General features: G+C 65.7%; 59 protein-coding genes (2 of these 59 running past the window's edge). 22 read left to right on the top strand and 37 right to left on the bottom strand.

Features of this window, described 5'->3' with window-relative positions; translation table 11 throughout:
- The 3 genes from DSAT_RS04030 to DSAT_RS04020 all read right to left on the bottom strand — a co-directional run.
- Positions 1-336, bottom strand: partial view of an early set domain-containing protein gene (locus DSAT_RS04030; RefSeq protein WP_020886314.1) — the 5' portion only. Its footprint begins 255 nt before the window's first position; only the first 336 of its 591 coding nucleotides appear in the window; the start codon lies at positions 334-336; its stop codon lies off the left edge, out of view.
- Positions 333-881, bottom strand: a complete 549-nt coding sequence (locus DSAT_RS04025) for an RNA polymerase sigma factor (protein WP_020886313.1) — start codon at positions 879-881, stop codon at positions 333-335. Before DSAT_RS04025 ends, DSAT_RS04030 begins: the two co-directional genes overlap by 4 nt.
- A 219-nt stretch (positions 882-1100) precedes the next feature.
- On the bottom strand, positions 1101-1775 hold the full coding sequence (locus DSAT_RS04020) for a CBS and ACT domain-containing protein (RefSeq protein ID WP_020886311.1): 675 nt from the start codon (positions 1773-1775) through the stop codon (positions 1101-1103).
- 111 nt (positions 1776-1886) lie between these two features.
- Between DSAT_RS04020 and larC the strand changes: the two genes are divergently transcribed.
- Positions 1887-2618, top strand: coding sequence for a nickel pincer cofactor biosynthesis protein LarC (gene larC / locus DSAT_RS04015; RefSeq protein WP_020886310.1), 732 nt, complete (start codon positions 1887-1889; stop codon positions 2616-2618).
- A 61-nt stretch (positions 2619-2679) separates the two neighbouring features.
- On the opposite strand, the gene DSAT_RS04010 is transcribed toward larC, so the two are convergent.
- Positions 2680-3561, bottom strand: a complete 882-nt coding sequence (locus tag DSAT_RS04010; protein ID WP_020886309.1) for a PHP domain-containing protein — start codon at positions 3559-3561, stop codon at positions 2680-2682.
- 107 nt (positions 3562-3668) lie between these two features.
- Between DSAT_RS04010 and DSAT_RS04005 the strand changes: the two genes are divergently transcribed.
- The 6 genes from DSAT_RS04005 (at position 3669) to DSAT_RS03980 (ending at position 8256) form a co-directional block, all read left to right on the top strand.
- Positions 3669-3872, top strand: a complete 204-nt coding sequence (locus tag DSAT_RS04005) for a Trm112 family protein (RefSeq protein ID WP_020886308.1) — start codon at positions 3669-3671, stop codon at positions 3870-3872.
- An 86-nt stretch (positions 3873-3958) separates the two neighbouring features.
- The gene (locus tag DSAT_RS04000; RefSeq protein ID WP_020886307.1) at positions 3959-4372 is read left to right on the top strand and encodes an Hsp20/alpha crystallin family protein; all 414 of its coding nucleotides are present in this window, start codon (positions 3959-3961) and stop codon (positions 4370-4372) included.
- 11 nt (positions 4373-4383) lie between these two features.
- Positions 4384-4737 (top strand): Hsp20/alpha crystallin family protein, encoded by a 354-nt coding sequence (locus DSAT_RS03995; protein WP_020886306.1) that lies wholly within the window; start codon positions 4384-4386, stop codon positions 4735-4737.
- A 144-nt stretch (positions 4738-4881) separates the two neighbouring features.
- Complete coding sequence (locus tag DSAT_RS03990; protein WP_020886305.1) at positions 4882-5628, top strand: glycosyltransferase family 2 protein; 747 nt, start codon at positions 4882-4884, stop codon at positions 5626-5628.
- On the top strand, positions 5625-7247 hold the full coding sequence (locus DSAT_RS03985; protein WP_020886304.1) for a glycosyltransferase family 2 protein: 1623 nt from the start codon (positions 5625-5627) through the stop codon (positions 7245-7247). Before DSAT_RS03990 ends, DSAT_RS03985 begins: the two co-directional genes overlap by 4 nt.
- A 10-nt stretch (positions 7248-7257) precedes the next feature.
- Positions 7258-8256: a glycosyltransferase gene (locus DSAT_RS03980; RefSeq protein ID WP_020886303.1), complete on the top strand. Its 999-nt coding sequence runs from the start codon at positions 7258-7260 to the stop codon at positions 8254-8256.
- An 8-nt stretch (positions 8257-8264) separates the two neighbouring features.
- Here DSAT_RS03980 and DSAT_RS03975 read toward each other — a convergent pair whose 3' ends face one another.
- Complete coding sequence (locus DSAT_RS03975) at positions 8265-8750, bottom strand: response regulator (RefSeq protein ID WP_020886302.1); 486 nt, start codon at positions 8748-8750, stop codon at positions 8265-8267.
- Between the two features lie 213 nt (positions 8751-8963).
- Between DSAT_RS03975 and DSAT_RS03970 the strand changes: the two genes are divergently transcribed.
- Positions 8964-9788 (top strand): TatD family hydrolase, encoded by an 825-nt coding sequence (locus DSAT_RS03970; RefSeq protein WP_020886301.1) that lies wholly within the window; start codon positions 8964-8966, stop codon positions 9786-9788.
- Positions 9789-9864: 76 nt separating this feature from the next.
- Here the strand turns inward: DSAT_RS03970 and pal are convergent, their stop codons facing one another.
- The 11 genes from pal to DSAT_RS03915 all read right to left on the bottom strand — a co-directional run bounded on the left by pal (position 9865) and on the right by DSAT_RS03915 (position 19269).
- Positions 9865-10413: a peptidoglycan-associated lipoprotein Pal gene (pal, locus tag DSAT_RS03965; RefSeq protein ID WP_020886300.1), complete on the bottom strand. Its 549-nt coding sequence runs from the start codon at positions 10411-10413 to the stop codon at positions 9865-9867.
- A 217-nt stretch (positions 10414-10630) separates the two neighbouring features.
- Entirely contained in the window at positions 10631-11974 is a 1344-nt protein-coding gene (locus DSAT_RS03960) for a beta-propeller domain-containing protein (RefSeq protein ID WP_020886299.1), read from the bottom strand.
- A gap of 2 nt (positions 11975-11976) precedes the next feature.
- Positions 11977-12786: a cell envelope integrity protein TolA gene (gene tolA / locus DSAT_RS03955; protein WP_020886298.1), complete on the bottom strand. Its 810-nt coding sequence runs from the start codon at positions 12784-12786 to the stop codon at positions 11977-11979.
- A 3-nt stretch (positions 12787-12789) separates the two neighbouring features.
- The gene (locus DSAT_RS03950; protein ID WP_020886297.1) at positions 12790-13233 is read right to left on the bottom strand and encodes an ExbD/TolR family protein; all 444 of its coding nucleotides are present in this window, start codon (positions 13231-13233) and stop codon (positions 12790-12792) included.
- 81 nt (positions 13234-13314) lie between these two features.
- Complete coding sequence (locus DSAT_RS03945; RefSeq protein WP_020886296.1) at positions 13315-14010, bottom strand: MotA/TolQ/ExbB proton channel family protein; 696 nt, start codon at positions 14008-14010, stop codon at positions 13315-13317.
- 57 nt (positions 14011-14067) lie between these two features.
- Positions 14068-14829: an NAD-dependent deacylase gene (locus DSAT_RS03940; protein ID WP_020886295.1), complete on the bottom strand. Its 762-nt coding sequence runs from the start codon at positions 14827-14829 to the stop codon at positions 14068-14070.
- Positions 14830-14942: 113 nt separating this feature from the next.
- Complete coding sequence (locus DSAT_RS03935; RefSeq protein ID WP_020886294.1) at positions 14943-15599, bottom strand: histidinol phosphate phosphatase domain-containing protein; 657 nt, start codon at positions 15597-15599, stop codon at positions 14943-14945.
- Positions 15600-15615: 16 nt separating this feature from the next.
- On the bottom strand, positions 15616-16107 hold the full coding sequence (locus DSAT_RS03930) for a bifunctional nuclease family protein (RefSeq protein ID WP_020886293.1): 492 nt from the start codon (positions 16105-16107) through the stop codon (positions 15616-15618).
- Positions 16095-17468 carry a tRNA (N6-isopentenyl adenosine(37)-C2)-methylthiotransferase MiaB gene (gene miaB, locus DSAT_RS03925; RefSeq protein ID WP_020886292.1) on the bottom strand — a complete coding sequence of 458 codons (1374 nt, stop codon included), beginning with the start codon at positions 17466-17468 and terminating at the stop codon, positions 16095-16097. The genes DSAT_RS03930 and miaB overlap by 13 nt, the downstream gene beginning before the upstream one ends.
- A 128-nt stretch (positions 17469-17596) precedes the next feature.
- On the bottom strand, positions 17597-18193 hold the full coding sequence (locus DSAT_RS03920) for an adenylyl-sulfate kinase (RefSeq protein WP_020886291.1): 597 nt from the start codon (positions 18191-18193) through the stop codon (positions 17597-17599).
- Positions 18190-19269: a phosphotransferase family protein gene (locus tag DSAT_RS03915; RefSeq protein ID WP_020886290.1), complete on the bottom strand. Its 1080-nt coding sequence runs from the start codon at positions 19267-19269 to the stop codon at positions 18190-18192. Before DSAT_RS03915 ends, DSAT_RS03920 begins: the two co-directional genes overlap by 4 nt.
- A 345-nt stretch (positions 19270-19614) precedes the next feature.
- On the opposite strand from DSAT_RS03915, the gene mgtE reads away from it, so the two are divergent.
- Complete coding sequence (gene mgtE, locus DSAT_RS03910; RefSeq protein WP_020886289.1) at positions 19615-20964, top strand: magnesium transporter; 1350 nt, start codon at positions 19615-19617, stop codon at positions 20962-20964.
- A gap of 202 nt (positions 20965-21166) precedes the next feature.
- Positions 21167-21811, top strand: a complete 645-nt coding sequence (locus DSAT_RS03905) for a SagB/ThcOx family dehydrogenase (protein ID WP_020886288.1) — start codon at positions 21167-21169, stop codon at positions 21809-21811.
- Between the two features lie 122 nt (positions 21812-21933).
- Here DSAT_RS03905 and DSAT_RS03900 read toward each other — a convergent pair whose 3' ends face one another.
- The 3 genes from DSAT_RS03900 to DSAT_RS03890 are packed head-to-tail and all read right to left on the bottom strand — an operon-like array spanning position 21934 to position 23527.
- A complete protein-coding gene (locus tag DSAT_RS03900) occupies positions 21934-22863 on the bottom strand; it encodes a carbohydrate kinase family protein (protein ID WP_020886287.1) in 930 nt (309 codons plus the stop codon).
- 3 nt (positions 22864-22866) lie between these two features.
- Positions 22867-23196: a divalent-cation tolerance protein CutA gene (cutA, locus tag DSAT_RS03895; protein WP_020886286.1), complete on the bottom strand. Its 330-nt coding sequence runs from the start codon at positions 23194-23196 to the stop codon at positions 22867-22869.
- 28 nt (positions 23197-23224) lie between these two features.
- Positions 23225-23527: a hypothetical protein gene (locus DSAT_RS03890; RefSeq protein WP_235695919.1), complete on the bottom strand. Its 303-nt coding sequence runs from the start codon at positions 23525-23527 to the stop codon at positions 23225-23227.
- A 158-nt stretch (positions 23528-23685) separates the two neighbouring features.
- On the opposite strand from DSAT_RS03890, the gene nth reads away from it, so the two are divergent.
- The 4 genes from nth (at position 23686) to DSAT_RS03870 (ending at position 28815) form a co-directional block, all read left to right on the top strand.
- The gene (gene nth, locus DSAT_RS03885; protein ID WP_020886284.1) at positions 23686-24330 is read left to right on the top strand and encodes an endonuclease III; all 645 of its coding nucleotides are present in this window, start codon (positions 23686-23688) and stop codon (positions 24328-24330) included.
- 133 nt (positions 24331-24463) lie between these two features.
- The gene (gene murA, locus DSAT_RS03880; RefSeq protein ID WP_020886283.1) at positions 24464-25714 is read left to right on the top strand and encodes a UDP-N-acetylglucosamine 1-carboxyvinyltransferase; all 1251 of its coding nucleotides are present in this window, start codon (positions 24464-24466) and stop codon (positions 25712-25714) included.
- Positions 25715-25771: 57 nt separating this feature from the next.
- Complete coding sequence (locus DSAT_RS03875) at positions 25772-28249, top strand: DNA internalization-related competence protein ComEC/Rec2 (RefSeq protein ID WP_020886282.1); 2478 nt, start codon at positions 25772-25774, stop codon at positions 28247-28249.
- A gap of 83 nt (positions 28250-28332) precedes the next feature.
- Entirely contained in the window at positions 28333-28815 is a 483-nt protein-coding gene (locus DSAT_RS03870) for a hypothetical protein (RefSeq protein WP_020886281.1), read from the top strand.
- 1 nt (position 28816) lies between these two features.
- Here DSAT_RS03870 and DSAT_RS03865 read toward each other — a convergent pair whose 3' ends face one another.
- Genes DSAT_RS03865 through DSAT_RS03855 form a run of 3 tightly spaced genes read right to left on the bottom strand, consistent with a single transcriptional unit; the run spans position 28817 to position 30882 of the window.
- Positions 28817-29740 carry a bile acid:sodium symporter family protein gene (locus DSAT_RS03865; protein WP_020886280.1) on the bottom strand — a complete coding sequence of 308 codons (924 nt, stop codon included), beginning with the start codon at positions 29738-29740 and terminating at the stop codon, positions 28817-28819.
- Entirely contained in the window at positions 29737-30675 is a 939-nt protein-coding gene (locus DSAT_RS03860) for a PP-loop family protein (protein ID WP_020886279.1), read from the bottom strand. Before DSAT_RS03860 ends, DSAT_RS03865 begins: the two co-directional genes overlap by 4 nt.
- A gap of 9 nt (positions 30676-30684) precedes the next feature.
- Positions 30685-30882, bottom strand: coding sequence for a hypothetical protein (locus DSAT_RS03855; protein ID WP_020886278.1), 198 nt, complete (start codon positions 30880-30882; stop codon positions 30685-30687).
- 230 nt (positions 30883-31112) lie between these two features.
- Here DSAT_RS03855 and DSAT_RS03850 point away from each other — a divergent pair, with 230 nt between their 5' ends.
- The 3 genes from DSAT_RS03850 (at position 31113) to trpS (ending at position 33308) form a co-directional block, all read left to right on the top strand.
- Entirely contained in the window at positions 31113-31496 is a 384-nt protein-coding gene (locus tag DSAT_RS03850; protein WP_020886277.1) for a response regulator, read from the top strand.
- A gap of 172 nt (positions 31497-31668) precedes the next feature.
- On the top strand, positions 31669-32313 hold the full coding sequence (locus DSAT_RS03845; protein ID WP_020886276.1) for a site-2 protease family protein: 645 nt from the start codon (positions 31669-31671) through the stop codon (positions 32311-32313).
- A gap of 11 nt (positions 32314-32324) precedes the next feature.
- A complete protein-coding gene (gene trpS / locus DSAT_RS03840; protein WP_020886275.1) occupies positions 32325-33308 on the top strand; it encodes a tryptophan--tRNA ligase in 984 nt (327 codons plus the stop codon).
- An 86-nt stretch (positions 33309-33394) separates the two neighbouring features.
- Here the strand turns inward: trpS and DSAT_RS03835 are convergent, their stop codons facing one another.
- The 7 genes from DSAT_RS03835 to DSAT_RS03810 all read right to left on the bottom strand — a co-directional run bounded on the left by DSAT_RS03835 (position 33395) and on the right by DSAT_RS03810 (position 40753).
- A complete protein-coding gene (locus tag DSAT_RS03835; RefSeq protein ID WP_020886274.1) occupies positions 33395-34876 on the bottom strand; it encodes an SLC13 family permease in 1482 nt (493 codons plus the stop codon).
- A gap of 69 nt (positions 34877-34945) precedes the next feature.
- Entirely contained in the window at positions 34946-35488 is a 543-nt protein-coding gene (locus DSAT_RS03830; RefSeq protein WP_020886273.1) for a CBS domain-containing protein, read from the bottom strand.
- 904 nt (positions 35489-36392) lie between these two features.
- On the bottom strand, positions 36393-37265 hold the full coding sequence (locus DSAT_RS15085; protein WP_020886271.1) for an abortive infection family protein: 873 nt from the start codon (positions 37263-37265) through the stop codon (positions 36393-36395).
- Between the two features lie 105 nt (positions 37266-37370).
- Complete coding sequence (locus tag DSAT_RS03825; protein ID WP_020886270.1) at positions 37371-37976, bottom strand: Maf family protein; 606 nt, start codon at positions 37974-37976, stop codon at positions 37371-37373.
- 80 nt (positions 37977-38056) lie between these two features.
- Positions 38057-38578, bottom strand: a complete 522-nt coding sequence (locus DSAT_RS03820; protein ID WP_020886269.1) for a type 1 glutamine amidotransferase domain-containing protein — start codon at positions 38576-38578, stop codon at positions 38057-38059.
- Positions 38579-38858: 280 nt separating this feature from the next.
- Positions 38859-39434 (bottom strand): nucleotidyl transferase family protein, encoded by a 576-nt coding sequence (locus DSAT_RS03815; protein WP_020886268.1) that lies wholly within the window; start codon positions 39432-39434, stop codon positions 38859-38861.
- Complete coding sequence (locus DSAT_RS03810; protein WP_020886267.1) at positions 39431-40753, bottom strand: BPG-independent phosphoglycerate mutase family protein; 1323 nt, start codon at positions 40751-40753, stop codon at positions 39431-39433. The genes DSAT_RS03815 and DSAT_RS03810 overlap by 4 nt, the downstream gene beginning before the upstream one ends.
- A gap of 133 nt (positions 40754-40886) precedes the next feature.
- Between DSAT_RS03810 and DSAT_RS03805 the strand changes: the two genes are divergently transcribed.
- Positions 40887-41507: a PHP domain-containing protein gene (locus DSAT_RS03805; RefSeq protein WP_020886266.1), complete on the top strand. Its 621-nt coding sequence runs from the start codon at positions 40887-40889 to the stop codon at positions 41505-41507.
- Between the two features lie 198 nt (positions 41508-41705).
- Here DSAT_RS03805 and DSAT_RS03800 read toward each other — a convergent pair whose 3' ends face one another.
- On the bottom strand, positions 41706-43772 hold the full coding sequence (locus DSAT_RS03800) for an elongation factor G (RefSeq protein WP_020886265.1): 2067 nt from the start codon (positions 43770-43772) through the stop codon (positions 41706-41708).
- Between the two features lie 211 nt (positions 43773-43983).
- On the opposite strand from DSAT_RS03800, the gene DSAT_RS03795 reads away from it, so the two are divergent.
- A complete protein-coding gene (locus tag DSAT_RS03795) occupies positions 43984-44571 on the top strand; it encodes a BON domain-containing protein (RefSeq protein ID WP_020886264.1) in 588 nt (195 codons plus the stop codon).
- Here the strand turns inward: DSAT_RS03795 and hypF are convergent.
- The gene (gene hypF / locus DSAT_RS03790; protein WP_020886263.1) at positions 44531-46891 is read right to left on the bottom strand and encodes a carbamoyltransferase HypF; all 2361 of its coding nucleotides are present in this window, start codon (positions 46889-46891) and stop codon (positions 44531-44533) included. The genes DSAT_RS03795 and hypF overlap by 41 nt on opposite strands.
- A 311-nt stretch (positions 46892-47202) precedes the next feature.
- Between hypF and DSAT_RS03785 the strand changes: the two genes are divergently transcribed.
- The 3 genes from DSAT_RS03785 to DSAT_RS03775 are packed head-to-tail and all read left to right on the top strand — an operon-like array spanning position 47203 to position 49116.
- Positions 47203-47664, top strand: a complete 462-nt coding sequence (locus tag DSAT_RS03785) for a hypothetical protein (protein ID WP_020886262.1) — start codon at positions 47203-47205, stop codon at positions 47662-47664.
- Positions 47665-47723: 59 nt separating this feature from the next.
- Positions 47724-48221, top strand: a complete 498-nt coding sequence (locus tag DSAT_RS03780) for a PocR ligand-binding domain-containing protein (protein ID WP_040370755.1) — start codon at positions 47724-47726, stop codon at positions 48219-48221.
- 31 nt (positions 48222-48252) lie between these two features.
- Positions 48253-49116 (top strand): universal stress protein, encoded by an 864-nt coding sequence (locus DSAT_RS03775; RefSeq protein ID WP_020886260.1) that lies wholly within the window; start codon positions 48253-48255, stop codon positions 49114-49116.
- A 400-nt stretch (positions 49117-49516) separates the two neighbouring features.
- Here DSAT_RS03775 and DSAT_RS03770 read toward each other — a convergent pair whose 3' ends face one another.
- The 6 genes from DSAT_RS03770 to DSAT_RS14780 all read right to left on the bottom strand — a co-directional run.
- Positions 49517-49903: a NifB/NifX family molybdenum-iron cluster-binding protein gene (locus DSAT_RS03770; protein ID WP_020886259.1), complete on the bottom strand. Its 387-nt coding sequence runs from the start codon at positions 49901-49903 to the stop codon at positions 49517-49519.
- A complete protein-coding gene (locus DSAT_RS03765) occupies positions 49900-50817 on the bottom strand; it encodes an ATP-binding protein (protein ID WP_020886258.1) in 918 nt (305 codons plus the stop codon). Before DSAT_RS03765 ends, DSAT_RS03770 begins: the two co-directional genes overlap by 4 nt.
- Positions 50810-51676: a nucleotide-binding protein gene (locus tag DSAT_RS03760; RefSeq protein ID WP_020886257.1), complete on the bottom strand. Its 867-nt coding sequence runs from the start codon at positions 51674-51676 to the stop codon at positions 50810-50812. Before DSAT_RS03760 ends, DSAT_RS03765 begins: the two co-directional genes overlap by 8 nt.
- 4 nt (positions 51677-51680) lie before the next feature.
- A complete protein-coding gene (locus DSAT_RS03755) occupies positions 51681-52370 on the bottom strand; it encodes a NifB/NifX family molybdenum-iron cluster-binding protein (RefSeq protein WP_020886256.1) in 690 nt (229 codons plus the stop codon).
- Between the two features lie 238 nt (positions 52371-52608).
- Entirely contained in the window at positions 52609-52998 is a 390-nt protein-coding gene (locus DSAT_RS03750) for a hypothetical protein (protein WP_020886255.1), read from the bottom strand.
- A gap of 71 nt (positions 52999-53069) precedes the next feature.
- Positions 53070-53565, bottom strand: partial view of a DUF134 domain-containing protein gene (locus DSAT_RS14780; RefSeq protein WP_020886254.1) — the 3' portion only. Its footprint extends 14 nt past the window's final position; only the last 496 of its 510 coding nucleotides appear in the window; its start codon lies beyond the right edge, outside the window — the gene reads right to left on this strand; it ends in the stop codon at positions 53070-53072.

Genomic DNA, 53565 nt, shown 5'->3' with positions numbered 1-53565 from the left:
CGCGGCCAGCACGAACCTGACGGGAGAGCGTCCCTCGGGCGGCGTTACGTCAGTCATGATGCCGCCGAAGCGAAGAGCGCCGCCCACGGCCAGGAGCAGGCAGGCCGCCAGGGTCAGGCCGTGAAGCGGCCGCAGGCTCACCATGCGCGGCGTCATGAGCCAGCACATAAGCCTTGTGGGCCAAGGTTCGGGCTCGGGCAGCGGCTCTTTGGCCGCGATGCGCTCCATGACCCGGGCCGTGAAGTCGTCCCCCGGCCCGATGTTGGCAAGCGTACGCAGCCGCTCGGCCAGCCGGACGTCGGAGTCGTTGTTTCGGGTGTTTTGAACGGTTTTCATCGCAGGTCCTCCCCATAGCGCTCGCGCAAGAGGCCCAGGCCCCGGTGCACGCGCATCTTCGCCCCGCTCACGGAAAGTCCGAGAATCGCGGCTACGTCGTCGAGGGGCATGTCCTCGATATAGCGCAGGGCTAGCGCCTCGCCGTATTTGGGCGGCAGATCGCGCAGGGCGTCGAGCAGCCGGGCCGCGTGCAGGCTGTCTGCCGGGTCTCTCTGGTCGGCGCGGCAGGTCCGCTCGACGTCGCTCTGCGCGAGCGGCTGGCGCGCCGTGCGCCGCGCATGGTCGCGGGCCAGATTCAGGGACAGGGTGTAGAGCCAAGTGAAGAAGCGGCGTTTGGGGTCATAGGCCGCCAGACGCTCGAAGGCCCGCACAAAGGCGTCTTGGGCCAGTTCGCGGGCCGTGTGCTCGTCGCGGGCGAAGCGCAGCATGAGCCGGAACACCGGTCCCTGGTAGCGCCGGACGAGCACGGCGAAGGCATCGCGCTCGCCGCGCAGCGTGCGGCTCACGGCCCAGGCGTCGTCTCTGTCGTTTCCCGGCTGATCCATGCATTCACATATACGCCCGCCAGGGGCGGCCGGTCACACTTTGCGATCGAAAAAAGATCAGACAGGTCCATTCGGTCCGTCCGCCCCGCCCTGGGGCGGACCATTGCGGGGAGGCTCCAAAAAAGGCACGGCCTCCCGCGCATGCAGCCATGTGCGGGAGGCCGTGATGTACATGCGCTCCCTGGAGCGCAACGATCGGCCGCCCGGCGGCCGTTTCGATCACTGCACCACGGGATGCACGTTGTCGCGCAACCAGAACATGAGCTCGTAGGCGCCGCTCAACTGATCTCGCAGCTTGTTCAACTCCGACTTCTCCATCTCGGCGATGCGGATGTAGGCGTTGCGGTGCTCCTGACCCTGCGGATAGACCGTCATGATCGAAAGGATGCTGGCTCCGGCGTTGGTGATGTCCTGCAGGATGGGCTTGAGCGCGCCCGGCTCACGGGTCAGCTTGAAGCCCATCTGGATGCCGCCGTCGCGCACGCGGGTGATGTCGATGAAGACCCTGAAGATGTCCGACTCGGTGATGATGCCCACCACCTTGTTGGCGTCGTCCACCACGGGCAGGCCGCCCACGCGGCGGTCGTGCATGACCACGGCGGCTTTTTCCACCGTGTCCTCCACGTGCAGGGCGATGGCGGTCTTGGTCATGATGTCTTTGACCTTGATCTCGGAAAGCAGATAGTACAACTCGTGCACGTCCAGGGTCGTGGCCTTGGAGGGCGAGGCTTCCTTGACGTCCCGGTCGGAGATGATGCCGATCAGCCTGCCTTGTTCGTCCACGACGGGCAGGCGGCGGATTTCGTGGTCCTTCATGAGCTTGGACGCCTTCATCATGGATTCGTCCGGGCTCACGGTGATGACGTTCTTGGTCATCCAGGTCTTCACGCGCATGGGGGAGGGCTCCTTGTAGCGGTTCGGCGGTCACGTATCGCCTTTTTTTCAAATATGGCACAGCCCATTGGCTTTTTCAACCTGTCAGGGGCGTCGCGGAGACGGATGTTCATGAAATCGCACGATAAGACGCTTTTTCTCGATCCTCGGGGCGGGATCGCCGGAGATATGCTCCTGGCCGCGCTGGCCGGGCTCGGGGCCGATCTTGCGCGCTTTCAGGCCCTGCTTCGCGCGGCCGGGCTCGACGTGGCTCTTTCGCTCGAGCAAAGGAGCCGGGCGGGCATCGCGGGCGTGGGACTTCGCATCGACGCGCCTGGCGCGCAGCCTCTGCGTCATCTCGCGGATCTTCTCGCTCTCACGGACGCGCTCTCGCTGCCGCCCCGCGCGGCGGGGAGGAGCAGGGCGGCCTTTCGCAGGCTGGCGGAGGTGGAGGCGGCGGTGCACGGCGTGGGGATTGAGGAGGTGCATTTCCACGAGGTCGGGGCCGTGGACACGCTGGTGGACGTGGCCGGGGCCTTCTGGGCGCTCGACGAGCTTCGCGTGGGCGAGGTCGTGTGCGCGTCGCTACCCTGGTTCTCGGGCACGGTGGCCTGCGCGCACGGGCTCTTGCCGCTTCCCGCGCCCGCCGTGCTGCGGCTGCTTGAGGGCAAGCCGGTCTACGCCACCGGCATCGAGGAGGAGATCGTCACGCCCACGGGCGCGCTGCTCGTGGATCAGGTCGCGACGCGCTTCGCGCCGGGGCCGGACGGGATCGTCCTGGCCCAGGCCACAGCCTTCGGCGGCCGGGTCATCGAGGCTGCGCCGTGGGGGCTTCGGGCCGTGTTATTGGAGAACTACTTGTAGACGCCGCCCCTGTAGCCGGCCTTGAAGATGAACAGCAGCGAGGCAGTGGCCCGGTTCGGCTTCAGGCTGGCAGGCCCTGGGCGGCGCGGCGCTCCTTGAGCGTTTCGAGCACGGCGTAGGGCACGTGCAGGTTGCCCTTGCCCGTGCCGAGCCTGATTTCCGGCTTGACCGCGCCGTGAAAGTCCGATCCGCCCGAGACGACCAGCCCCAGGCGCTCGGCCAGGCACAGGTACTCGTAAACCTTGTTGCGCGAGTGCTCGGTGTAGTAGGCCTCGATGCCGTCCAGCCCGTAGTCCGCCAGCCGCCGGACCACCGTCTCGATCTCGCGTACCGAGAGGTCGTAGATCGCCGGGTGCGCCAGGATGACCGTGGCGCCCTCGGCCTTGAGCAGTTCCACTGCCTCGCGCTGGCCAAAGGCGGTCTTTGGCGTGTAGGCCGCGCCCGAGCGGCCCAGATAGCGGTCGAAGGCCTCCTGCACCGACCCCACGTAGCCCTTCTGCTTGAGCAGGCGCGCGATGTGCGGCCGCCCCACGGTGCCGTCGGTAATGGCGTTCAACTCTTCAAGGCTCACTTCGCAGCCAAGGCGCGTGAGCTTTTCGACCATCTCCAGGTTGCGCTCGTTTCGCCGCGAGATGAGCCAGGCAAGCGCCGCGCCGAGTTTGTCCGTCTTCTCGGGCAGCCACAGACCCAGGATGTCCATGGAGCGGGGCTCGCCCGTGGCGGTCAGTTCGCAGCCGGGGATGAATTCCATGCTCAGTCCCTGCGCGGCCTGCCGCGCCTCGGCGAGCCCGTCCACGGTGTCGTGGTCGGTCAGGGCCAGGGCCGAGAGCCCGGCCTCGGCGCCTAGGCGCACGACCTCGGCGGGCGTACAAGTGCCGTCCGAGGCGGTGGAGTGGCTGTGCAGGTCGATGCGACGTTGATCCGAGGCGATGATTTTGGGCATGATGCCTCTTTGTATCCTGCCCCGAGCGTGTGGGCAAGGCTTGCAAGCCTTGAAGCTGCGCCGACAACCGGATAGAGTGCCGCCATCTCGCCGCAAAGGAGCGCCGCATGGCACTGAACCCCGAACTTCTGCAAATCCTCGTCTGCCCCAGGTGCAAGGCCGACATCGAACTCACGCCCGAGGAGGACGGCCTGATCTGCCGCGCCTGCGGCGTCGCCTATCCCATCGTGGACGACATCCCGGTGATGCTCGTGGAAGAGGCCATCCCCCTGAACGAATGGGAAGAAAAGCGCCCTTCGGCCAAGAAGTAATTCAGCCTTCCAGCCCCTGTTGACATTTTGCGCGACCGTCCTAATACGGTTGTCGATATCCCAAAATTTCACAGGAGGCTGCGACCATGGTCATCGACTTCAGCAATTTCCATGATCTGCCGCGCCAAATGGATCGCGTTCTGGCCGAATTCATGCGCCCCTACGGGCCTGTCTCGCGGGGCATGGCCTATCCGCCGCTGAACATCAGCGAGGACGAGGAGAGCGTGGTCATCGCCGCCGAGATCCCCGGCGTGGACATGTCGGAACTGGACCTGACCCTGACCAACAAGAGCCTGGTCATCAAGGGCGAGCGCAAGGTGGAGCAGGGCAAGTATTACCGCCAGGAGCGCCCCACTGGTCCGTTCCAGCGCATCGTCACCCTGGGCGTGCCGGTGGACCGTGACCAAATCAAGGCCACCCTCAAGGACGGGGTGTTGACCGTCGTCCTGCCCAAGGCCGAGGCGATCAAGCCGCGCAAGATCAGCATCGAGGACGCATAAGGAGTGAGGATATGAGCAAGAAGGAACGCAAGTTTCCCACCGTGCGTCCGTCCACCGACATCCTGGAGAAGGAGGACGGCTTCCACATCTTCATGGACCTGCCCGGCGTTTCGCGAGACGATTTGGTGCTTGACCTGCGCGAGAACGAACTCGTGGTGTCCGGCCGTGCCGACGTGGGCCTGGACGAGAAGAAGCGGCACGTGGCCGTGGAATTTGGCGGCGGCGAATACAGCCGCACCTTCACCCTCTCCGACATTGTGGATCGCGAGCGCATCGTGGCCAACTTGAAGAACGGCGTGCTCGAAATTTTCATGCCCAAGAAGGAGAAGGAGAAGCCCAAGCGCATCGAGATATCCGGCGCGTAGCAGGCCGCCCCGAAAGCGCTATTCTCCCGCATTGCGCGGCGCGGCCAAAGGCGGCCGCGTCGCGCTCCGTTTTCGCCGTCCCCAAGGCTTTCGTCTTGACAGGCGGCCCCTGCGCGTCCATGTCCTTGGGCCAGGAGCCTTCGCATGCGTCCATCCCTGGCCACCATCATCCTGCATTACGGCAAGCCCGCGCTGGCCGCGCGTCTGCAGGCGCAGCTTTCGGCCAGCGATCCGGAATACACGGTCCGGGTGCTCGACAACGCCGCGCCCGAACCCTATCCCGATGCCTGGCTCAGGCTGCCCGAGAATCGCTACTGGGCCGGAGCCCTGGCCCACACTTGCGGCCTTCTCGCGGATGAGGGCTTCTCGCACGTCCTTTTTCTGAACAACGATCTGGTCTTCACCTCCCAGCCACCCCATCTGGCGCGGCTTTTCGGCCGTCTGAAGCATTTCGAGTCGGCAGGGCAGGGCCGCGTGGGTATCCTCGTCCCGGCGGTGGAGAAAAGTCCTTACCATCCTCAGATGGTGGCCGATCCGCGCCTCTCCCATTCCGACGTGGAGATCGTGGATGGCATCGCCCCGTGCCTCGATCTGCGCTGCCTTGCCGACGTGGGCGGCCTGGACTTTGACGAGAATCCCTTCGGCTACGGCGTGGACATGTGGCTCTCCATCCGGGCGCGTCGACGGGGCTGGCGTCTGGTGGTGGACCACCAGACGCGGGTACGCCACCGCTATCACACCACGGCCAGGGCCACCGAAGGTTTCATGGAGCGCGCGGCCAGGGCCGAACACGCCTACCTCGCCGCGAGACTTGGGCCGGACTGGCGGGCCTGGATCGAGGCCCTGAAGACCAGGCGGGTGGATCAACCGCTGCCTGGGGGCGGGCGGTGAACGCGGCTGCCGAGACCTTCGAGCAGGCGCGGTTGCACGGCTGCGCCGGGCGGCTGCACCTGTTGCGCATGGCCCGCGCCTGCCTGAACGAGGGCGCGCAGGAGACGCCGGGCGTGGCGCGCGCGGCCTGCGAGGCGGATCCTTTTTCCCCTGCCGCGGCCGGACTTCTGGCTCGCATCGACCCGGCCAGCCGCACGGGCCTCGCCTTTGCCGCGAGCCGCACGGCTGAAGCGGCTGAACTTTCGTCCCGTGTGCGCAAGACCCTGGACCGCGATGGAGCCAAGGGGGCCATGGCCCTGCTCGAAGCCGAACTCGCAACGCGACCCGGCGATCCCGCGGCTTTCGGCGCGGCCTACGACCTGGCGTGGCGCGCTGGTCATCCGGCCTGGGCGCTGGGGCTTTCTGCGCGGCGCGGCCAGGCGCTGCCCGTGTCGGTGCGGGGGCGTTTCAGGGGCGACATGGCGCTTCTTGCGGGCGACCCGGAGCGCGCCCGGCACGAATACGGCGAGGCCCTTGCGGCCGAGCCGGGGCTGTTCTCGCCCGGCCTGTGCCTGGGGCTTGGCGAGGCGCTTTTGCGTCTTGGACGGCCCGAGGAATGCCTGCGGCTTTGGGCCGAAAGCCTTGCCCGCCATCCCTGGCACGCGACGCTTCTCCTGCGCCTGCACGATCTGGCCACGGGAACGCGCGAGGCCGCCTCGCCGCTGCCCGGCCCCACGGCCTGCCTGCTCTACACCTGGAACAAGGCCGCGCTCCTTCACGCCGCGCTCGAAAGCCTGACGGCCTCCGCGCTCGGGCCGGACGACGCCGTGATCGTGCTCGACAACGGTAGTGCGGACGAGACGCCCAGGGTGCTCGCGGCCTGGGAGGAGCGGCTTGGGCGGGATACACGGCCTCGCTTTTCGACCTTCCGGCTGCCGATCAACGTGGGCGCTCCGGCCGCGCGCAACTGGCTTTTGGCCTTGCCGGAATTGTCGGGTTTCACCTTTGCGGCTTTTCTCGACGACGACATCGTGCTGCCGCCGGACTGGCTTTTGCGGCTCGGCGCGGCCGTGGCTGCCTATCCAAAGGCCCGCGTCTGGGGCTGCAAGGTCGCTCAGGCCGGAAACTGTGCGGTGTTGCAGTCGGCGGACCTCACCCTCGCGCCCGGTTCGGACGAGACGCCTTTCGCCGTCTCGGACATTCATTTGCAAGGGCCGGACCTGGGGCAGCACGACTACTGCCGCCCCTGCGCGAGCGTCACGGGCTGCTGTCACCTCTTCCGCACGGCCGATCTGGCGCGCGACGGCGGCTTCGACATCCGCTTCTCGCCCAGCCAGTTCGACGACCTGGCGCGCGACCTGCGCCTGCTGCTCAGCGGCGGCGAGGCCGTGTACCAGGGCCATCTGGCCGTGCCCCACGCGCGCGCCACGGGCGGACGCGACGGGGTCTTTGGCGCGGCCGCGGCCAATGCGCGCGGCAACGAGATCAAGCTGCACGGGCTCTTCGGCCCGGACGAGATCGCGCGCATGCGCGCGCAGCAATATGGTTTTCTGGCCGAGGACCTGACGCGCAAGCGGGAGCGGCTGCGTGAATTGTTGGACGGCGCGGCCGGGCTTGAGCCTTGGGCCGTGGACTGGTAGCTACAAACCCATGCGGATCTTCGTCTTTCTGCCCCCGGTGAGGGCCGCGAGCGGCGGCATGGCCGTGTTGCGTTCCGTGGCCGGAGCGCTTGCGCGTGGCGGCCGCGAGGCCTACCTTGTGCCGCGCGAGCAGGGCCGCGCCGAACTCGGCGACGCGGACGCGCCCGTTGTGCCCTGGGAGAGCCTGCGCCTTGCGCCCGAGGACATCTGGCTGGTGCCCGAGGGCTGGCCCAACGCGCTGTTGCCGGGGCTGTCGGCCGGGGCGCGCTGCGTGGTTTACGTGCAGAACTGGGCCTACCTCTTCTCCGGCCTGCCCGAGGGCGCGCATTGGCAGGGGCTGCCGGTCTCTTTTTTGGCCGTTTCAGACCCAGTGCGGGCGTATCTGCGTGAGACGCTCGGCGTAGACGCTCCGGTGCTCAGGCCGGGGATTGATCCCGTGTTCTTCGCGGCGGGGGGAGAAAAAACCTCGGGCAGACCCGTGGTGGCCTACATGCCGCGCAAGAACAAGGCGGTTTGCGAGCAGGTCCGCGAGGGCTTGGCCGCAAGATTTCGGACCCGTGGCCTGCCGTCGCCGCTGTGGCGCCCCATCGAGCGCATGTCGCCCGCGCAGGTGGCCAGCGCGCTGGCGGAGAGCCACGTCTTTTTCGCCGCCGGGTTTCCCGAGGGGCTCGGCCTGCCGCCGCTCGAAGCCATGGCCGCAGGCTGCCTGTGCGCCGGTTTCGGAGGATACGGCGGGTTCGATTACATGCGCCAGGCAGGGGATTTCGCCGGGGCTTACCGCCCCTGGCATCCGTTGCGCGAGGTCGCCTGGAGCGGCAACGGGCTGTGGTGCGCCGACGCGGACGTGTCCGCGGCCATCAACGCCCTGGAGCAGGCCCTGGGTTGGATCGAAAGCGGGGACGAGCGCCTGGGCGCGACGATCGAGGCGGGGAGGCAAACCGCGAGGGCTTATTCGCGCGAGACGCACGAAGCGGCGGTGCTCGACGTTTTCGGGGCGTTTTTGCGATGAGAGAGGTCTCAACGCTCGATGGAAATACCCCTGGCGTGAAGAATTTCGAGTATTTTTTCCAGCAGGGCTTCGGCCTTGTAGGGCTTGACGATCCAGCCGTCGCAACCCGCATCCGTGAATCTGGCGATGTCCGCGGCCACGGCACGGCCCGTCTGGATGAGCACGGGCAGGTCTTTTCTGTGGGATTCGGGCGACCTGACGCGCCTGAGCACTTCAAGGCCGTCCACGCGCGGCAAAACGATGTCCAGGACGACGAGGTCGTACTCTGCCGTCCGAAGACGCTCCAGCGCCTCGCAGCCCGAGACCGCGACGTGCACCTCGAATCCCGCCCTGGCGAGAATGGATTCGATGACGAAGCGATTGGCCGGATCATCCTCGGCCACAAGGATTCGCAAGCGCGCGAGGTCGCCGCTTTTGAGCCCTTGCGAGGGCAGGCCGCCTGCGTGTGCGGTCGCGCCGCCGACGGTCTCGAGACTTTCCGATCCGTTGTCCACGTGTTTCGCTCCGAGGTGCGCCCAGGTGGCGCACCGTATTGAGATACAAAAACATTCATTTGTAAATGTGTCAATAAAATTCGCTTCCTATGTTCATTCTTTAGTCAAGAATGATGCCGCGAGGCGGGCTTTGCGGCTTCGTGCCGACGCCAGATGCGAGAAGCGATGGCCAGGTCGTCTGCGCCCGGCCGGGCGCATCGTGAAGGAGAGATGATGACCAAGAGCAAGACTTCGCGCCCTGATCCGGCCTCGTTCGGACTGCCGCCAGGGGGCGTGGATTCGCATGCGCACCTCGACATGGACCGGGCCTTCGCCGACGACCTCGACGAGGCGTTGGTTCGGGCCGTGGCCGCCGGAGTGACGGGTGTGGGCAACGTCTTTTTGGGGCCCGACGCCTACATGGTCGGCAAGGACGCCTTCGTGCGCCATCCGGGCGTGTTCTTTCTGCTCGGTGTGCACCCGAACGATGCCGACGCCTGCACGCCCGAGACGCTGTCGTCCATGCGCGAGGCCTTTGCGTCGGACGCGAGGCTTCGCGCCGTGGGCGAGATCGGCCTCGACTTCTATTGGGACAAAGTGCCCCCAGACGTGCAGCGGCAAGCCTTCACGGCGCAGCTCGACCTGGCCCGGCAACTTGGGGTGGCGGTCGTCATCCATTGCCGCGACGCCTTCGACGCGACCCTCGACGTTCTCGACGCCGAGGGGTTCCGTGACCGGCCCGTGCTCTGGCATTGCTTCGGCGGCGACACGGCGCAAGCGCGCGCCGTTTTGGATCGGGGCTGGCATCTTTCCGTGCCTGGCCCCGTAACCTACAAGAAGAACGAGGAATTGCGCGAGGCAGTGCGATTCATCGGGCTCGAACGTCTGCTTCTGGAGACGGATTGCCCGTTCCTAAGCCCCGAGCCCTACCGGGGCACGCGCAACGAGCCCGCTTATCTCGTCTTCACGGCCCAGGCCGTGGCCCAAACGCTTGCCGTGCCGGTCGAGGAGGTCTGGAAGAGGACGGGGGACAACGCTCGCGCGTTTTTCGGCGTGTAAGGCTGAGGACGACAAGGAAAAAGGCCGCGCCGGGAAATTCCGACGCGGCCTTTTTGATGAGCGGGTGCCGATCGGGCTAGCCGGCGACCTTGAACTCGCAACGGCGGTTCTTGGCCCAGGCGACTTCGTTGTTGGCGGGGTCGAGCGGGCGGGATTCGCCGTAGCTGACCTTGCTCAGGCGGTTGGCAGGCACGCCCAGCAGGACCAGGAACTCGTAGGCCGAGTTGGCGCGGCGCTCGCCCAGGGCGAGGTTGTATTCCTCGGTACCGCGGTTGTCGCAGTGGCCTTCGATCACGACGCGCATGTTGGGGTACTGCTTCAGCACCTGGGCCTTGGCCTGCAAGATGGAGCGGGCTTCGGGCTTGAGGTCGTACTTGTCGAAGTCGAAGTGGATCATGCGACCGATCTCTTCCTTGGCGGCGGCAATAGCGGCAGCCTCGCGCTGACGCTGCTCCTCAAGCTGACGCTGGCGGAGCGCCTCTTCCTCGGCGCGACGCTTGGCGTCGTCGTCGGTCGTCGCGCTCGGGGGCACGTCGCTCGCGGCCTGCTTGCTGGAACATCCGAGACCGGCGGCCAAGCCGGCAACCATCAACGCCACAACCAGAAAACGAAACGCGGCTTTCATAAAGCCCTCCTCAAGAAAATGGTTGAAAGCTCATGGGACCACGGCGCGTCCTTTCCATGGCTGCCCCTTGTTTGCCTTTGTCCCTTCCTGGGACGACGCGGGCAGGGAATCTACCTCGAATTCAATTCTTGTAAAGCTGTCCGGCGATCAAAGCAGGACGCCATTCGCCGGGCATCGTTAAAATTATGCCATTCCCCAGGGGGGTGGGCAAGCTTTTTCAGCGTTTCAAAGCCCACGACGGGGACTTGGCTTCTCCGGGGCCGGTTTCGATGTACATGGGGCCGTCGCCGTGCCGGGTGGTCAGGTAGAGTTTGTATTCTCCTGTCCTGTCCGAGGTGAAGGCGATGTAATAGCCGTCCGGGGCGAAGGCCGGGGCTTCGTCGTCGTAGCCCGGAGGGCCGAAGGTCAACTGCCGCTCGCGACCGGTCTGCAGATCGTGGACGAAGATGCGGTGCCAACCGTCCACCATGCGCGAAAAAGTCACGAGCCTGCCGTCGGGGCTTATGGAAGGGCTGGTGTTGTACTTGCCTTCGTATGTCACGCGAGTGACCTGTCCCGTGGGAACGTCGAGCAGGAAGATGTGCGGGTTGCCTGCCCGGCCCGAGGTGAAGACCATCTTTGAGCCGGTGGCGTCGAAGCTCGGCGAGACGTCGATGTTCCAGCTCTGGGCCAGGGGCCTGAGAATGTTGAAGTCCCTGTCGAGCAGATAGATGTCCGGCGCTCCGGCGATGTTCAGGGTCAGGGCCAGGTTGCCGTCAGGCAGGAAAGAGGGGCCGATGACCGCGCTGCCCTTGAGGTTGATCAGGCGCACCCCGGATTCGTCCCAGATGCCCAGGCGGTGTCCATCGGGCTGGATGTAGGTGAAGGCCAGCGCCTTGCCGTCGGGCCGGAACGCCGTGCTGGTGCAGATGTGCGGCAGGTTGGTCAGGCGGCGCGGATCGCGGCCCGTGGCCCTGGCGGCCCAGACGTTATGGGCCTGGCCTTCCTTGCGGGTGAAGGCCAGTTGCGAGAGGAAGAACTCGCCTTGTCCGGTGAGGACTTTCATGAGTTCCGAACAGAAGAGGTCCGCGACATCGGGCACGTGGATGGGACGCACGTCGTCGTATGCCTTGCCCAAAAGAAGTTGCCCGGAAAGGGCCTCGTAGACGCGAAGCTCGACCGCGCCCGTCTCTGGAGCGGTCTCCCGCCAGGCGCTCGTCATAATGATGTCCGCGCGCGAGAGCAGAAAACGCCTGAACTCGATGCCCTCGGCCGTGGGCGCGGTGACTTTGAGCCCTCCCAGCACGTCGGATTCCGCCATCTGAAACAGGAAGGGCATGTAGCCGATGTTGTGGCGGATGCGTTCCTGCAGGGTGTGGGCCATGCCGGGCAGTTCCCGGCCGGGTTCAATGGGCAGGGGCGCGGTCTGGGCGATGTTCAACTGACGTTGCCCGGGGCCGTAGATGTCCACGGCGATGGATGAGGCGCGCGCCTCGATCGGCCACGCGACGCCCAGGCAGAAAAGGGCGGACAGGACGATCAGGGCCGCGGCGAGGCGGCGGGGGGAAGTGGCGCGGTTCATGGCTATCTCAAGAGTTCCTCAAGGTTGAAGTTGACGACGATGGTCCTAAGTCCCTCAGGGGGCGGCGGCAGGGTCTTGGTCTCCTCCACGGCCTTGACGACCGAGGAGTCGAAGTCGGCCCTGCCGGACTGGCGCAGCACCTTGAAGCCCACGATGGTTCCGTCCTTGTCCACGGCCAATTCGATGGTCGCCACGAGACTCGGGTCGGGACGAAGGGCGGGATAACGCCAGTTGTTCTTGATGATCTGCATCACCAGGTTTGCGTAGATATCGACCACGCCGGAGGTCTGGCCCTCGCCCGAAGGCTGGCCCGACTGTTGCGCCTGGCGCTGAGCTTCGGCCAGGGCCTGCTTGCGCGGGTCGGCCTGCTCGGCTTTGCGGCGTTCGGCCTCGGCCTTCTTCTTCGCGTCCTCCAATGCCTTGCGCCTGATCTCCTCGGGCGTGGGTTCGGGCGGCTTCTTGGGTTCTGGCTTGGGCTCGGGCTTTGGCGGCTCGGGCTTGGGTTCCGGTTTTGGCTCGGGCGTTTTCTCCGTAATGGGTTTTGGCTCGGGCTTGGGTTCCGGAACGGGTTCGGGTTTCGGGGGCTCCGGTTTGGGGGGCTCCGGTTTGGGCGGTTCGGGTTTTGGCTCGGGCTTCGGCGGCACGGGCGCGGGCCTGGGCGCGGGCTTGGGCTGTTCCAGCGTCACCAAGTCCACCTGCACCACCGGCAGGTCGAGCCGGATCACCGGAGTCGGCGAGATGATGGACGCGAGCCATACGACCAGCACCACGGCGAGGTGCAGAGCCAGGGAGTACGGGAGGCCGGAACGCATCGTCTATTTTTTTTCCGGCAGCTTGGGAGCCTGCAACGCGTCCCTGGTCTGTTCGGCGACCATGCCGAGCTTGTCGATGCCCGCTGCCTTGGCTTCGCCCATGACCTTGACCACGACGCCGTACGGCACGTCGCCGTCGGCCTTCATGTAGAGCGCTTTTTTCTGGTCCACGACCAATTTTTTCAGATAGTTCTCCAACTCCTCGACCTTGACCTCGAACTCGTCCACGAAGATGCGGCCGCTCCTGTCCACGGTCAGGATCAGGTGGTCCTTGTCTGCGGGCAGTTCCTGTGCGGCCTTGGTCTCGGGCAGGTCCACGTCCAACCCCTGGGTCATCAGGGGAGCGGAGATCATGAAAATGATGAGCAGGTTGAAGACAAGGTCCATGAGCGGAGTGAGGTTCATCTCCGTCAGGAACTTGCGGTTGCTTCTGTAATCGAAGGCCATGTCGTCTCCCGGCCGGATACCGGCCTGAAGGCTTCGCCGCGCGGCTTTGGGGATGTCGCCCGTCCGCGCGCGTTTGCCCGGCTAGATGTCGCTTCCGTTCTCGGCGGTCCAGGCCAGCTCGCGCTGGATGCGGTTCAGGAAGGACGAGGCGAAGTTGACCAGATACGTCTCGATGCTGGCCATCATCCCGACGAAGCCGTTGTAGAACATGGCCGCCGGAATGGCCACGGCGAGTCCGAAGACCGTGGTCGTCAGCGCCTCGGCGATGCCGGGGCCGACCACGATCAGCGAGGCGCTCTTCATCATGCCGATCTCGTGGAACGAGCGCATGATGCCCCAGACCGTGCCGAAGAGACCGAGGAAGGGCGCGATGTTCGTGCAGGTGGAGAGGAAGACGAGGGAACTGCCGACCTCGTCGAGTTGGACGCTCACGCCCTGGCGCAGCGCCCGGCGCACGTTGTCGATGGCCAGCCGCCCCTTCACGCTCGGAGAAAGGTCGGCCTTTTCCAGCCTGCGCAGTTCCTTGAGCGCGAACGACCCGACCATGTACATGGGCGATGTCTGGTTCTGGCTCATGCTCTTCATGGCCGAGGTTATGTCGCCGGACTGCTGGAACAGCTCGAACTGCTCCACGCATTGTTTTCTGACCTTGCGCAACTGGATTATCTTCATGAAAATGATGCTCCAGCTTGCGATGGACATGGCGATAAGGAGATACATGATCGTCTGGATGACAAGACCGGATTCCGTGAGAACCCTCAGAAAAATATCCGTCATGGGCTTCCTACCTTGGGGGTGAATCGAACAATGATATTCTACGGCATCGCCGCAGGGCTAGCAACATGTCCTGGAGGCAAGCAACGGCAGCACTTCTTCCGCCTTTGCATCGAAACGTATGTCGGTGATGTCGCGGTACAGTGTCGGGCCGAGGTTGATTTCGATGACCGTGCCGCCGCGGGCCTTGATGTTTGCTGGGATCTGATTGGCCGGAGCGACTTCGCCCGAGGTACCCACGATGAGTACTGCGTCGGCCTGGGCCGCGAGACGGGATGCCTCGTGCAGGGCGGCCTGCGGGATGCCCTCGCCGAAGAAGACCACGTCTGGCCGCACCACGCCGCCGCACGCCGCGCAACGCCAGGGAATGTCAGAGGCGGTGATCTTTCTTGCCAGGCCGGGATCGTGCGGGGCCTTGCAGCCCGTGCAGTAGAACGTCTGGCAGCCGCCGTGGAATTCCACCACGCGGCGCGATCCCGCTTCCTGGTGCAGGCCGTCGATGTTTTGCGTGATCACGGCCCGTATGCGCCCGGCGCGTTCCATCTCGGCCAGGGCCAAGTGGGCCGGGTTGGGCGCGGCGCGGCCGAAGAAGTCCATGGCCTCGACCAGGAATTCCCAGACCCGCTTCGGGTCGCGCCTGAGCGCGCCGATGCTGGCCACCTCCATGGGATCGAAACGCGACCATAGGCCGCCGGGGCTGCGGAAGTCGGGGATGCCGGACGGCACGGAGATTCCCGCGCCGGTGAAGGCCACTGCGTGGCGGGCGCTTTTGAGCGTTTCGGCCGCGCGTGCGAGTAGGGATTCCAGGGCGGAATCGGACATGGGGAGGGCCTATAGCACGTGTGCGGGCAGGGGGGAAGGGGGCGCGCGGTGCAACGGAAACAGGGGGTTGCGCGGTCTTTCGACCGTGGCCGCCGCCCGTTCCTTGCCCCGGCTCAGCGAAGGCCCAGCAGGCGGCCGGCCAGTTCGCGCGAGTTCGCCTCGCAGGCCTCGTATTCCGCCGCGCTCAGGCCCGCTCCCAGGGCCACCAGCCGACGGCGCTCCGGCCCCACCAAGTCGCCCGGCGCGTGGGCGTCGTTGTTGATGACGAGCTTGGCCCCGGTCTTGCGGGCCATGGCCGCCACGTGGCCGTTGCTCAGGCTGTGGCCGCCGCGCGTGGTGATCTCCAGGAAAACGCCGCGTTCGCGCGCAAGCAGTGCCTCCTCCTCGGTAATCATGCCCGGGTGCGCCAGGATGTCCACCCCGGCCTCGATGGCCGCGAGGTTCGTGCCGCGCTCCACCGGCTCCACGATGGTCTCGCCGTGCATGACCACGATCTCGGCCCCGGCCTCGCGCGCCAAGGTCACGGTCTGTGCGATGAGCGGCGGCGGCACGTGGGTGATCTCGGCCCCGCAGAGCACGTCGATGTCCGCGAACGTGCCATAGGTCGAGGCCATGCGGCGGATGGCCGCGACGTTGAATTCGAGGTTGGAGAGGTCGGCGTGGTCGGTGATGGCCACGGCGCGGTAGCCTGCGGCCTTGGCCCTGCGGATGAGTTCGGCCGGGATCAGCGCGCCGTCGGAGAAGGTGGTGTGGGTATGCAGGTCTATCATGGAGGGCCTTTGCGGGCTACATCTTGTATTTGTCGTCGGGGTCGTAGCGTTCGAGCAGTTCGTTCCACTTGTTGGCGTCCTCGCCGCGAAGCTCGGGCTTCCCCGGCTCGGCCCGGTTGGACGCGGCCTCGGTCAGCACCTGCTCGGCCACGCGGATGGGGGCCTTGGCACGCAGGGCCAGGGCCACCGCGTCCGAGGGGCGCGCGTCGATGCGCCGCTTCTCCTCGCCCACGAGCACCTCGATCTCGGCGAAATAGGTGCCTTCGTCGAGCGAGACGACTTCAACGGCCGTGATCTCGCCGCCCAGCCCCTTGACCATGTTCAGGAGAAGATCGTGGGTCATGGGCCGGGGCAGGGACATCTCGTTCAGGGCCATGGAAATGGCCATGGCCTCCATCGCTCCGATCCAGATGGGCAGGACCTTTTCTTCGGCCATGTCCTTGAGGATCAGGACGGGCACCTGCGAATCCTCGTCCAGGGCGAGTCCGAAAACTTTCATCTCAACCATGGCGCCTCCGCGAGCGTGGCGTTGAGGGAATGCTTTTTGGCCATGGTGATTGTGACACGCGCCGTCTGTCCGGTCAAATCTTCTTCACGCTTCACGGCGTCCGTCGGCAGGGCCACGTTCACGACCCGGCCGTAGGGGTCGCGCCCGGCCAGGGAAGGCGCGTCGCCCGGCCCGTCCTTTCTGCTCCCGCGCTCGAAGACGACCTCGATCTCACGGCCCACCCACGCGGCGTAGGCCTCCTCGGTCAGCCGCTCCTGCAAGGCCTGCAGCTCCAAAAGCCGCCTGGTCTTCACCGCGTCGGCCACCTTGGGCTCGATGTCGCAGGCGCGCACACCGGGCCGGTCGTTGTAGAGGAAGGAGAAGCTCGATTCGAAGCGCACCTCCTCCATCAACGAGAGAGTCTCGCGGAACTCGGCCTCGGTTTCCGTGGGAAATCCCACGATGAGGTCCGTGGAAAGCGCGATGTCCGGCCGCGCCTCGCGCAGGCGGGCCACGATGTCCAGGTAGCGCGCGCGGTCGTACTTGCGGCCCATGAGCGAAAGGATGCGGTCAGAGCCGGACTGCACGGGCAGATGGAGCTTTGGAGCCAGGTTGTCGAGTTCGGCGAAGGCGCGGATGACTTCGGGCGCGATGTCCTTGGGGTGCGAGGTCACGAAGCGCAGCCAGCGAAGACCAGGCAGCCCGGCCACGTCGCGCAGGAGGTCCGCGAAGCCCGTGCCGTCGCCCGAGGCGTCCTGGCCGTAGGAGTTGACGTTCTGGCCGAGCAGGGTGATCTCCGTGGCCCCGCGCGCGAGCCATTCGCGGCATTCGGCCAGCACGTCCGGGGCCGGGCGGGACTTCTGCCGTCCGCGCACGTGGGGCACGATGCAGTAGGCGCAGAAGTTGTCGCAGCCCTGCATGATGGTCACGAAGGCCTGGGACGCGACTTTCTCGTCCGGCCAGTGGCGCTCGCGCGGCTCGTAGCGTTCGGCGAAGTCGAGCAGCGAGAGCCGAAGTCCCGGCTCGGCGGCCAGCCGTTCGATGGCCTGGGGCGCGGCGGCCGCGCCGTCCGTGCCGAAGACCAGCCGCACCTGGGGGAAGCGGCGGAAGAATTCCTCGCCCGCCTGCTGCGCCAGGCAGCCGCCCACGGCCACGAAGGCGCGGGGATTGTCGCGCATGGCGTCGCGCAGCCGCCCGAGCAGGCTGTAGACCTTCTCCTCGGGCTTTTTGCGTACGCTGCACGTGTTGATGACGACCACGTCGGCCTTTGCGGCCTTGTCGGGCGGAATCTCCTCCCAGCCCATGCCGCGCAGGGTGCGGGCGAGCCATTCGGAGTCGCCCGCGTTCATCTGGCAACCGAAGGTTATGATCGAAAACAGCATCGGGCAGTCCTGTGGGGGGCCATGGCGGCGCTTTGCCTTGTGTCCGGCCGGGCCAAGCACCTTGTGGGGCGTTTGAGGCAAATGTCAAGCGTGGAAAAATTTTCGCGGCCTGACGAGGGGGCCGGGCGTCAGCCGTAATGATCCATCAGCCACAAAAAGACGAAGGCCTGGGCCCTGGAGATCACTTCTTCGGGCGGCAGCGCGCCCGCGTCGATGACGCACTCGGCGGCCTCGTCCTCCTCGAAGGGCTCGTCCACGCCCGGCACCACGCCCAGGCCGGGCACGTCTTTGCCCGTGGCCTTGCGATCCAGGGCCTTCTCGTAGAGCCCGGCCATGACCAGCCCTTCGGGGCGCGTGGCCTCGCGGCGCATGGCCTCCTCCACCGGGCACTTGAGGTGGATCTCGGCGAAGCGCGGGATGAGGCGGCGCGCCCGGCGGCGCAACTCGCGCCGGTGCGCGGAAGCGTCCATGACCACGCCCTTGCCGCCGCGCACCAGAAAAGCGGCCTCCTCCACGAACATGGAGTAGGCCCGCTCACGCTCCTCGGCGCTGTAGGAAGGACTGGGGAAATAGGCCTTGCGCCGCTCGTCCATGGACAGGTGCACGGCCATGAAGCCGCGCCGCCTGAGGCCTTCCACCAGGGCCGTGGCCACGGAGGTCTTGCCCGAGCCGGGCAGGCCGGTGACCCACACGGCCCAGCCCTGGCTGCCGTGGCCTTTCTTCATGCCAGGTATCCGTCCACGCCTTGCCAGTCGAAGGGCGCACGCGACAGGGCTCGTTCGAGAAATCGGAAGAGAGCCGCCCTGACCTCGGGCGGGTGGCCGGGATACCACTGCGGGCTGGCCACCACCAGGGCGCGAAAGACGAAGAACGGCCCGATGACCTCAAGCATTTCGCGGTCGCCTGTGGCCTCGATGTAGGTCGCGAAGAAGGCGTCCCACAGTTCACGGAACGGCCCGTCGAAGCGCGGCGTGTCCAGGATGCCCCACAACAGGTAGTTGACGGCCATGGCCGCCACGTCGCCCGCGGCCTCGCCGAACTCGCCCCGGCTCCTGTCCAAGACCCGGAATTCGTCCCCGTCCACGAGCACGTTCCAGGGATGGAAATCGCCGTGCACCACGCACAGCCGCCGCGCATAGCGCTTCAGCCGCCAGCGCCAGTCCACGAGCTGGCGCTCCACTGCCTGGAAGCGCTCGGCCGGAAAAGGCTCGTAATCGGGCGGGTAGGCCTCGTCGATGAGCCCGGTGATGCACTCGCTGGAACCGATCAGGTCGCGCATCCGTCGCCAGTAGAGATGGGGATCGTCGTGTTTTTGCGCGTGTATTACGGCCAGCCAGCGGGCGAAATTTTGGGCCATGGCCAGGTCGGACGGCCTGAAGTCGCCGCTCCGGATGCGGTCCAGGTCGAGAAAATAGTCGTGGCCCGAGAGCTTTTCGTTGACGATGAAGAATTCCTGCGGCTCGTCAAGCGGCACGAGGCGGCCCGCGCCGTCCACGTAGCCCACGCCAAGCGGCGCGCAATGCCGGGGCAGGCGGCCGCTCGTGGCGTGCTGGAAGAGCAGCACGGCCGCGCGGTCCCAGGAGAACTGGTGGCCGTAGACGTCGCCCTTCATGACCGAGAGCACGGCCTCGCGCTCCTCGCCGTCCACGGTGAAGCGCACGAAGAGCGGCTTGCCGTAGCCGAAGCGCTTCATGCCCTGGGCGTCGAGGGTGCCGATGGCCCCGGCCGTCACGAGCCGGGCCGAGGGACCGTGGGCGCGCGTCAGATAGTCCTGCACGAGTTCGGGCGTGAGTTCGATCATGATCCGACATTACCCCATGCCGAGGGCGAGGAAAAGAGGGAAGGAACGGCTTGTCCGAAGCTTTGCGGAGCGCCGATTCTCGTGGCGAGGTTCGCGTGGGTTGACACGGCCGGACGCCGCGCGTATGAACAACCGGCTTTGGCGCATGGGCGTGTTCGCCCCTGAAAGCGCTTTTCCATAATTCTAACAGAGGTCAAGGAGACCATGTCCGAACAAAGCGGCAGTAGACCACGATCACGACACCTCGCCCATGTCTGGGGCGGGGCGGACGTGCGCCGCTAGGATTCATCCTCCCGGCTCGTCCGCCTCGTCCCGCCTTCCGGCGGCGACTTTAGGAGACGAGCCATGCTCATCAAGACCCTTGTCAACGAGCTTCGCGGCCTGATCGCGAGCAAGGACGGCGACGCGTTGCGTCGTTTTTTCGTCATCGGCAACCCCGGCCTGAACGCCGAGGTGCTTTCCCATCTCGACGTCGCCGAGATCGTCGAGATCCTGCGCTACATCGATCCGCTCTACGGCGCGGAACTTTTCGCCCACCTGCCTGCGGAGCAGCAGCGGATCGTCGTGGATTCGCTCTCGCGGCGGCGCTTGATCCTTCTGGTCGCGGCCATGCCGCACGACGACCGCGTGGACCTGCTCAAGCGCATGCCCGATGAGGAGCGCGAGGCCATCCTGCCCGGACTGGCCCAGGCCGAGCGCGACGACATCCTGAAGCTCTCCTCGTACGCCGAGGGCACGGCCGGGTCTATCATGACCTCGGAGTACGTGGCGCTTTCGGCGCACATGACCGTGGCCGAGGCCATCGCCAAGCTGCGCGCCGAGGCCCCGGACGCCGAGACCATCTATTACGCCTACGTGGTGGACGAGAATCGTCGGCTGCGCGGTCTCGTCTCCCTCAAGGATCTGATCCTCGCGCCCTCGCACAAGAAGGTCGAGGCCATCATGAACGCGGACGTGATCTTCGCCCGGGCCGACGAGGACCAGGAGGAGGCCGTGCGCAAGATCGCCAAGTACGACCTCCTCGCGCTGCCGGTCATCAACGGCAACGAGGCTTTGGTGGGCATCATCACTCATGACGACGCCATGGACGTGGCCCATGAGGAAGCCACCGAGGACTTCCACAAGTCGGGCACCGTGGGCAAGATCGAGGGCAGCCTGAAGACCGCCGGGGCATGGCTTTTGTATCGCAAGCGCGTCTTCTGGCTGGTCGTGCTCGTCTTCGGCAACATCTTCTCGGGCGCGGGCATCGCTTATTTCGAGGACACCATCGCCAGCTACGTGGCCCTGGTCTTCTTCCTGCCGCTGCTTATCGACTCGGGCGGCAACGCGGGCTCGCAAGCGGCCACGCTCATGGTCCGCGCCCTGGCCACGGGCGAGGTTGTCATGCGCGACTGGGTGAAGATGCTCGGCCGCGAGGTTCTGGTCGCAACTGGCCTGGGCCTGACCATGGCCGTGGCCGTGAGCGGCCTTGGGCTCTTCAGGGGCGGGCCGGAGATCGCCTTGGTCGTCGCCAGCACCATGGTCGTGGTGGTCGTTGTGGGCAGCCTCATCGGCATGTCGCTGCCCTTCGCGCTCACCAAGCTCAAGTTCGACCCGGCCACGGCCAGCGCGCCGCTCATCACCTCCATCGCGGACGCGGCGGGCGTCATCATCTACTTCACTATCGCCACGGCCATCCTGCCTGGACTGGCCTGATCGGTTTGGCCCATCCGGCGGAGGGCGAATAAGCCCCGTGCATCGAGCATGCACGGGGCTTTTTTGCGAGCGCGAGGCGGATCAAGCCGCCATCGTCCGTTTCGGGTTGACCGCGCCGTTTCGCCTGGGCTAGCGTACATAATGGAGCGAAGAAGCGTCGGCGCATCCGATGGTTCTTCGCACGGAACACGGGAGGTGACGCATGGACAGACGGACCTTTCTGGCCGGAGCCGCCGTGCTGGCGGCCACCGGTCTTCTGCCGGGCGCGGCTCATGCCCAGAGCGCGGCGAGACCGCTGCCCGCGCCGCGAACCGACGGCGGGATGCCGCTCATGAAGGCCCTGGCCGAGCGCAGGAGTTCGCGCTCCTTCGCGCCGCGCGAACTCGGCGAGCAGGAACTTTCGGACATCCTGTGGGCGGCCTTTGGCGTGAACCGGGGCGACGGCAGGCGCACCGCGCCCTCTGCGCGCAATTTCCAGGAGATCGACGTCTACGCGGTCATGGCGGCTGGCGCGTATCGTTACGACGCGCAGGGCCATGCCCTCGTTCCCGTGGCCGATCAGGACATCCGGGAGCTGGCGGGCAGCCAAGCCTTCGCCGCATCCGCGCCGCTCAATCTTGTCTATGCGGCGGATTACGAGCGCATCGGCGCGGCCGAGTCGGAGAAGGAGCGCTACGCCGCCTGGGACACGGGCTTCATCAGCCAGAACGTCTATCTGGTCTGCGCCGCCCTGGGGCTGGCCACGGTGGTGCGGGCCTCCATTGACCGGCCGCGTTTGGCCGCGGCCCTGGGCCTTGTGCCGCGCCAGCACATCACCCTGGCGCAGAGCATCGGCCATCCGGGCTGAACGGGCTTTTCCAACGGCCGCGAGGCGCTGAAACCCTGTCCTTTAGCCGTTCGAAAAATTCGAGGCCCCTTTCCCGGCGCGGGAGTAGGGGCCTCGATCATTTGTGGGGGAAAGAGAGCGGGTCAGATTCCGAAGTTCTCCCTGTGGCGGGCGGCGAATTCCTCGGCCGAGAAGGCGTGCTCCTGGGTGCCGTGGCGCTCCACGCAAAAGCTCGCGCAGGTCGCGCCGATGAGCGCGGCGTCGGGCAATTCCATCCCCTTGGCGAGGCCGTGCAACAGGCCCGCCCTGAAGGCGTCGCCAGCGCCGGTGGGATCGGCTACCTTGGCGGCCTTGGCGGCCGGAACCGGAATTTCTCGCCCTTTCTTGAGGATCAGCGAGCCCTTTTCGCCCAGGGTGACGATGACCGCGCCCGTGAGTTGCTGCAGTTCCTCGCGCGTCTTGCCCGTGACGTTCATGATCAGTTCGAGCTCGTAGTCGTTGACCGTGAGGATGGCCGCGCCCGTGATAGCCTCGATGAGTTGCTCGGGAGACAGGGCCGTGGTCTGCTGGCCGGGATCGAAAATGTAGGGGATCTTCAACTGGCGCAGGATGCGCGGGTATTCGGTCATGTCCTGCACGTTGCCCGGCGAGATGATGGCCAAGGCGTCCACGGGCGGCACGGTGTTCCAATCGAAACTGGAGGGGTGTCGCATGGCGCCGGGGTTGAAGCCAGTGATCTGGTTGTCGGCCTTGTCCGTGGTGATATAGGCTCCGGCCGTGAACTCCGTCTCCACGATCCTGATGCCGCGCAGCGAAAGTCCCTGGGCGCGCAGCCAGTGGGAGTAAGCGTCGAAGTCCTTGCCCGCGCTGCCGATGATCAGCGGATCCTCGTCGAGCAGGCGTAGCGAATAGGCGATATTGCCCGCCGTGCCGCCGAACTTCTCGTCAAGGCCCTCCACCAGGAAGCAGACGTTGAGGATGTGCAGTTTGTCCGGCAGGATGTGATCCTGGAACCGGCCGGGAAAGGTCATGATCCGGTCATAGGCGAGCGAGCCGTTGACGAACAGGCGCATGAATCAGCTCTCCTCCCCTTCGGCGCAGATGGATTCCACCCACTTGATGTAGTCCAGATTGGCCTTGAGAATGGGAGTGGCCGTGACGCAGGGCACGTCGTAGGGGTGCAGTTCCTTGACCGCCTTGATGGCGCGCGGAACGTCGCGCATGCGCGTCTTGCAGAGCATGACCGTTTCGGATGTCTCCTCGATCTTGCCTTCCCACCAGTACATGGACGAAACAGGATCGAAGATGTTGACGCAGGCAATGATCTTGCGTTGCAAAAGCTCCTTGGCGATGGCCGTCGCGGTGGATTTGTCCGGAGTGGTGACGTACAGCGTTGCGAGAGACATTCATGCTCCTTTGCGGATGCGTGGCGCATCAGTTGCAGAACGGGGCGGTATCCTTCTTTTGCCCGGCGAGATACGTCGCCGCGCTGGAGATGTCGGGGGCGGAAAGGGCAGCACCGTTTTGGCGCATGCGCGTCACGGTGCGCTCCCAATATATCTGGTCGCGGCCGAGATTGGCGCAGACGCGCTGGGCGCTGTGACAGCGGCCGCAAACGTTCTTCACCAGGGCCTCGCCTTCAGACGTGTGGGCGGCGGCGTCGGTGGGGAATGAGGAGTTCCCTGCCATGGCCGCGAAGACGAGAATAAAGGCCAGAATGCACAAGCCTTTCATCATGGACGACACGTCGTTACCCTCCCTTTCGGTTCGGCCGCTTTAAACGGCCCGCTCCTTCTAACCACAAATTGTGCATTCGTGCAACAGGTGTACTTCGATGCGGCAATTGCGCATCATGTAAACCGGGCAATGCAGTTTTCATGATCCGAGGTGCAACGATGAAAGATAAACAACGTGCCGCCCAGGTGTACGATGCCCTGCGCGCGCTCTATCCTCCTGTACGATCGTTCCTCGATTTCACCACGCCCTTCGAACTCCTGGTGGCCACCATTCTTTCCGCCCAGTGCACGGACGAACAGGTGAACAAGGTCACGCCCGCGCTCTTCGCGCGCTGGCCGGGGCCGGCCGAGATGGCCCGCGCGGATGTCTCCGAGGTGGAGCAGGCGGTTCGCTCCACGGGTTTCTTTCGCAACAAGGCCAGGAACATCGTGGCCGCCGCGCGCATGATCGTGGACGAGTTCGGGGGCGATGTCCCCCGGACCATGGCCGACCTGGTGCGCCTGCCGGGCGTGGCCCGTAAGACGGCCAACATCGTGCTCACCCAGGCCTTCGGCCTCGTCCGGGGCATCGCCGTGGACACCCACGTGGCGCGGCTCGCGCTACGCCTTGGCCTTTCCGGCTCCAAGCGGCCCGAGGTCATCGAGACCGACCTGTGCGCCGCGTTCGAACAAAGCGTCTGGGGCGAGATCAACCATCTGCTCATCCAGCACGGACGGGCCGTGTGCCAAGCTAGGCTGCCGCGCTGCTCGGCCTGCGCCGTCGCGGTCCTGTGCCCCAAAAAGGGCGTGACAAAATCCGCCTGAACGCTAGGATGCCTCCAGGCCGCTCGCGAAGCGCCTCCAGCCAACGGCCCGCCAAAGGCGGGCCGTGCTGATGACCCAAGGCGCGAAAATATCGCTTGTTTTCCGCCCTGGGTATTCTCGCAAGGAAGGTTTCATGGACAAACTCATCGTCAAGAACGCCGGTCCCCTGCACGGGACCATCACCATCAGCGGCTCCAAGAACGCCGCCCTGCCCATCCTCATGGCCTGCATCCTGCCCACCGGCCGCATCGAACTGACCAACGTGCCGCGCCTGGCGGACATCCATACGTCCTGCAAGCTCCTGAACATCCTGGGCTGCCGCACCACCTTCACGGACAACACCGTGGTCGTGGAGTGCGACAGGCTCACGCCGCACGCGCCCTACGAACTAGTCAAGACCATGCGCGCCTCGGTGCTCTGCCTGGGGCCGCTCCTGGCCGTGCTGGGCGAGGCCAGGGTCTCCATGCCCGGCGGCTGCGCCATCGGCTCGCGGCCCGTGGACATCCACCTCACGGGCCTCGAAGCCTTGGGCGCGACCTTCGAGCTCTCCGAAGGCTACATCATCGGCCGCACCGACGGCCTTAAGGGTGCGCGCATCGTTCTGCGTTTTCCGTCCGTGGGCGCCACGGAGCATCTGATGATGGCCGCGGCCCTGGCCGAGGGCGAGAGCGTCATCGAGAACGCGGCCCGCGAGCCCGAGGTGGCCGATCTGGCCAACTTCCTCAACGCCTGCGGGGCCAGGATCGAGGGCCAGGGCACGAGCGTGGTGCGCATCCAGGGCGTGAGCGAACTGAAGGGCACGTCGTACCGCGTCATGCCCGACCGCATCGAGGCCGGAACGTACATGATTGCCGCGCCGCTCACGGACGGCGAATTGTTGCTGCGCGACTGCCCCTTGCCCGAACTGGACGCGCTGGCCCACACCCTGCGCGAGATGGGCGTGTGGATCAACGAGACCGAGGAGGGCGTGATCGTCAGGAGCGGCGACGACCTCGTGGGCGTGGAGGTGGAGACCCTTCCCTATCCGGGCTTCCCCACGGACATGCAGGCCCAGATCACGACCCTGATGTGCAAGGCAAAGGGCCTTTCCATGGTCGAGGAGACGATCTTCGAGAACCGCTTCATGCACGTCATGGAGTTGAACCGCATGGGCGCGGACATCAAGGTCAAGGGCCACACCGCCGTGGTCAAGGGGCAACGGCCCCTCACGGGCGCGCCGGTCATGGCCTCGGACCTGCGCGCCTCGGCCTCGCTCGTGCTGGCGGGCCTTTCTGCCAAGGGGGCCACCGAGGTGCAGCGCATCTATCACCTCGACCGCGGCTACGAGAACATCGAGCAGAAGCTTACGGCTGTGGGGGCGTCGATTTCCCGGGTCAAAGGTTAGGGGCGCAAGCGGGCGAAAGGGCGAGGCCCGGACGCCCTGGACGGCGAGGGGGGAGACGTGCGGCAGACCGAACAGACCGGGCCGCGCGGTCTTTTTCTGTGGCAGCTTCTGCTGCTGGCTTACGGCGCGGGCATCGTCGCCCTGCGCGATCCGCTCATGGGCGCGGTCGGCCTCGCCGTGCTCGGCCTGTGCATTCGGTCGGGCGATCCCGTCCGTTTCCGGCCGCTGCCGCTGCTCGCCGTCTTCGTTCTCGGGTTTTGCCTTGCGGCCGTGCGACTGCCCGCGCAACCTGAAATCCCGGCCTGGATCATCGAGCGCGAGCGGGTAGAGCTTTCGGGCCTCGTGGTCGAGGCCGAGCAGCGGCCCGAAGGGGCCTGGCGGCTGATCCTGGATGATCTCGCCTGCCTGCGCGAGGACGGCGCGCATGAAACCCTGCCAGGCCGTCTGGTCCTTTCCTGGCATTATCCGCCCCGGCCCCCCGCGCCCGGCGCACGCCTCACGACAAGCACCCGCGTCTACCCCCAGGGCGGTTTCCGCAATTTCGGCGGAGCGGATTTCACCTTCTACTGGCAGACGCGCGGGGCCTTCTGGCGGGCCTACGCGCGCGGCGACGCGGCCACGCTCGAGGCCCCCGGGGTCTTAGGGATATGGGCGCGGCGGCTGGCCTTGGTGGAGAGGCTTTCGGCCCTCGCGCCCAAGGGGCAGGCCGGGGCGCTCGTCACGGCCCTGCTGGCCGGGGACCGCTCCGGACTCTCCCAGGAGAGCGTGGAGCGCCTGCGCGCGGCCGCGCTGGCCCACACCCTGGCCCTCTCGGGGCTGCACCTGGCCATGGCCGTGGGGCTCGGCGCGGCCCTGGCCCTTGCCGTTGGCCGCGTGCGGCCCGCCACGTACCTGCGCCTGCCCCTGCCGCGCCTGGCCGTGCTCATGGCCGCACCCCTGGCGCTTCTCTACGTCTGGCTCGGCGGGGCGAGCCATTCGCTGCTGCGCGCGGCCCTGATGTTCGCGGCCTTCGGGTTCATGCTCTGGCGCGGCCGCCGGGGGGCCTTTCTGGACGGCCTGTTTCTGGCCCTGGCCGTGCTTTTGCTCCTTTCGCCGCTCTCCCTCTTCGACCTCGGGCTTCGCATGTCGGCCCTGGCCGTGGCCGGGATCATCGTGGGCGCGCCGTACTTCGACCGTCTGGCCGGACGGTTGTCCGAGCGCCTGATCCCCGCCGAGCGGGCGCGGTTTCTGCTGCGCTGGCCGCTGTGCATCCTCGGTGTGAGCCTGTGCGCCAACCTGGCACTTTTGCCGCTCACGCTGCAGGCCTTCGGCGAGGTTCCGCTCGGGCTCGTCTGGAACCTCTTCTGGCTGCCCCTGATGCAGGTCTGGCTCATGCCGCTCGGACTGGCCGCGCTCGTGCCGCTGGCCCTCGGCCTTGACGGAGCGGCGGCTTGGCTCCTGTGGCTGGCCTCGCTCCCGGCCGAGGCGCTGTTCGCGCTCCTGGCGCGGGCCGACGCCTCGGGCCTGCTCGTGGTCCTCACGGGCGTGCGGCCGCTCTGGCCCGCCATGCTCGGGGCCTGGCTTCTGGCCGTGTGGTTCTTTCTGCCCCGTCGGCCGTTGGCTGTGCTCGGCCTTTGCTTCGCGCTCCTGGCCGGTCCGGTCGTCCTGGCCGGGTACGAGGAGCGGCGCGAGCGCGTGGCCGTGGAGTTGATCGACGTGGGCCAAGGGTTGGCCGTGCTCGTCGAGGGACCGGGCGGCGCGCGGCTGCTTCTGGACGCGGGCGGCTTGGCCAGCCGGACCTTCGACGTGGGCCGCGCCGTGGTGGTTCCCCGCCTGACCTTGAACCGCGATCCGCGCCTGGACGTTTTGGCCGTGTCGCACGCCGATCGGGATCACGCCGGGGGCGCGGCGGCTGTTGTCCGAGCCCTTCGGGTCGGCGGCTTCGCCTGGAACGGCAGGGACGGCGAGGCGCATTCCCTGCGCGAGCTTTTGCCGCTTCTCGACGCGCGCGGCGTGGACAGCCGCGTGGTCACGGCCGGGGAGCGCATCGACCTTGGCCGTGAATTACGGCTCGACGTTTTGCACCCCGCCCCGGATTTCGCCGGGCGCGGCAGCAACGACGGCTCTCTGGTGCTCAGGCTCGTGTGGCGGGGACGGCCCCTTGCGCTGTTGCCGGGCGACGTGGAGCGGGCAGGCATTCGCGCCCTGCTCGACGCGGGGAGCGAGTTGTCCGCCGATCTTTTGGTCCTGCCGCATCACGGCGCGGCCGGAAGCCTCTCGCCCGCCCTGCTCGACGCAGTGGCGCCACGCATCGCGGCCGCGGGCACGGGCTGGCTCAACCAGTGGAACTTCCCTTCCTGCGCGGTCCGCGAGGCCCTGGGCGCTCGCGGCGTGCCGCTCTACGACACCGGAGCGTACGGCGCGGTGCGCGTGACATGGGACGGCCCGGACGCCGCGCCGAGCGTGCGGACGTTCCTGGCCGGGCCAGCGCCGCGCGAGCCTTGCGCCGAGCGCCCCAGGCGTCGTACAAGTGGAGAAAGAGAAGGGGATATCTAGGAAGACTGTTGACAGATTCTGTTTTGCGGATCGCTCGAAAAGGGCCAATGGCACTCTCGGGGCGGTCTGACGGGGGAGGGACAATGACGCGCATCATGCTCATCGTGGCTGTCTTGAGCCTGGCCGCGCCCGCGAGCGCCCTGACCCCGGGCAAGCCCGTGGACATCCGCTGCGCCGAGGACTGGAAGGCCGGGCCGGTGAACGTCTACGGCAGCTACGGCACGCGCCACCAGTTCGAGGTCGAGGTGCCGCCCGCCTGCGCGGGCAAGCGCATCCGCTACCATTTTACCGGGCGCGCCGCCGCCCAGGCCGCGCGTTGCGACGCCCAGGTCCGCTACGGCAGCGGCGGCTCGTCGCCGCGCGTGGAGGCGTTCGTCTCGGGGATGGACGAGCAGGCGGGCGAGGTGCCGTCGGTGCTTTCCGAGACCGAGCGCCTGGTCAGGGTGCGCTGCCTCTCGGGCGACGACGACCGACCGCTTAACGTGCGCGCCTGCGTCTCCTGCACGCCGGACACCTCGGCCGAGGACCTTTTCATGCGCGAATTGCAGGAGTTCAAATCCCAATAATTCAGCACTTAGGCGGATTCGTGCGCGACCAGCGCCTGGCCAGGGCCACGCCCACCAGGTTCTGCCACAGGCTGAAGATCGCTCCGGGCAGCGCGGCCGCCGGGCCGAAGAAGGCTCCGGCCAGGGCCACGGCCAAACCCGAATTCTGCATGCCCACCTCGATGGAGATGGTCCGCGCGCGCGTGGCGTCCGAGCCCATGAGCCGGGCGCAGTGGTAGCCAAGCCCGAATCCGGCCGCGTTGTGCAGGACCACGGCCGCCATGACCAGCGCCGGGAAGGCCAGGATGGTCTTCTGGTTCAGCCCCACCACACAGGCGATGATGAGCGAGATGGTGACCATGGATATGGCCGGAAAGATGCAGGCCACGGGTCGCAGGCGGTCGCGCAGCAGGCTGCGGATTATCAGCCCGTCGAGCAGCGGGAAGAGCACGATCCAGAAGACCGAGCGGACCATGGCCCAGAAGTCCACCTGGATCTCGTGGCCGAGCAGGAGTTGCACCAGGGCGGGCGTTACGAGCGGGGCGAGCATGGTGGAGACGAGGGTCATGACCACGGACAGGGCCACGTCGGCCCGGGCCAGATAGGTGATGACGTTGGAGGCCGTGCCGCCGGGGCACGCGCCCACGAGCACGAGCCCCACGGCCGCCTCGGGCGGCAGGCCGAGCAGGGCCGAGACGGCCACGGCCAGGATGGGCATGATCGTGTATTGCAGCACGATGCCCGTGCCCGCGCCGCGCCAGTTGCGAAAGGCCCGGCCGAAGTCGGAAAAGTCGAGCGTGAGCCCCATGCCGAACATGATCACCCCAAGGCCCAGGGCGATGTGCGGGGCGATCCAGGTGAAGAGCGGCGGATGCGCCAGGGCCAGGGCCGAGAGGCCGAGCGCGAGCGGCAGGAAGCCGCGCTCGATCAGCCCGACCGCGTTCATTGCCGGGACTCTTCCGCGTGCGCGGTCTCGGCCTTGTGGGCCACGACCATCTTCTTCAACTGGCAGACGCCGCAGACCTCGCGCGGCGTGGGCGCGCCGCACTCCAGGCAGGGCGTGAGCCCGGCCGTGGCGCGGGCCGAGGCCGCGAAGGCCTCGCGTCCGTCGCGCAGGAAGTTTTCGTAGAACTGGGTCTTGGCGCCGGGCCGCGACTGTTCGAGGTTTTCGAGCAGCGCCTTGTGGCCGGTGAAGGACGCGCCGCGCGAGTAGGGGCAGGGCGCGCTGACGTGCGGGATGCCCTTGAGGAAGGCGTAGCAGGCGGTCTCGAATTCGGTCAGGCGGTAGAGCGGCTTCACCTTGCGCGCCTGTCCGCCGTCATCCGCAAGGCACGGCCCCTGGTCGGCCAGGTAGGCCTTGTCCCAGCGCAGCACGTTGGCGAAGAGGCGCGCGGTCTCGTCGTCGAGGTTGTGGCCCGTGGCCAGGGCCGTGAAGCCCTGCTCGCGGGCCACGCGCGAGAAGACGTGGCGCTTGATGGAGCCGCAGGCCGAACAGGTGGGGCGGCCCCTGAGCGCTTCCTTGACGTCGGGGATGGCCAGCCCCATGTCCGGGGTGGAGGCCACGATCAAGGGGATCGAGCGCGCCTCGCAAAAGGCCTCGATGTGCGCGAGCGAGGCGTCGGACGAGCCGGGGATGCCCAGATAGACGTGCAGGCCCGTGACGTCGTAGCCCTGCTCTTTCAACTCGTTGGCCAGGCCGAGGGAGTCCTTGCCGCCGGACAGGGCCACCAGGATGCGGTCCGCAGGCGTGAACATGGCGTGGTCCTTGACGGCCTTTTGCACCTGGCGGCTGAAGAAGAGGAAGAAGCATTCCGGACAGAATCCAGTATTGTGGCTGGGCAGCTTGACCTGGGCTGGGGCCTTGCAACGGCGGCACTTCATGAATGCATCCTATCCTTTGGAGCGCACGGTGCGCACGGTGATCTCGTCGCCCGGCGAAAGGCTGCGGTCCTCGGTGAGCAGTTCGCGGCCACGGATGACCAGAGCCGTGGTGCAGGTCTCGCCCAGGCGGCCCAACAGGGCGCGCACGGTCTTGACGTTGTCGAGGGTCAGGACGGTGCCTTCGGGATCTCTTCGTACTGTTATCATGAGGTGCTTTCGTCCGGTGATGAAGTGCTGTGGTGACGCGGGGATATTAATTCATACCAATTTGGACTGGAAAAGTCATCACCCGGGACGTGAAGCGCCTCATGCCCCATTTTCGGGAGAAGGGCAAATGCGGGAAAAGCCTCCGCGCCCCTCCTGGCGGGTGTTGACCCGGTGGGTAAAATCCTCCATACAATGTTCCCAGCGGCATCGTTGAAAATGAGGAGGAATCCATGGCTGCCCCCGAGAAAAAGGTTCTCGTCGTGGACGACGAGAAACATATCCGCATGCTCTACCGCGAGGAGCTCGAAGCCGAGGGCATGAGCGTCGTCACCTCCAACGGCGAAGAAGACATAGTGGAGCTCATCGAGAGGGAGCGGCCCAAGGTGGTCATCCTGGACATCAAGCTCGGAGCCAACCGCTCGGGACTCGACCTTCTGCAGGAGATCCGGGGCAAGGACCAGGACCTGCCCGTGATCCTCTCCACGGCCTACGACTCCTTCCAGCACGACCTGAAGTCCATTGCCGCCGATTACTACGTGGTCAAGTCCGTGGATCTTTCCGAACTGAAGTCCAAGGTCGATCTGGCCATGAAGAAGGCCCTGACCCAGCGCTAGGCGCGTTCGCATCGCGCGGGATTTGGCTCCGCGTCCGACGGCCGGTTTCCCCGGCCGTTCGCGTTTCAGGTGACAGGCGCGTCGTACGTCACGGCCTTTTGCACGCCGCGCCGCCCTCGAAGGGGGCGGTTTTTCTTGCCCTGGCAGGGCTCTTCTGCTAGCGCCCTTCTCCATGTTCGATTTCAACATGGCGGGGTGGGTCCAGAAGATCGCCCTGATTACTCCCGGCTTTCTCCTGGCCATCACCGTGCACGAGCTCTGCCATGGGCTGATGGCCTTTCGTCTCGGCGACCCAACGGCCCGCATGGCCGGCCGCCTGACGCTCAACCCGTTCAAGCATCTGGACGTCATGGGCACCATCGTGCTGGTCCTCACCCAGATGATCGGCTGGGCCAAGCCGGTGCCCGTGGACCCGCGCTATTTCAGGAATCCGCGCCAAGGCATGGCGCTTGTGGCCGTGGCCGGGCCGCTGGCCAACTTCATCACGGCCGCGATCTTGGCCCGCCTGCATTTGCTGGTCGTGGCCGGACTCTCGGGAGAACCGTCGGAGCTGGCCGTCTCCATCCTGCTGCCCCTGACGGGCATCATCGAGGCGGGCGTCCTCATCAACCTAGTCCTGGGGTGCTTCAACCTGCTGCCCATCCCGCCCCTGGACGGCTCGAACATAGTGGCCCTGTTCCTGCCCCTGCGCACGGCCATGCAATACATGTCCTTCGGTCGCTTCGGCTTCATCGTCATCATCCTTTTGGCCGTGACCGGCATGCTTGGCCAGATTCTCTGGCCGATGATCCGCTTCATGGCCACCATCCTGCTCTGAGGAAATCGCACATGAACAATCGCATCGTTTCCGGCATGCGGCCCACCGGGCCCCTGCACCTCGGCCATTATTTCGGTGTCCTGCTCAACTGGGTGGAGATGCAGAAGGAGCACGACTGTCTCTACTTCGTGGCCGACTGGCACGCCCTGACCACCAATTACGCCGAGCCCCGCGACGTGAAGGGCTTCGTGCCCGAGTTGGTCTGCGACTGGCTGGCCGCCGGGCTCGATCCCGAGCGGGCGATCCTCTTTCAGCAGTCCAGGGTCAAGGAGCACGCCGAGTTGCATCTGCTGCTCTCCATGATCACGCCCACGGGCTGGCTGGAGCGCAACCCCACCTTCAAGGAGGTGCGCGAGCAGTCCAGCAAGGACCTCTCCACCTACGGCTTTCTGGGCTACCCGGTGCTGCAGTGCGCGGACATCGTCATCTACAAGCCCAAGTGGGTGCCCGTGGGCCAAGACCAGTTGCCGCACCTGGAGCTGACGCGCGAGATCGTGCGCCGCTTCAACTACCTGTACGGCGAGTACTTCCCCGAGCCCGAGGCCAAGCTGACCTCCTCGGCCAAGCTGCCGGGCCTTGACGGCCGCAAGATGTCCAAGAGCTATGGCAACTCCATCTATCTGAAGGACCCCATGTCCGAGATCAGGCCCAAGGTCATGAGCATGCTCACGGACACCAAGCGCCAGCGCCTGAAGGACCCGGGCGAGCCCAAGGACTGCAACCTCTTCCCGTACCTGGAGTTGCTCGCGCCCACGGGGATCTTGCCCGAGATCGAGGAGGGCTGTCGCACGGCCGCTCGGGGCTGCGGTGACTGCAAAAAGCTCCTGGCCGAGAAGATGGCCGACTTCCTGGAGCCCATCCAGGCACGGCGCAGGGAGTACGAGGCCAGGCCCGATACCTTGCAGGACATCATCGTCGCCGGTTCCGACAAGGCCCGTGCCCTGGCCCAGCAAACCATGGACGACGTGCGCAGGCTCTTGAATTTCGACTTCTAGGCCCGAAGAGCAGCTTCGGACCGCCAATCAGAAAAGGCCCCGGTCGCATGCGACCGGGGCCTTTTGCGTTGGTGTGGGGTTTGCGTTTATCCGCCCGTGACCGGCAGGGTGACCTGCATGCCCATGAGGGGCCAGATGAACATGACGAAGAGGCTCAAGACCACCATGAGCATGACCGAGGCGATAATTCCGTACTTGAAGAATTCGCCCGAGGTGAACTGCTTGGAGTCGTAGGCGATGGCGTTGGGCGCAGCGCCCACGAGCAGAACGAAGGGCATGCCCGCCGTGGCCAGCGATGCGAAGAGCACCACCTCTCCGGCCACGCCCAGATAGGGGGCAATGACCAGGGCCACGGGCAGCGAGATGGCGATGGCCGCGACGTTCATGATGAAGTTGGTCATGATGAGCACGAAGAACGCGATGCTCATGACGAAGACGAACCAGTTGGCTTCCTTGAAGATCGTCAGCCAGTTCACGGCCAGCCATTGCGCCGCGCCAGTCTCCCAGAGGCAGAAACCGATGGACATGGCGCCCGCGAAGAGCAGGATGATGTTCCAGGGAATGGCTTCCAGGTCGTTGATGTCCAGAATCTTGATCACGAAGAAGGTGATCGTGGAGATCAAGAGGACGGCGGACTTGTTGTAGGGGGCCAGGGCCGGGATGAAGGACTGCAGCGACATGAAGGCGATGACCGAGAGGACGATGCCCGCGGCCAGCTTTTCGTTCTTGGTGATCGGTCCCATGCTCTTGTCGAGTTCCTCGACCTTCTTGCGCAGGCCGGGGATGGTGGACTTCTCCGGCTTGAAGAAGAACATCATGAAGCACCACAGCAGACCGACCATGAGGAAACCGAGCGGCGCGTTGTAATAGAGGTACTGGAAGAACGAGATGTCCTGCCCGGCCAAGTCCTTGAAGAAGCCCAGGGCCACGATGCCGCGCGCCGCGCCGAGCAGACAGATGATGGAGCCCGCGCCCGCGACGTAGGCCATGCCGATGAACAGGCCCTTGCCGAATTTGGTGACCTTGTCGCCCTCACCGTAGAGGCTGTAGATGGCCAGGAGCAGGGGGTAGACCGTGGCGGCCACGGCCGTGTGGGCCATGAACAGGGTCAGGAAGGCTGTGACGAAGAAGCAGCCCAGGTAGATCATGCTCGTGCGTTCGCCCACGACCTTCAGCATCTTGTAGGCCAGACGCCTGGTCAGACCGGTCTTGGTGAAGACCAAGCCGATGACCACGGAGCCGAAGATGAAGAGTACCGAGGGATCCATGAAGGCGCGGTAGGCGTCCTTTGCGGGCCTGATGAAGAACAGGGCCTGGAGCGTTCCGATGAGCAGTGAGGTGACGCCGATGGGCACGACCTCGAAGACCCACCACAGGCCCGCCCAGAGGAAGACCGCCAGGGCGCCCTTGGCCTCGCGGCTGAGGGCGAAGCTCACGCCTAGGGGATCGACGGCGTCGGGCCAGGGCGGAGAGTAGTAGACGATGAAGAAAAGGGCCGGGCCAAGCATCGCAAGAAGAAGCTTGGACCAGTTGAATGACTTCTGCTGTGCCGCGTCGGTGGCGCTCATGTGATTGTCTCCTGGAAGTGCAGGTCGTTCGTTGAGGTTTTTGGTTGCTGAACGGTCGTGTTCATTCGGCTAGCAGGAAAGCATGAGTTTGCGGACTTCCTCGAAGATGTCGCCGTAGCGCAGCACGCCAACGACCTTGCCATTCTCGGTGACGAGCAGCGGCTGGCGCACACCCAGGATGAAGCGATGCAGTGCCTTGTCCAGGCTGTCTTCGACGTCCACGAAGGACTGTTCGGCGAGAGGGCCGATGACCTCGGAGACCTTGAGGTTCGCTGCCCTGGGACAGACCCTGGCCAGCGACTCCGGCCAGAGTTGGAAGTCCTTGTACAGGGACGAGACGTATTCGCTGGAGAGGGCGCTCGGGATGTCCTTTTGCTGGAGTATTTTTTTGTACGTCGGTTCGAGTGCGAGAAAGATGTCGAGCATGGTCAGTACGCCCTTGAATTCCCCCGTTTCGGAGAAGACGAGCGCATCGCGGTGGGCCTTCTCCTGGCCCTTCGCGGCTTTGTAGTTCTCGAAGGCCTTGAAGCATTCGCGCAAGGTGTCATCGTCCTTGACGCTCACGTATTCTGAAATTGGGATCATCAATTTTTTGGTCTTGATCGAATCCATCTGGCGTCCCTTTTCAAGGTCATCCACGGTTACAGGTTGAGCGATCGTCCGCAGGTCTCAGGTTCTCTTCTCCCATGATGCAAGTTGGCTTGTGATAAGTTGGACTAACTTTTGTGTCAAGGAAAAATCTAACAGAATATGAATTTTTTTTAATTATAGTGATCCTTGGGAACCCTTGTCTTGCATAGATTTCGGAGGACACAGGGAGGAAAATGTATTTGTGAAAAAAAGTGCGTTAAGTTTTGTTATGGCACTTTTCATCTGTTTTCCGTCAGGGGGCAGGGGCCATGGATGGACCGGCGCTGCGTGGGTTTGGTGGAATTCAGGGGTGATCGTTCGATCGATCACAAGGGGGCCCGCCGCTGACTCGGGGGCCAGGGGGATGTTTTCCGAAGCCGCGGCGTGTTCTCCCGTCCAACTCGGCGGGCGTGCGGCAGGGGGCCGGGAAGGGGGCGGCAGACGTTCGGCAGACGTTCGGCAGACGTTCGGCAGGCGGTATGGCAGGGAGCCGGGAGGCGGCTGGCAGGCGATCCGGCAGGGGGCCGGGAAGGCGGCTGGCACGCGATCCGGCGGGCTGGCGGGGAAGCGGGGAGGGGCCTCCCGGGGTCGTCCTAGTTGGCGATCTGGGGTAGTTCGGGCGGTTCGGATTCAGCGCCCGCGAGGGGCTTGGCTGGTCAGGCGCGCCCTCGCGGCACGTCCTCGGGCTGCCCTTCGGGGACGCGATCCCCTCGGGAAACACCGCCTGCCACGAGGCGTTCCTCAACCCCGAGCAGATTCAAGCGCGCCGGAACCCAAAAGCGCCTCAATCACCTCGGCCAGGGGCAGGCCCACCACGCTTGAGGAAATACGTGCATGCTTTCTATGTGTCCTGGCTTATTCTTCTTTCTGCAAAACAGATGAGGAGTTATTCTCGTTCGCTTCCTCCTTGTTTAGTATGGCAAATAATATTTCCGTTCTTTGCTTGGTGCATGAAGCTTGATGTCATAAACTCACAAATTGTTTTTGATGAGTTTACGCACAGCATCGCATGATGTTTTAGTGGTTTTTTCCCTCTGGCATGCCGATCACCCATCTCGTTACTTAGTGTAGCAATCCCATTAACAATGGAGGTTATCCCACTTATAAGTTGGAGAACGGCATTGTTTCCAGGATATTCTTTTTCATTCATGTTCATCAGAGTTTTAACTCTTTTGAACATTTTGATCAGATCGCCATCTTTTTTGTTGTTGCCAGCGGATAAATTACTTTCAAGTTCATGGAGTACACTTTCAAGTAATGTCCGTGCGTTTGTAATTGCTCCATCATAGTCGCCATTTTCAATTTTTCGATCGCATTTTACTATTTGGTCATCAATGAATGAATCAAAATCTTTGTCAGATGCATTCATTTTCTTTTTGAAGTCTATACTATGTGATTTCAAGCCATCAATAATCACTTTTCTTCCGGTATATGATAATTTGATATCATTGTGAGATAGTAGATGGTTTATATATTCGATTGTTGATGTGAAGTCGATTTCGCTCTCTATGAATCTAGCTGGATTGACTAATTCAATTAGAAAATCGCGAAATTTTCCAATTTCAATCAAGCTTTTGATCTTTTCTTCTGCATATACCCAGCGTGTTGGAAATCCTCCATTCCAGCTATATTGATCATCAAACCCAAATTGGTTAAAAAAGTCTACAAGATCAGGCCCCTTCAGGTAGGGTGCTTTTTGATTGTCCCCAGTAATTGTCTTTGCTAACAATCTGATTACATTGGGATTGATTTTGGTCATTAATCACTACCTCGTAATTGGGTGATGGTAGGGATCAAATATGGCTGGATAGCTTGGAAACAAAAAGCAAATTTATATTTTATATATAAAATATGTCAGCTTGGGTCAATCTTTCACTGGTCTCACGCTCCCCAAAGACACTGCTGTCTCAAGCACCTCGGCCAGGGGCAGGCCCACGACGTTGGTGTAGGACCCTTCCACGCTGCGCACCAGGAACGCGCCCTGGCCCTGGATGGCATAGGCTCCGGCCTTGTCCAGGGGCTCGCCCGTGGCCGCGTAGGCAGCCAGGGCCGCAGGCCCCGGATCGATCATGGTCACGCGGGTGCCGACCGCGAAGGTGCGCGCCGGGCCATCCGGCGGCACAAGCGCGCAGCCCGTGGCCACCAGGTGCTCGCGGCCCGCGAGCAGACCCAGCATGCGCCGCGCGTCGGCCTCGTCCACGGGCTTTCCCAGCATCTGGCCGCCCACGGCGACCACGGTGTCCGCGCCGATGACCAGGCTTCCGGGGTGGAGCGCCGCGACCTCCAGGGCCTTTTGCAGGGCCATGCGCATTGCATACGCCTCGGGCTTTTCATGACCCTCCGGCGGCGGCTCGGGGCAGGTGCTGGGCACGACGCGAAAGCTGATCCCGAGGCCTTGCAGCAGTTCGAGACGCCTGGGCGAGGCCGAGGCCAGAACGATATCCATGGTGGCGCGGTAGATGGCGTGCATATGAACTCCCCCTGGCCGTGCGGATGCGCGGCCAGGGGATGCCTAGCCCAGGAGCCGGAGCCGGTCAACCGCGCCGGGAATCAGACGCCGAGCAACCTCATGATCTCGTGGTTGAAGGCGGGCAGGTCCGAGGGCTGGCGCGAGGTGACGAACTGACCGTCCACCACGACCTCCGCGTCCTGGTAGTCCACGCCCGCGGCCACCATCTCCTCGCGCACCGTCTTGTAGCAGGTGGCCTTGCGGCCGCGTAGAAGCCCGGCCGAGATGAGCACCTGCGGTCCGTGGCAGATGGCCGCGATGGGCAGGCCCGCAGCCGCGAAGTCGCGGGCGATGTCCAGGGCCTTGGGAATCTCGCGCAGCTTGGCCGGAGCCTTGCCGCCGGGGATGACGAGGATCTTGTAGCCGCAGCCCTCGGCCGATTCGATCTTGTCCAGGGCCAGATTGGCCTCGACCTCGTAGCCCTGCTTGCCCGTGACCGTTCCCTTGGCCGGGGCCGCGACGTCCACCGAGAACCCCGCCTCCTGCAGGCGGTACATGGGCACGAGCAGCTCCGAGTCCTCGAAGCCGTCTGCGGTGATGATCAACGCTTTGGGATCGTACATGGCGTACTCCTTCATTCGCGGATTACGGCAATTACCGCCAGCCTATTCCACAAAAGAGCCGCCCTGGCAACGCCGGATCGAACTTCCGGATGTCCGGGATCGCGCGCAGGCGTGGAGCGGAAAAGGGAAGGAGAGGTTTGCCTTTCAGGGGCGGCACTCCGGCCTCGCGTGGGCCGGATGCCCGGTAGCGCGGCGGGCGCAGGCCGTGGGCATCTCGTTTGACCAGACGGCCGCGCGCGAGAGCGGGCCGGATCGCGGCGATGACGCCTCGGGCGGGCTGCTACGGCGCGCGCGCCGCGCCGAGCCGTCCCGGCAGATCCCAGGCCTCGGCCAGCCGGGCCACGGCGGGCGGCACCAGATCGCGCCAGGGCCGCCCCTCGGCCATGCGCGAGCGCACGTCGCTGCCGCTGATGCCCTTGTCCTCGGGCCGCACCTCCCACAGCACGTGGACCCGCAGGTCCCGCTCCCGGAAGCGCCGCTCCTTGGCCCTGCCCCAGGCGTCGTAGATGGAGACGAAGAAGAGGCTGTCCAGCGGCACGTAGTGCGCCCAAAGCTCGGGCAGGTTGACGGGAAAGGGCACGACCTCGAACTCGTCTCGCGGCACGCCCGCTTCGAGAAGCATGTCGCGGCACATGAGCATGCGCTCCCAGAAGGTCAGAGGGTTGGCCTCGGCCAGGGAACGCCGCGCGTCGGCCGCGTCCTCGCGGGTCAGCAGGGGATCGGGGTTGGTCACGCCCACGTAGAGGAAACGGCACAGCGCCTTGCCCGCCAGGAGATAGCGCAGGTGGTCGTTGTGCGGCACCTGGAAGCGGCCGTGGATCACGCCCGTCCCGGCCGGGGGAGCCGCCGGGCTCATTCGTCCTCCTCGAGGCGGAAGGCCGCGCTCCCCGCGGGCCAGTAGAGGCGCTCGTGCGGCGTGTCGCGGATGCCCAAGAGCCGCGCCCGGTCCAGGGCGTTCAGCACCAGGAGCATGAATTCCGTGCCGCGCACCGGGCCGAGGCTGCCGCGCGCAGCCGCTGCCTCATCGAAGGTCCGCACCTGGTCGCGTCTGAGCCCCGCGCCGACCATGCACAGCGGCACGGGCTCCCCGGAATGGATGAGCGGGCCGGACGAGGGCGTGGAGTGGTCCGAGGTCACGGCCAGCAAGAGGTCCTTGTCGTCGAGCAGGGGGCCGATCGTCGTGGCCAGCCCCCGGTCCAGCGACTCGATGGCCGCGACCTTGCGCGACGGACTCTTGGCGTGGGCGGCCTCGTCCGGTGCCTTGGAGTGGACATGAACGAAATCGTGCCGCGAAAGGGCCGCGCGCGCGAGCCCGATGCGCCGGGCAAGGTCCTCGCCCGGGTCCTCGCCGTCGTCGTCCGCGATGGTCTCCATGCCCAGGCAGCGGCCAAGCCCCAGGTACAGGGGGCCGGAGGCCACGATGCAGCCCGAGAGGCCGGTGCGCTCGCGAAACGGCTCGATCGCGCCCAGGCGGCCGGGGCGCTGCGTGACCAGGCCGTTGACCGGCGGCAGGCCCCGCGCCTCGCGCTCTTGGTTCTCGGGCAGGGCGGAGAGGAGGCGGAAGACGCGGCGCAGATAGCGGCCAAGGACGCGGGCCGTGCGGCGCGCGCTTTCGTCGCCGTGCGCCTCGGCCAGCGGTTCGAGGGGGTGAACCGGCCAGCCGTCCGTCATGGGGTTGGTGTCGGTGAAGCGCGGATCGGCCCCGCCCGAGACGAGCAGCACGCCGAAGAGCCCCTTGGTCGGGACGAGGCGGACAATGAGCCCTTCGTCCTCGAACGAGGCCGCCTCCGTAAATATCTTGCGGCGCAAATCGTCGTCCACGCCGGGCGGCCTGTCGGCGCGCACATGCAGGCCGTCGTTGCGTACCGTGAGAGAGCAGAAATGGGCCAGCACGGCCACCTCGTCCGGCGCGGGCGTGATCCCCGCGCCCAGGGCCTCGATGGGGCCGCGCCCGGGGAATTCCGCGTGCTCGTAGCCGAACATGGCGAAGTGGGCCAGTTCGCTCGGCAGGGCCTGGCCCAGCCTGCCCGCATGGTAGAGCCCGTTGGCCCCGGCAGCGGCCAGGGAATCCAGGCAGGGGGTGGCCGCGACCTGAAGCGGCGTGAGGCCGTCGAGCGCGGCGTGCGTCCTGTCGCCCAGGCCGTCGAGGAGTATGCAGAGGCATTTCGTGGGCATGACGCCTCATGTGTACGGCCTTGGTCGTCCGGCTGCAACCGTGGAGCCGATGCATCCCGAAATCCGATGGGAGCGGAAAAAGGCATCGGGGAATCGCATTTGCGCGCAATCGCGCGACGTGGCATGCAGGGGCATGCTCTTCGATCTGCACGTCCACACCACCTTTTCTCCGTGCAGCCGCATGACGCCCCAAGAGGCGGTCGAGGCGGCCCGCGCCCTGGGGCTTGCCGGTCTGTGCATCACGGATCACGAGACCGACGGCGCCGCCTCGGTGCTGGCGCAGGGGCTGCGCGAGGACGGGCTGTGCGTGGTGGTAGGCATGGAATATGCGACGCCGCAGGGCGATTTCCTGCTTTTTTCTCCCACGGGCGGGGGCATTCCCGGCCTCGCGCCCGGTCTTGCGGCCGCCGAGCTGTTGCCGCGCGTGCGACGGGCCGGGGGCGTGGCCGTGGCCGCGCATCCCTTCCGGCCGGGCCGGGAGACGGACGAGTCGGTGTTCCGCGACGGCCTGTGCCAAGTCATGGAGATCGCCAACGGCCGCAACCTGCCCGAGCACGACCTTCGCGCCCGAGCCCTGGCCCGGCACTACTGCCCGACCCTGACCGGCGGCAGCGACGCCCACTCCATGGAGGAGATGGGCCGTGCCCCGACCCGTTTCTTCGCGCCCGTGCGCGGCCCCGCGGACCTCGTACGGGCCCTGAACCTCGGCCTGTGCCGTCCCGCCGGGAGCCTCGCGGCGCTGCTCCACGCCTGATCGTCCCCGCCAGCCGGACGCATACTCGATCCGGACCGCGCCCCGCGCAGGTAAAGCCGCGCGTCCGAACCCAGTTTCGCAGGCCGTCGAAAAGCGTCAGATGCGAGAAAGCGCCGGAGCCGACGTGCATTTCGCATACACGAGGGTCCGGCGCTTTTGTTGCAACGCCGCAGACGGGATTTTTGGGGCGGCTGCGGATTATTCCTCGCCGCGCGACTTCTTGTATTCGGCGATCACGCGCTCGGTGACGGGCGGCGGCGCTTCCTCGTAGTGCGAGAATTCCATGGTGAACACGCCCTGACCGCCGGTCATGGAGCGAAGGTCGGGCGCGTAGCGCAGAATCTCGTTCATGGGCACGTGCGCCTTGACGTCCGTAACTCCTCCCGTGGAGTCGGAGCCCAGCACTTTGCCGCGCCGCGACGAGAGGTCGCCGATGATGTCGCCCATGTATTGGTCGGGCACAGAGACCGTGACCAGCATGTAGGGTTCGAGCAGGCGCATCCCGGCGGTTTCGCAGGCCTTCTTGAAGGCCAGGGAGCCCGCGATCTTGAAGGCCATCTCCGAGGAGTCCACGTTGTGGTATGAGCCGTCGTAGAGCACTGCCTTGAAGTCGACCACAGGGTTGCCCGAGAGGTAGCCGCGCGCGGCCGACTCCTGGATGCCCTTGTCCACGGCCGGGATGTACTGGCGGGGAATGGAGCCGCCCACGATGGCGTCCTCGAAGGCGTAGCCCGCGCCCAAAGGTTGCGGCTCGATGCGCACGAAGCAGTCGCCGAACTGGCCGCGTCCGCCGGTCTGCTTCTTGTGGCGTCCCTGCACGTCGGCCTTGCCTTTGAAGGTCTCGCGGTAGGGGACTTTGGGGGTCTTCAGCAGCACGTCCACCTTGAAACGGCGGCGGGCCTTCTCCACGGCGGTCTCGATGTGCAGCTGGCCCATGCCCGAGAGCAGGATGTCGCCCGTCTCCTCGTCGCGGAAGAGGCGCAGGGTGATGTCCTCCTCCAGGAGCTTGTGGATGGCCTGGAAGACCTTGTCTTCCTCGCCTTTCTCGGCGGCGGCCAGGGCGTAGGTGATGAGCTGCGGCGGCAGGACCGGGCGCTCGAGCACGAAACGACTCTTTTCGTCGCACAGCGTGTCGCCGGTGTGGGTGTTCTTGAGCTTGGCCACGGCCACGATGGCCCCAGGACCGAGGACTTCCTTGCAGGGCGTGGTCTCCTTGCCCTTGAGAAAGAGAAGCTGGCCGATGCGCTCCTTGCCGTCGCGATCGGGGTTGGCCAGGGTCATATCGCCCGAAAGCTGGCCCGAAAGCACGCGCAGCACCGAGAGGTGTCCGGCGTAGGGGTCGGCGATGGTCTTGCAAACGAAGGCGGCCACGGGCTCGTCCGGCGAGGAAATTCGCTGTGAGCCGTCGTCGCCCGTGAAGGGAGCATGGCCAAGCGGCGAGGGCAAAAGCCCCTGGATGGCGTCCAGAAGCAGTCCGCCGCCCTTGTTCTCCAGGGCGGAGCCCACGGCCACGGGCACGAGCGCGCCCGAAGCCACACCGAGCGAAAGGCCCTTCTCTATCTGTTCGGGAGTGAGCTGGCCCTCTTCGAGGTAGGCCTCCATCAGCGCTTCGTCGGACTCGGCGATGTTCTCGATCATGGTTTCACGCATCAAGGAGAGGTCGTCGACCATGTCGGCGGGGACATCCGTGGGCGTGAGCCCTCCCTTGCCGTCGAAGGAGTAGGCCTTGCCCGCGAGCACGTCTACCACGCCGCTGAAGCTCTCGCGTTGGCCAATGGGCATGTGCAGGAGCACGGGCTTTACGCCGAGCTGCTCCGAGATGCTCGCAAGGGCCATGTCGAAATCGGCCCGGTCGCGGTCCATCTTGTTGATGAAGATCAGGCCGGGAAGTCCGGCCTGCTTGACCTGCGACCATATCTTGCGGGTCAGGGGCTTGACTCCGTCCACGGCATCGATGACCAGCACCACGCCGTCGGCGGCGGTCAGGAGAAAGGCGGCGTCGCCGATGAAGTTGTTGTCGCCGGGAGAGTCGATGAGATAGTGGGGGTTCTTTTTCCAGAGCAGGCGTGCGAAGCCGGGCTGGATGCTGCCGCGCCGTTTGACTTCCTCGGGTTCATGGTCGAGGCAGGTGGTCCCTTCCTCGATTTTACCGAGCCTGTCCAGGGAACCGGCAGTGAAGAGAAGCATCTCCGCCACCGAGGTCTTTCCCGAGCCGCCATGTCCGACCAGCGCGTATGTGCGCTGGGATGCAAGCAGGTCCAGCATGCAGCACTCCTGATGTCAGTTGGAACGTCCGTCAGAACCCTTTGCCATCGTCTCCCGCTTTGGAGTATGAACTCCGTGAGTTTCCAAGGCTTCAAGCTATAGGTAGTCCGACGCGAGATTGTCAAGCGTTGCCGACTTGCAGGTATTCTGATAATAAATTGAAATTGTTGGCCATTTGCCATAAAGCGGCAAGCCAGGCCAGGAGGAGATCATGTTCAGACTGTTTTGGATCATGGTTTTCGCGGCCTTTTTGGCGGGATGCGGCAGCGCCACACCCTGGGGTGCCGTGTACGGCACGGTCGTGGATGAGCGCAGCACCGCCCAGATCGCCCAGGACAGGCAGATCAAAACCAGGATAGAGGCGGCCTACGCCTCGGACAGCGAAGTCAGCTACTTCGGCATCACGCCCTATGCGTTCCTGAACGAGGCATATATCGTGGGCGAGTATTCGAGTGAGATGGAGCGCGACAAGGCGCTGCAGATCGCGCGGACCACCGAGGGAGTCTACCGGGTCCACCATTATCTGCTGCCCAAGCAGGACTCGGAGTGCGGTTTCATGGACCGCCAACAGATGCGGGCCGAGCTGAACTACGAACTGTACGGGACTTCGGGCGTCTCGGCCACGAACATCGAGTTGTCCATCGTGCAGTGTGACGTGGTGCTGGTGGGTATAGTGGGCAGCCAGGCCGAGATAGACAAGGCCATCTCCATCGTCAAGGCCATCGAAGGCGTCAAGAACGTGAAGTCGTTCCTGCGGACTATGCCCCGGCCTGGGACGACCGGTTCGCGCAAGAGTTGATTTCGAGCCGCCGCCGCCCCCACACGGCCTGACCGAGCGAAACGCAGGCGTCTCCGGGCGGAAGCTCGGTGTGACACAGCACGCGCAGGCCGCGCCCGGAAAGGGAGCGGACCAGTTTTTGGGCCAGGGTCATGTTCAAAAGGCACCCCCCGGAAAGTCCCACCGTGTCCACGGCGGCGATCTCGGCCGCGCGCGCGGCCATCTCGGTCAGCCCGGCGGCCAGTCCCAGGTGGAAGCGACGCGCGGCCTGCGCGGGTGTGGCCGCGCGGTCGGCCCAAAGGGCGGCCAGAAGAGCCCTGGCATCGAGCACGAGGCGGTCGTTCTCTTCCATGAGCGGGCAGGGGTAGGCGCTTCCTTCGAGCGGGTCCTGGATCTGTTCGAGGACGATGGCCGCCTGCGCCTCGTAGCCGATGGTCATGGAGAGGCCAAGCAGTCCGGCCGCGGCGTCGAAGAGCCGACCACAACTCGTGGTCGCGGGACTGTTCAATCCCTTGTCGAGCATCTGGCCGACCACGTTCGAGGCGGCCGCAAAGCTTTGCAGCCAGGGCCAGGGTCGCGCGCCCGGCGCGCGCTCGCCCAGCTCGAGGAGCGCGGCCTGGGCCACGCGCCAGGGTTCGCGGATGGCCGCCTCGCCGCCAGGCAGGCGAAGCGTGGTCAGGCAACCGAGCCGGGCGTGGTCGAGCGATTCGGTGTCCACGAGCAGGCATTCGCCGCCCCACAGCGTGCCGTCCTCGCCGTAGCCGGTGCCGTCCAGGGCCAGAACCACGGCCCGGCCCTCGAAGCGGTTCTCAGCCAGCACGGCGTGGGCGTGGGCATAGTGGTGTTGCAGCGGGGCCACGGGCAACCCTCCGGGATATCCGGCCTGTTCCAGGGCATGGCGCGTGGTCAGGTAGTCCGGGTGCAGGTCGTGGACCATGAACTCGGGCTGCACGCGCAGGATGTCCGCGAGGTGGGCCGCGATCTCCTGCCAGAAGGCGAAGGTCTGCAAGTTCTCCATGTCGCCGATGTGCTGGCTCACGAAGGCCTGGTCGCCCTTGGTCAGGCACAGGGTGTTCTTGAGCTCCGGTCCCGTGCCGAGCACGCAGGGGCCGTGGCGCGAGAGGAACACCGGACGCGGGGTGTAGCCGCGCGCGCGGCGCAGGAACACGGGCGCGTGGCGTTGCGCGTCCACGCGCACCACGCTGTCGTCGGCCCGGATGAGGATGTCGCGATCATGCAGCAAGAAGACGTCTGCGATGGCCGAGAGTCGCGCCAAGGCTTCGCGGTTGCCAAGCGCGATAGGATCGCCCGAGACGTTGCCCGATGTCATGACCAGGGCCAGGGGGGGGCTGTACAGCGCCGCATACTCGTGCAGCAGCGCATGCTGTAGCGGCGCGTAGGGCAGCATGAGTCCCACGAAGTCCGTGTCCGGGGCGATACCGTGAGCGAGCGACGCGTCCGGGCGTTTTGCGCAGAGCACGATGGGGCGCTCGGCCGAGGTGAGGAGCCGGGCCTCTTCCGGGCCGATCTCGGCCACGGCTCGCGCCTGGGCCAGATCGGGAACCATGATCGCCAGGGGCTTGTCCTTGCGGTGCTTGCGGGTCCGCAATTCCTCCACTGCGCGCTCGTTTCGCGCGTCCACGACCAGATGAAAGCCGCCAAGCCCCTTCATCGCCGCGATGCCGCCCTCGGCCAGGGTTCTCGCGCAGGCCGCCACGGCCTCGCGGCCCTCGGCCAACCCCTGGCCTGCCGCGTCCGTGAGCCACACGCGCGGCCCGCACTCGGGGCAGGCGTTGGGCTGAGCGTGGAAGCGGCGGTCGAGCGGATTTTCGTATTCCGCGCGACAAGCCTCGCAGAGCGGGAAGCAGGCCATGGAGGTCACGGGGCGGTCGTAGGGGATGGAGCGGGTGATGGTGTAGCGTGGGCCGCAGTTGGTGCAGTTGATGAACGGGTAGAGGTGGCGGCGGTCGGCGGGGTCGTTGAACTCGGCCAGACAGTCTTCGCAGGTCGCGGTGTCGGGCGAGATGAGCACGCTGTGCCCCTCGCCCGCATGGCTTTTGGCGATGACGAAGGTCGATTCGTCCTCACGGGGCGAAACATCCTGTACGGACAAGGTGACGATGCGCGCGAGCGGCGGCAGTTCGGCTTGCAGCCGTCCGGCAAAGGCCGCGACCATGGGCTCGTCGCCCTGGATTTCGATGACCACGCCCTCCGGGGCGTTTCGCACCTCTCCGCTGAGCCCGCCTTCCATGGCCAGGCGATAGACGAAAGGACGAAATCCGACGCCCTGCACCTGGCCGGTGACGACGAGCCGTTGACGAGCCGTTCTGCTTTTTTCCATGTGTGGTTCCAGAGATTCTTTTGGCCCCAAGAGCGTCCCTGCGTCAATGTTCACCATGCGACCGCGTCCGGGGCGGCTTGCGGGCGAGAAACGCGCCCGCCGCGGTATGGGGGCAGCGCGTTTTCCACCGCCCGCGGCCTGTGGCGCGACGCTCGCCAACACCCATAACCAATCGGTATTGAATACGATTCCAGCATGGCACGAGCCATGCTCAAGCATCGACGTCGCGGAGGGTAGCCACGGCCCTGAATGACCTGCGCGGAGGCGTTCAAGGGCGGTGGTTTTGGCCCGAACGCGCGGGAGAATGGCCGATGCGCGTGTGCCTGGCCACATATCGGGACCGGATCGCCGTGCTGCTCGAGAATGCCGCCGAATTCAGGTTTTTCGAGGCCGTCAGGGGCGTCTTCGAGGCGCGGGGGTTCGCGCCTCGGCCCGAGGCGAGCGACATGGACGTGCAGGACGGCGACGCGGCCGAGGAGGTAGTGCGCATCCTGTGCGCGGCCCGGACGGACCTCTTGGTTTGCGGAGGCTTGTGCCCGAGTCTTGCGCGGCTTCTTTCCGGGGCCGGGGTGGCGGTCATGCCCTGGGTCGGCGGGCAGGTCATGGACGTGCTCTGCGCGCTTTCGATGGGCGATCTCTCGCGACTGGTCCTGCCCGGCTGCGCTTACGAACCTCCGTCGATCTTAAAAGGTTTCACCGCGTCGCCGCCGCGCCGCGCGGCCATGCAAAGGAGCATCGCTCCGCCCGGCCAAGCTCCGAGAGCCTGCGCCTGACGCCTCGGTATCTCTTTTCATATTGAACGCTGCAACGGAACATGGAGGGTTTCATGGATATGCTGCGCGAACGCTTCGGGGCCGACCTGCTGCGGCTGGAAAAGCTGCTTCATGAGCGCTACGGCATGAACGCCGCAGCCTTCGACGCGAATGGAGCAAGGGTGACGACCTTTGTCAATTGGGGCAATTCCTTGTGTCCTGTCATCAAGGACAACCCCGCCTCGGCCAGTGCTATTTGCGCCGTGGCCAACGGTCATTTCATGCGCCAGGCCAGGGAAACGGGCTTGCCCGTTTCGGGCGAGTGCGACGCGGGGCTTTGCAAATTCTGCGTGCCTGTGAAGGTGAATGGGGATTTTCTGGGTGTCGTGGGAGGATGTGGCCGACTGCCCGCCTCGGGAGAGGTGGACACGCTGTGCATTGCGTCGGCGAACGGCCTTTCCGGCGAAAAGATCGGGATCCTGGCTCAGGATTGCCGTCCCATCACAGACGATGAATTGGCCGAGGCGGTCGCCTTGGCGCGGGACCAAGTGTCTCGGATGACCAGCGGAGCTGCCTGAAGAGCGCCTCGCAAGGCGAGGGAGGTGGAGCATGTTTCAGCGTATAGTGCTTTTGATCACGCCGTCGGGAATGTGCGCGGACGCGTCCGAAGCGGCCGTGGCCCTGGCCTCGCACTGCCGGGCCAGGTTGTACGTCTTGTGTGTGCTGCACGAGGCCGGGCATTGCTGGGATACGCTTTTCGGGACGCCGCCGCCAGAGGAGGCGGAAGAGCGCAAGGCCGTGCTGGAGGCGTATTTCCGCGAGCGCCTGGGCGGCGGGACCGGATGCGCCGTGGAGACGACCTGCGGCTTCACGGAAGTGGAGGCGCAGCGCTTCGCCTGGCGTATGGGCGCGGACCTCATCGTGGCGGGCTGGGATATGGAGGAGGGCAAGCCATTCTCTCAGGACCGGGCCAGACATCTGCACACGCTGAACCGTCTCTGTCTGGGCGCGCGTTGCCCGGTGCTCGTCGTATCGAAGCCGTTTGGCCGTATGCCGCTTCGATTTTCTCGCATCCTCGCGGCCACGGACTTCTCGCGCGAATCGGATCACGCAGTGCGTTACGCGGCCGAGCTCGCCGAGGGGCTGGAGGCCAAGCTGCGCATCCTGCATGTGGTCGAGTCGCCTCGGCCGCTGACCGATGAGGCCGTCGGCGACATCCGGCGCACCCTGGCCGCGCATTACGCCAAAGACGTGGCCGGGCGCCCCTTCGAGGCCTTCGACGTCTCGTCCGGGGAGCCCCGCCAAACCATTGTCGAGCACGCCCTCGATACGGAGGCGGACCTGATCGTCATGGCCCATCGCCGCGCCGAAAACAGCGTCTTCGAACCTGAGGCAGATTCCGTGCTGGCCTATGTCTCGCAGAACGCGGCCTGTCCTACCCTGAGCCTCAACCGCTCTGCCGGGGGCCGCTGAAAACGCACCACCTGCGCCGAGGCGTGAAAAATCCGCGATGGCTGCGTTGTTTCGAGCCGGGCAAATCCTCGCGTATTTGTAATACGCGTCGGCCTTGCCCGCCTCTCTCGCCTTGCCCTCGCGGTTTTTGACGCCTCGCCTGGACTGTCGAATCGGGGCTTTGCCCCGCATCCCGCCGGAGGCTCACCCCCGGGGAGATGATTTCCCCGGATCCCGATGTTTCGCAGGTCGTTCCAAAGGCGCCGGATGCAAGGCGCAAGAAAGCGCCGGGCCCGACGCGTATATGACATACGCGAGGGGTCGGCGCTTTCGCGGCAACGCAGCAGACGGTGCTTTTGGGACGGCCTGCCCCCTGGCGGAGGAGGTCAGGAGGAGGCCGGAGCCTCCTCCTGAAGTTTCGTCAGGAACCGCAGTCCTGGCCGCCGCAGGTGAACTCGGGCGAGAAGCGGCGCAGGCCACCGGAGAGGAACGCCTCCACGGCCCGCGAGACGGGCTGTCCGACTTCCCCCAGGAAGACGTCGATGCCGACCTGCGAGAAGCCCATGAGCGGCCGCATGCCCATGCCGCCCGCGATGAGCGCGTTCACGCCGTTCTGGGCCAGGTAGTTGACCGGGGCCATGCAGCCGCCGTGCTCGTGCGGCATGTTCGGCAGCGTGGTGACGCCGGACACTTCGCCGTTCTTTACTTCGACCAGGGTGAAGAGTTCGCAATGGCCGAAGTGCTGCCCGACGGGGGCGAGGAGCCCTCCGGGCTGTTCCGATGGAATTGCGATCAGGGTTGTGCTCACACCAGTTCTCCTTTGGTGGTTTCGTGAACGCCCGCGCGATCCGCGCCCGGCGCGGCCCGCTCAATGGCGTTCCATATCTCGCGCAGCGTCCCGGCCAGGGGCGAAGCGTGGATTTCGGTTATGGCCTTGCGCTCGAGCATGGCCTTCGTCATGGCCGGATCGAAGGGGAGTTTTCCAGCCAGGATGTAACCCTTGTCGCGGCACAGACTTTCGATGGCGGCGGTACGTTCGGGATTGAGGTCGTGCTTGTTGACAATCACGGCCACGGGCACCCGGAAGTGGCCGCAGAGTTCGGCCACGCGCGCAAGGTCGTGGATTCCCGAGGGCGTGGGCTCGGTCACGGCCACGGCAAGGCTCGCGCCGCCAAGCGAACTGATGACCGGGCACCCGATGCCCGGCGAGCCGTCGGACAGGATGAGTTCGAGGCCGTGCTGTTCGGCCAGGGCGCGAGCCTCGCGACGCAAAAGCGTGACCAGGCGGCCGGAATTCTCCGAACCGGGGAAGAGCCGGGCATGGATCATCGGACCGAAGCGCGTCTCGCTTCGATACCACTCGCCGCAACGCCGCTCGGGAAACTCCACCGCCCCTTCGGGGCACCAGACCACGCAGACCTTGCAGCCCTCGCAGCGCACGGGATCGATGACGAACTTGCCGTCCTTGGGCGAGATGGCATTGAAACGGCAGACCGAGGCGCAGATGCCACAGCTTTCGCAGGCGGCCGGGTCGATGCGCGCTTCGTTGCCGGAGATGAAATCTTCGCGCCGATTGATTTGGGGATCCAGGAGGATGTGCAGGTCCGGCGCGTCCACATCCAGGTCGCAAACGACCTTGTTCGGGGCCAGGTGGGCGAAGGCCGCGAGGATGGACGTCTTGCCGGTGCCGCCCTTGCCGCTGACCACGACGATTTCATGCATGGGATTGCTCCTCGGCGAGCGCCGGAATGGACGCCGCCAGCGAGACGAAGATTTCGCCGAGCCGCTCGCTGGCATGGGCGATGACTTCTCCCCTGGAGTAGCGTTGCGCTATGTCCCGCTCGAAGGGGATGTGGGCCAGCACGGGCAGCCCTTTGTCGCGGCAGAGTTTTTCCACCGAGTCGTCGCCGAGCCCCGCGCGGTTGACGACCACGGCCATGGGCTTGCAAAGCGGCGTGAAGGCCTCCACGGCCAGGGCAAAGTCGTGAAATCCGAAAGGCGTGGGTTCGGCCACGAGGACGATGCAGTCGCTTTCCGCCACCGCGGTCATGGCCGGGCAACTCACGCCCGGAGGCGCATCGATGATCGCGTCGCACGGCCCCTTGCCCAGCAGGGCAAAGAGACGGCGCAGTACTTCGCGCATTAGGGGCGGACTCATGGCCTCGCCCACGCGCAAACGGCCCATGAGGAAATGCGCATCGCCCGCCATGCCGGATTCCACGCTGCCCAGTTCGCGCTTGCCGGACGAGAGGGCCTGATGTTCGCAAATGCCCAGGCATCCGCCGCAGCCGTGGCACATCTCGGGAAAGACGACCAGCCTGCCGCCGAGGATGCCCAGGGCCTTGAACTGGCAAAGCTCTGTGCAGGCCCCGTAGAGCGTGCAGCGCACCGGATCGGGCACGGGAATTTCGAGCCAGGCGTGCTCGATGCTTTCGATGCGGGGAGCAAGGAAGAGGTCCAGGTTGGGCTCCTCCACGTCGAGATCGACGGCAACCACGGGCCGGGGCCACACGGCCGCGAGCGAGGCCGCGACAGTGGTCTTGCCCGTGCCCCCCTTGCCGCTGGCGATGGCGACGATCATGGCGCTACTTGCCCGGCCGGTCGGAAAAAACGACCTGCCCGGCCTGATAGCGCTGCACGGCCTGGCCCACGGTCATGCCGCCCATGTCTTGGCCGATCTTGATTCCCGCAGCCGTGAGCGCATCGAAGGCCTTGGGGCCGACAACGCCAGTGAGCAGGACTCCCGCGCCGCTTCGGGCCAGGATTTCGGCAGCCTGGATGCCCGCGCCATGAGCCATGGTCTGGGATGCGCCGTTGTCCACGTAGCTCGCGCTTCCGGCTTCGATGTCCACGATCACAAAGCCTGCGGCGCGGCCGAAACGGGGATCGACCGGGCCGTCGAGTCCGGGTTCCTCGGCGCTGACGGCGATTGTGGTCATGACTGACTCCTTTGTTGGTGGTTCGTCTGCCACACGGTCGTTGGGCCTGACCGTGTACTTGCCGCCCTCGATGTACAGCGCCCGGGCATTGACCAAGGCGTCGGCCACGGCGCGTCTGGCCTTGGCCAGGATGCGGCCAAATGTGTGGCGCGAGACGTTCATGCGCGCGGCGGCCTGCTCCATGGTCAGGTTTTCCAGGTCCGCGAGCCGGAGCGCTTCGAGGCCTTCCACGGGCAGATAGCTTTCGCTCAACTCCCGCAAGGGCACGCCCCTGGGCTTGAAATAGGTGGCCCTGGGGCTGATGGCGATACGGCGGCAGATGGGTGGGCGCGGCACAAAGACCCCCTTTCTCCTTTTTGCTCATATGAGCATAATGCCTGGGCCGGGGCGCGTCAACCTTCCGAGCGAAAATGATGCGGGAGAAAGTTAGAGACGCATGGCGGGGCGGAAAGCGACGGCGGTGCGTGTGCGTGGAGCCTCGTGGGGGAAGTTGCGGGGTGAATCGGAAACGCCGTGGCCCCGGTCTTTGGAGGCCGGGGCCGTGTCTGTCGAAGGCGGCGGGACGGTGGCGGGATCAGCGGCCAAGCCCCCGGCAGGAGCCGTCGCGCCGTCTCAGCATGCGGCAGCGCCCGCCTTGGCCGAAGGCGCCGGGAGCGGGCTGGTCCTCGCTGGTCGGGTCACGGTCGCCTTGTAGGTCGGTCTGCCGTGGCGTGGCGCTCACGGATTCGGGTACCTCGGGCTGCCCAGCCGCGTCCGTCTGGCCGTCGGAAGCGGCGGGCGTCACGGAAAACACGCCGCGCCGCTTGAAGCCCTGGCCTTGTCCGCGCTCGAAGCCTTGCTCCTGGTCCTGGCGGCCGTCCTGTGCGCCGCCGAAGACGGGAGAGCCGAACCGGCATTGTCCGGCCATGTTGCCGCGTCTCTTGCCACCGCGTCCGAATCCTTGTCCCATGTTTCCTTGTCTCATGACATTGCTCCTTGCGGACCGTGTCCGCTCCGTGGGCCGCCTCGCAGCGGCGTTGCAGGGTTATGTTGAAATCACTTCCGGCCGTGTCCAAAGCCTTTGCCGCAACCGCGTTTGCCCCTGCCTCCTCCCGCTCCCCGGCAGCCCCGGCCTGAGCCGCCCGGATTCGGGCGAGCCGCTTCGGAACTCTCGCTCGCGGGGGTCTCGCCGTCCACGGATGTTCCGCCGGGGCCGTTGGGGATGTCACCCGCGAACGCCGCCATGGCGGTTTGGCATGGGCCAGCGTCCTCGGAGCCGGTCTCCTTGCGCGGGTCGTCGATGCGGATAGCCATGCCGCCCGCAAGCGCCCTGGCCACGGTCGAGCGGGCCGCCGCCAGGATGCGGCACAGCGTGGGCGCGGACACGCCCATGCGGCCTGCGGCCTCCTCCTGGCTCAGGCCCTCGGCGTCCACGAGGCGCATGGCTTCGATGCCGTCCACGGGCACCGAGACGCCGGTCAACTCGCTCATGGGGATTCCCCTGGGCTTGAAGAAGCTCACGTCGTAGCGGCCCTCGATGCGGCGGCATTTT

Source organism: Alkalidesulfovibrio alkalitolerans DSM 16529, assembly GCF_000422245.1.
Classification (GTDB): domain Bacteria; phylum Desulfobacterota; class Desulfovibrionia; order Desulfovibrionales; family Desulfovibrionaceae; genus Alkalidesulfovibrio; species Alkalidesulfovibrio alkalitolerans.
Note: the sequence above shows the minus strand (reverse complement) of the source record. Positions and strands in the feature narration are given on the sequence as shown.

Excerpts from the sequence above, each read along its gene's own strand:
- DSAT_RS04025 (WP_020886313.1), bottom strand. The coding sequence starts at position 881 with ATGGATCAGCCGGGAAACGACAGAGACGACGCCTGGGCCGTGAGCCGC.
- DSAT_RS04020 (WP_020886311.1), bottom strand. The coding sequence starts at position 1,775 with ATGCGCGTGAAGACCTGGATGACCAAGAACGTCATCACCGTGAGCCCG.
- larC (WP_020886310.1), top strand. The coding sequence starts at position 1,887 with ATGAAATCGCACGATAAGACGCTTTTTCTCGATCCTCGGGGCGGGATC.
- DSAT_RS04010 (WP_020886309.1), bottom strand. The coding sequence starts at position 3,561 with ATGCCCAAAATCATCGCCTCGGATCAACGTCGCATCGACCTGCACAGC.
- DSAT_RS04005 (WP_020886308.1), top strand. The coding sequence starts at position 3,669 with ATGGCACTGAACCCCGAACTTCTGCAAATCCTCGTCTGCCCCAGGTGC.
- DSAT_RS04000 (WP_020886307.1), top strand. The coding sequence starts at position 3,959 with ATGGTCATCGACTTCAGCAATTTCCATGATCTGCCGCGCCAAATGGAT.
- DSAT_RS03995 (WP_020886306.1), top strand. The coding sequence starts at position 4,384 with ATGAGCAAGAAGGAACGCAAGTTTCCCACCGTGCGTCCGTCCACCGAC.
- DSAT_RS03990 (WP_020886305.1), top strand. The coding sequence starts at position 4,882 with ATGCGTCCATCCCTGGCCACCATCATCCTGCATTACGGCAAGCCCGCG.
- DSAT_RS03980 (WP_020886303.1), top strand. The coding sequence starts at position 7,258 with ATGCGGATCTTCGTCTTTCTGCCCCCGGTGAGGGCCGCGAGCGGCGGC.
- DSAT_RS03970 (WP_020886301.1), top strand. The coding sequence starts at position 8,964 with ATGACCAAGAGCAAGACTTCGCGCCCTGATCCGGCCTCGTTCGGACTG.
- pal (WP_020886300.1), bottom strand. The coding sequence starts at position 10,413 with ATGAAAGCCGCGTTTCGTTTTCTGGTTGTGGCGTTGATGGTTGCCGGC.
- DSAT_RS03960 (WP_020886299.1), bottom strand. The coding sequence starts at position 11,974 with ATGAACCGCGCCACTTCCCCCCGCCGCCTCGCCGCGGCCCTGATCGTC.
- tolA (WP_020886298.1), bottom strand. The coding sequence starts at position 12,786 with ATGCGTTCCGGCCTCCCGTACTCCCTGGCTCTGCACCTCGCCGTGGTG.
- DSAT_RS03950 (WP_020886297.1), bottom strand. The coding sequence starts at position 13,233 with ATGGCCTTCGATTACAGAAGCAACCGCAAGTTCCTGACGGAGATGAAC.
- DSAT_RS03945 (WP_020886296.1), bottom strand. The coding sequence starts at position 14,010 with ATGACGGATATTTTTCTGAGGGTTCTCACGGAATCCGGTCTTGTCATC.
- DSAT_RS03940 (WP_020886295.1), bottom strand. The coding sequence starts at position 14,829 with ATGTCCGATTCCGCCCTGGAATCCCTACTCGCACGCGCGGCCGAAACG.
- DSAT_RS03935 (WP_020886294.1), bottom strand. The coding sequence starts at position 15,599 with ATGATAGACCTGCATACCCACACCACCTTCTCCGACGGCGCGCTGATC.
- DSAT_RS03930 (WP_020886293.1), bottom strand. The coding sequence starts at position 16,107 with ATGGTTGAGATGAAAGTTTTCGGACTCGCCCTGGACGAGGATTCGCAG.
- miaB (WP_020886292.1), bottom strand. The coding sequence starts at position 17,468 with ATGCTGTTTTCGATCATAACCTTCGGTTGCCAGATGAACGCGGGCGAC.
- DSAT_RS03920 (WP_020886291.1), bottom strand. The coding sequence starts at position 18,193 with ATGAAGAAAGGCCACGGCAGCCAGGGCTGGGCCGTGTGGGTCACCGGC.
- DSAT_RS03915 (WP_020886290.1), bottom strand. The coding sequence starts at position 19,269 with ATGATCGAACTCACGCCCGAACTCGTGCAGGACTATCTGACGCGCGCC.
- mgtE (WP_020886289.1), top strand. The coding sequence starts at position 19,615 with ATGCTCATCAAGACCCTTGTCAACGAGCTTCGCGGCCTGATCGCGAGC.
- DSAT_RS03905 (WP_020886288.1), top strand. The coding sequence starts at position 21,167 with ATGGACAGACGGACCTTTCTGGCCGGAGCCGCCGTGCTGGCGGCCACC.
- DSAT_RS03900 (WP_020886287.1), bottom strand. The coding sequence starts at position 22,863 with ATGCGCCTGTTCGTCAACGGCTCGCTCGCCTATGACCGGATCATGACC.
- cutA (WP_020886286.1), bottom strand. The coding sequence starts at position 23,196 with ATGTCTCTCGCAACGCTGTACGTCACCACTCCGGACAAATCCACCGCG.
- DSAT_RS03890 (WP_235695919.1), bottom strand. The coding sequence starts at position 23,527 with ATGATGAAAGGCTTGTGCATTCTGGCCTTTATTCTCGTCTTCGCGGCC.
- nth (WP_020886284.1), top strand. The coding sequence starts at position 23,686 with ATGAAAGATAAACAACGTGCCGCCCAGGTGTACGATGCCCTGCGCGCG.
- murA (WP_020886283.1), top strand. The coding sequence starts at position 24,464 with ATGGACAAACTCATCGTCAAGAACGCCGGTCCCCTGCACGGGACCATC.
- DSAT_RS03870 (WP_020886281.1), top strand. The coding sequence starts at position 28,333 with ATGACGCGCATCATGCTCATCGTGGCTGTCTTGAGCCTGGCCGCGCCC.
- DSAT_RS03865 (WP_020886280.1), bottom strand. The coding sequence starts at position 29,740 with ATGAACGCGGTCGGGCTGATCGAGCGCGGCTTCCTGCCGCTCGCGCTC.
- DSAT_RS03860 (WP_020886279.1), bottom strand. The coding sequence starts at position 30,675 with ATGAAGTGCCGCCGTTGCAAGGCCCCAGCCCAGGTCAAGCTGCCCAGC.
- DSAT_RS03855 (WP_020886278.1), bottom strand. The coding sequence starts at position 30,882 with ATGATAACAGTACGAAGAGATCCCGAAGGCACCGTCCTGACCCTCGAC.
- DSAT_RS03850 (WP_020886277.1), top strand. The coding sequence starts at position 31,113 with ATGGCTGCCCCCGAGAAAAAGGTTCTCGTCGTGGACGACGAGAAACAT.
- DSAT_RS03845 (WP_020886276.1), top strand. The coding sequence starts at position 31,669 with ATGTTCGATTTCAACATGGCGGGGTGGGTCCAGAAGATCGCCCTGATT.
- trpS (WP_020886275.1), top strand. The coding sequence starts at position 32,325 with ATGAACAATCGCATCGTTTCCGGCATGCGGCCCACCGGGCCCCTGCAC.
- DSAT_RS03835 (WP_020886274.1), bottom strand. The coding sequence starts at position 34,876 with ATGAGCGCCACCGACGCGGCACAGCAGAAGTCATTCAACTGGTCCAAG.
- DSAT_RS03830 (WP_020886273.1), bottom strand. The coding sequence starts at position 35,488 with ATGGATTCGATCAAGACCAAAAAATTGATGATCCCAATTTCAGAATAC.
- DSAT_RS15085 (WP_020886271.1), bottom strand. The coding sequence starts at position 37,265 with ATGACCAAAATCAATCCCAATGTAATCAGATTGTTAGCAAAGACAATT.
- DSAT_RS03825 (WP_020886270.1), bottom strand. The coding sequence starts at position 37,976 with ATGCACGCCATCTACCGCGCCACCATGGATATCGTTCTGGCCTCGGCC.
- DSAT_RS03820 (WP_020886269.1), bottom strand. The coding sequence starts at position 38,578 with ATGTACGATCCCAAAGCGTTGATCATCACCGCAGACGGCTTCGAGGAC.
- DSAT_RS03815 (WP_020886268.1), bottom strand. The coding sequence starts at position 39,434 with ATGAGCCCGGCGGCTCCCCCGGCCGGGACGGGCGTGATCCACGGCCGC.
- DSAT_RS03810 (WP_020886267.1), bottom strand. The coding sequence starts at position 40,753 with ATGCCCACGAAATGCCTCTGCATACTCCTCGACGGCCTGGGCGACAGG.
- DSAT_RS03805 (WP_020886266.1), top strand. The coding sequence starts at position 40,887 with ATGCTCTTCGATCTGCACGTCCACACCACCTTTTCTCCGTGCAGCCGC.
- DSAT_RS03800 (WP_020886265.1), bottom strand. The coding sequence starts at position 43,772 with ATGCTGGACCTGCTTGCATCCCAGCGCACATACGCGCTGGTCGGACAT.
- DSAT_RS03795 (WP_020886264.1), top strand. The coding sequence starts at position 43,984 with ATGTTCAGACTGTTTTGGATCATGGTTTTCGCGGCCTTTTTGGCGGGA.
- hypF (WP_020886263.1), bottom strand. The coding sequence starts at position 46,891 with ATGGAAAAAAGCAGAACGGCTCGTCAACGGCTCGTCGTCACCGGCCAG.
- DSAT_RS03785 (WP_020886262.1), top strand. The coding sequence starts at position 47,203 with ATGCGCGTGTGCCTGGCCACATATCGGGACCGGATCGCCGTGCTGCTC.
- DSAT_RS03780 (WP_040370755.1), top strand. The coding sequence starts at position 47,724 with ATGCTGCGCGAACGCTTCGGGGCCGACCTGCTGCGGCTGGAAAAGCTG.
- DSAT_RS03775 (WP_020886260.1), top strand. The coding sequence starts at position 48,253 with ATGTTTCAGCGTATAGTGCTTTTGATCACGCCGTCGGGAATGTGCGCG.
- DSAT_RS03765 (WP_020886258.1), bottom strand. The coding sequence starts at position 50,817 with ATGCATGAAATCGTCGTGGTCAGCGGCAAGGGCGGCACCGGCAAGACG.
- DSAT_RS03760 (WP_020886257.1), bottom strand. The coding sequence starts at position 51,676 with ATGATCGTCGCCATCGCCAGCGGCAAGGGGGGCACGGGCAAGACCACT.
- DSAT_RS03750 (WP_020886255.1), bottom strand. The coding sequence starts at position 52,998 with ATGAGACAAGGAAACATGGGACAAGGATTCGGACGCGGTGGCAAGAGA.